Raw genomic sequence first — 55,773 nt, forward strand, 5'->3', positions numbered from 1 at the left:
GGGGCGTTCGGCGAAGAGACCTTCGAGGTTCCACGGGCAGGTCTTCATGCAGCGCCCGCACATCGCACCGCCCGGGGTCGTCACACGGTACGTGGCGCATTTCTGGCTGTCGGATTTCCAGATTTCGTAACCGTTGAACATCAGCTTCGGTCCGGCGGTGATCGCGCCCGAGGGACATTCGCGGGCGCATTTGTTGCAGGATGCGCAAAAGGTTTGCAGGCCGAAATCGATGGGTTTGTCATGCGTCATCGGCATGTCGGTCGTCACCACGCCTGATTTCAGGCGCGGGCCCAGATAGGGGTTCAGGATCACTTCTCCGATCCGGCTGACCTCACCCAGGCCGGACAGCAACAAAAGCGGCGGTTGCAGCACCTCGCCATCCATCACCGTATGCGCCTTGGCCTTGTAGCCCAGGTTGCGGATCTGCTGGGCAATCACGCCGCCCAGCAGCGAAAAGCGCAGATAGGCGCGCATGGATTGGGCGACGCTGATCCAGTCGTCACCGCTGGCACCTTCCATCGTTTCATAGCCCTGATCGATGATCATGCTGATGGCCTGATCATGCGGCGGCACGATTTCTTCGCCCGTGGCGTCATGAGAATACCACGCCCATTCCGGGCAGCGGCTGAGGCCCACCGCATCGACCCCCAGGAAATAGGTCGCCGCCTTGATGTTCGCCGCATTGCGCTCGGCATCGGTGGATCCGGCGACCTCGGCACTTTCACCATCCTGCAACAGAACGAATGCACCCAGCGCGCGACGCTGGGCAAAGCTGGGCGCGGCCTTGCGCACGTAGTACCCGCCTTTCGCGGCGTCCTGCAATGACTTGCCCATGTCGCCGAACTGGGCGCGGGCGAACATGTCGGCGCGCTTGGGAACGCGGGCAACATTCTCTTCGTCGATATAGGTTGTCGGAGCCTCGACCCGTTTGAGTTTTTCGAAGGGATGGGCCCCGTCCACATAGCGTCGTTTGGCATATGGGTCACGGTTGAGGGCGTTCTTGGCAAATCCCGCGCCCAGCCACCATGCCGGACCTTGGGTTCGAAACCACGGCTGTTGCGCCATGGGCCTCAGCGGCCGTTCATGCGCGATGGGCATCTCGGTCGTCACGGCTGCAAGGCCAAACCGGGTGCCCAGCCAAGGCGCAACCAGCTGGTCGCCCTCGACCGAGGCCAGACCGGCGGCCACGGCCAGCTTGCCCAGATCAACTTCGGACGACATCATGCTGTGCGCGCGGGCGTCAAAACCCAGCAGTCGGATATAGTTGGCGATGACTACGGCATTCTCGGTTGCCAGCAGGCAGGAACGATGATCCTGCGCGTCGATGATCCAGTCCGCACCGGGTTCGGAAGGGTCAGGGTCGCGGTTGTGTTCATAAAGAAAGACGATGGCGTGACGGTGGTCGTCAATCGGCTTGGGCGCGGCCTCCATACTGTCTTTCAGATCGGCCATGATGAGATCGATCCCAGAGGCCAGCGTTTTGGTCTGGCGCGTGCGCAGCGCGTGGGCAAGCCGGTCGATATCGGGGTTGCGGCGTGGTTCGTCCAGCAGTGCATCCGACGGCAACGGCCCACAGCCCATCATCGATGCGTCGTTGAAATACCCAAATGCCTTCAGATGGTTTGCGCGCTCCTGCGGATCTGAGGGGATCTCGGATGCAATCGGGTTCACCAACCCGTCGCGGATCGCGTCCAGCATCGCCTGAAACTCGCCCATGGCGTTGACGATGTTGTCGGGCCGTTCCGGCCGGTGGAAACTCAGTTCGCCCATGGCGGGCACGCGCGACAAATCCGGCATGGTATCTTGTCGGGTCAAACGCTCCAACGGGTATCGCCCCATGTGAACGGGCCGGTTCTTGTCCGAGAAAAAGCGGATTCCCATTATGCGCCTCCTGTTGCCATCCATCCCCTACCCCGTCATGGACAGCGAAACCATTCATGCATAATCATAAGTGGTATGAAGAAAATCGATTTCACCGATCTCGACGGCAGGGTTCTGCGCACCTTTCTGACCATTCTCGAGGAAAGCTCGGTTTCGAAAGCTGCGGATCGGCTGGGCGTCACGCAATCGGCCATCAGCCACACGCTGGCCAAGCTCCGGCTGGTGCTGGGCGACCCGCTGTTTGTCCGTTCCGGTCAGGGCCTGACCCCGACCGAGCGCGCCTTGTCCCTGAAGGAGCCCGCGCAAAAGGTGCTGGACGGAATGCGGGCGCTGACCGAAGGGCGGCCGTTCGACCCGCAGTCTGAACAGATCAGGATCCGCATCGCCACCAATGACATGCCGCGCGAGTTGATCTTTCCGCAGCTGCTTCGAGAAACACGTGCCGAAGACGCAGGTCTGCGGCTGGAATTCATTCCTTCAGGCGTGCCCGACCCCGAGCTGCTGCGCAGTGACAGATGCCAGTTGATGCTGACCCCGTTGCCGCCGGACGGGCCGGATATCTTTCAAAAACGTCTGATGACCAGCCCGCTGATGCTGTTCTATGACGCCACACAGCGCACGCCCCCGGACAGTTGGGACGCCTATTGCAACTGCGATCATGTCGAGGTTCGCTTTGCCGATGGCCGCAATGCCCGTGCCGTCATGCGTGGCGTCGATCAAAGCCAGATCAGGCCAGCGGTGGTGACCCTGCCTCATTTCAACGCCATCCCGGCCTTCATACTGGGCAGCGACCTGATCTCGACCGACACGGCGCTGATGAAACAGGGCCCGCTGGCCATGCTGGATTGCGCGCCACTGCCGTTCGAATGCGCGTCGGTGTCGATCTACATGGTCTGGCACCAGAGGTCGGCCAATGACCCGGCACATCGCTGGTTGCGGGCCCGGATCGAGGCGATCGCCGCGTCTCTTCAGACCTGAGACAACAGCCAGTCGCGCATGATCCTGACCAGTTGCGGCTGGCGCGGCTTGCGGGGCGCAACCACGTAAAACCCCAGATCTGCAACCAGGACATCCGCGAGCGGCTTAACAAGACGGCCCGAGGCCACCTCGGGCACGACAAGAGGCGCATTGGCCAGTGCTATCCCCTGCCCCGAAACTGCGGCATCGATCGCAAGGCTGGTCTGGCTGAAGCTCATCATTCTGGGTTTTCCACTGACACCCACCCGTTCAAGGAACAAGGGCCACAATCCGTGGGTATCGTTTAGCAATACCTGCTTCATCAAGTCAGAAGGGGTGCTGACTTCCCTCGCTATGGCAGGGCTGCATACCGGGATGAATTCGGTCGAGAACAAGGGCACCGCTTCCAGTTCCGCCGCAAACGGCGCTCGACCCTGCCTGACAGCCAGATCGACGCCATCCGAACTGAAATCCGCCAGACGCTCGCGCGCATCCACCTGAACCGAGATGTCCGGATACAGGTCCGTGAAGCCCGACAAACGCGGCACCAACCATTTCGAGGCAAAGCTCGGCGTGACCGACAACGTGATCCGCCGGTCCGGAGAAAGGTCGGCCACAGCCTCTTCGATCAACCTGAAAGCACGCCGCAGGGGCGCGTGAAACCGCCGCCCGGCATCCGTCAGGCGTAACCCGCGCGGCAGGCGGTCGAACAGAACCTCGTTCAATCGCGCCTCAAGCCCGCGCACCTGCTGCGCCACGGCGCCCTGCGTCACGCCCAGCTCTTCGGCGGCCAGTCGAAAGTTCAAGTGACGGGCAGAAGCCTCGAAAGCGCGCAAGGCGTTAAGGGGTGGAAGGGTGGTCATGCTGTTGTCCAGTAGATTTTCTACAGAATAGAGGCAGCAGAACTGATTGGTCAAACCACTGTCCGACAGCCATCTTGGGATCAACTGAAAACGGAGATGTCAGATGGAAAAAGTAGCACTTATCACAGCGGGCGGCAGCGGCATGGGGGCGGATTCCGCCCGGAGGCTGGCGGCGGACGGTTTCAAGGTCGGCATTCTGTCCTCCTCGGGCAAAGGGGAAGCTTTGGCAAAAGAGCTGGGCGGCGTCGGCATTACCGGCTCGAACCAGTCCACCGAGGATTTGCAGAAACTTGTCGATGCCGCCATAGCCCATTGGGGGCGAATTGACGTTCTGGTCAATTCTGCCGGTCACGGCCCCCGCGCCCCGATCCTTGAACTGACGGATGAGGATTGGCACACCGGCATGGATGTCTATTTCCTGAACGCGGTGCGCCCAACCCGGCTTGTGACCCCGATCATGCAGGCGCAGGGGGGAGGCTCGATCATCAACATCTCGACCTTTGCCGCGTTCGAGCCGGATCCGGTTTTCCCGACGTCGGTCGTGTTCCGCGCCGGGTTGGCCGCCTTCACCAAGCTGTACTCGGACAAATATGCCGCCGCGAATATCCGCATGAACAACATTCTTCCGGGCTTCATTGACAGCCTGCCCGAGAAAGAAGAATTCCGCAGCCGCATTCCGATGGGTCGTTATGGGCGCAGCTATGACGAGATCGCCTCGGTCGTCGCTCTGCTCGCCTCGGAGGGCGGCGGTTACATCACCGGACAGAATATCCGGGTGGACGGCGGTATCACCCGGTCTGTCTGAGCTTAGAACCGCGCCTTTACAAGATGCGTCAGCGCCGCGCCGGATTCAAAAAAGGCGCGGCGCACGCGCGTCCAGTTTTCGCGGTGTTCCGACACGGCAGGAACCGGCAGAAGCGAGGGATCACCGGCCAGAAGGCTTTCGGCCATCATGCGGCCGAACACCGTGCCCGGGCCGATGCCGCGACCGGAATACCCGTGTGCGGCCAAAGCGTTGGGGCCGATCTGCGTGATCTTTGGAATATGATCCGATGTCATTGCGATCCGCCCGTGCCACCCGTGTGCCAACGGCTGGTCGGCCAATTGCGGATAGAGCTCGGCCAGCTTGCGCCGGACCCAACCGGAATGTGCGACCCGGCCGGCATGTTCCAGATCCCCCATGCCGCCAATGATCATCCGACCCGCCTGATCCAGACGGAATGACGTCATGATCAGCCCGGTATCCCAACACCCTTCTTTCCTTGGCAGGATACTGGCGCGCAAATTGTCGGTCAGCGGGGCCGTGGCGTACTGGAAATAGTAGACCGGCACATAGGCAGGCGCGGTATCCGGCAGCGCAAGATGATAGGCATTCGTCGCCTGAATGACCGATCTTGCGCGAACCGTCCCGCCCGGTGTCACCAGAACCCAGTGCCCGCCCTCATATGTCATGGTCTGCACGGGGCTTTGCGTATGTATGCGCGCCCCGGCCTGTGACGCCGCGCGCGCCAAACCCACCGCATAGGCCAAAGGCTGAATGGTTCCTGCCCGTGGATCGAACAAGGCACCGTGAAAGGCCTGGCTGCCGGTGCGCTCACCCGCCTGGTCCGCCGACAACAGCTCAACCGGTGCTCTGGCTTCACTCAACTGCGCATGACGCGTTTGCAGGTCCTTCAAACCCGACGCGGAATGAGCGCAATGCAGGGTTCCGTTGCGCACGGGCTCACAGGCAATGCCATATTCATCGATCAAGGCGAACACATCCGACGGCGCCTTGGCCAGCAAGTCGATCAAACGGTTCCCCGGTTCAATACCGATATGCGCCCGGATGTCGTCCGGCGGCAGCCACAGCCCCGCATTGACCAGACCGACATTGCGCCCCGAACCGCCAAACCCGATCTCCTGCGCCTCGAGCAAGCAGACCGACGCGCCGGCGCGGGCTGCGGTCAAAGCCGCTGAACAGCCGGTGTAGCCAGCTCCGATGACAGCCAGATCAACCGCTGCGTCAGCGGTCAGGGGCGGTGCGGGGACTGTTTCGGTGCAGGTGGTCTGCCAAAGCGCATGTTCGGGATCGTTCACGTCGGGCCTCTGAGTCTTGTCGGCGGATCATCATACCGACACCCCCCCTTTGCAAGCGGCCTTTTGACCCGTGCTGCGACAACGAAACAGGCCCGGCAGGCCCGGGCTTTGCCCGGGCCTGCCGGGCCCAACCGGAGGAGTCATTCCGTCAGGAATGATGACGACGGGCGGGAGGGCCCGCGTGGTGGGCTCAGACGTCGAGCGATCGCGCGATCAGCTCTTTCATGACCTCGTTGGTGCCGCCATAGATCATCTGCACCCTGGCATCCGCGTAAAGACGCGCAATCGGGTATTCCATCATGAACCCGTAACCGCCGAACAGTTGCAGGCATTCATGCATGATCTCATTCTGCACCTCGGATCCCCAGTATTTTGCCATCGAAGCAGTCGCCGCGTCCAACTCGCCTGCTTCCAGTTTCCCGATACAATCATTGATGAAACTACGCAGAACCTCGGCCTTGGTCTTGCATTCCGCCAGTTTGAACCGGGTATTCTGAAAATCCATCACCCGCTGCCCGAAGGCTTTGCGTTCCTGCACGTATTTCACGGTTTCACCGATGGCGAAATCGATCGCGCCCAGCGCCATGATCGCGATATTCAGCCGTTCCCACGGCAGCTGTTTCATCAGCTGATAGAAACCCTGCCCTTCCTCGGGGCCCAACAGGTTTGTCATCGGCACTTTGACATCTTCGAAAAACAGCTCGGCAGTGTCATTGCCCTTCATGCCCAGTTTCTTGAGGTTCCGCCCCCTGCGAAAACCTTCACACCCGTCGGTTTCCACCACGATCAACGAAACGCCGCGTGCGCCGGCGGTCTTGTCGGTCTTGGCGGCCACGATGATCAGATCCGCAGTCTGTCCGTTCGTGATGAAGATTTTGGACCCGTTCAACCGGTAGGAGTTGCCGTCCTTCTCGGCCGTCGTCCGCACCGCCTGCACGTCCGAACCGGTGCTGGGTTCGGTCATTGCCAGCGCACCGACCAATTCACCCGACGCCAGTTTGGGCAACCACTTCTTCTTCTGATCTTCGCTGCCATAAGCGGTGAGATAGTGGGTCACGATCGACTGAATGCCATAGCCCCAACCCGCATCACCCCGCGCGCCCTGTTCGTAGGCCGTGATGGCGTCAAAACCCATGCCGCCGCCGACACCGCCATATTCTTCGGGGATCGCACCCGCCATCAGCCCGGTTTCGCCGGCCTTGCGCCAGAAATCGCGATCCACAACACCGTTTTCAACCCAGGTTTCGATATTGGGCGACAGTTCGTCATCCATGAACCGACCCGCCATATCCGCGAACATGCGGTGTTCATCAGTGACCCATGCCGCAGTCGAAGTGAAAAGTGACATTGTACGCCCTCCAATCGGTCTTTCGGGAAAGGCTAGCGCCGTGTTCGGTTCACGCCAATCCTTGTGACGCCGCGTCCCTTTGAGGAACAACGCAACGTCTCGGCCTGCGATGTCAGAGAATACCTTTTGACGGGCGGGGTTAAGCCAGTGCTTTGGCCAAAAGGTGCCTGGCCGCATCCTTGGCGTCTTCCGCCGGATCGCAGTTCTTGAGCAGAACGGCGGAAACGATTGCTCCTTCCTGCAACAACACGATCTGGCTCGCAAGCTTCTGCGGATCATGCGCGCCGGCCTGTTGGGCTATGGCCGTGAAGTGTTCCAGCAAAAGCTGTTTGTGTTCGGCGGCCTGTACATGGATAGGGTGATCCTTGTCCTGATACTCGGCCCCGGCCTTGATGAACATGCAGCCCCGGAACCCGTCCTCTTCGAACCACTCTTTCAGGGCATCGAAACTGACGATGATCTGATCGGCCGGAGTTTCCGCCATCTCGTCGATGCGCTGAAAGAACCAGTTGCGAAAGTTCTCATCCCGCAAGCGCAGCGCGGCGACGATCAGGTCTTCCTTGGTGCGGAAATGCTTGTACATCGACGTCTTGGACACGCCTGTTTCCACAACCAGCTTGTCCATGCCGGTTGCGTGAAACCCGTCGCGGTAAAAGACCTTCAGGGCCTTGCTGACCAACTCATCCCGTTTGTTTGGGCGCATGATTCGGCTCCATGGTGTACCGTTCTGTACATATTATCATGAAGCGTGAAGTACAATGACCCCAGGCCAAAGCATTGTTTTGAAATAGCTTTACCAGGCGCCCTGTCTCACCATGAAATTTACACTTGCAAAAGTTTACAGATCGGTACACCTTATTTGCAAGTTAACCGATCTGTACACCCGAGGATTTGACCGATGAAACGTCGCGCCAGCATTTTTCCACCTCAGTACGTCCCCTTCCTTCTGACCATGGCTCTTCTTGCCGCCTCCCTCACCTGAAAGCCTTTTGCGAAATGTCCAGACCCCCCTTGCCCCCCTTCACGTTGGAAACTGCCGCTCAAAAAGTGCGCGCGGCGGAAGATGCCTGGAACAGTCGCGATCCCGACCGCGTAACGCCCGCCTATACGGATGACAGTCAATGGCGGAATCGGGCTGAATTCCTGTCCGGCCACGCCGACATCCACGCCTTTCTGACCCGCAAATGGCGGAAGGAACTGGATTATCGTCTGATCAAGGAACTGTGGGCCTTTGCCGGAAATCGCATTGCCGTACGCTATGCCTATGAATGGCGCGACGACAGCGGTCAGTGGTTCCGATCCTATGGCAATGAAAACTGGGAATTCGCCGATGACGGGCGCATGTCACATCGCTATGCCTCGCTCAACGATCTTCCGATAGCCGAAGATGACAGGCTGTTCCATTGGCCCTTGGGCGAACGCCCTCATGACCACCCCGGGTTGTCCAAACTGGGTCTTTGAAAGGATTTTCCAATGCCCCGCGCTTTTTCCAAACTGACCTTCACACCCGCTGTGCGCGCCCATCAAGAAAGGATGGGATCGGCCAGAACCTATGCCAAGTTCATTGCAGGTGGCCCGCGGCAAGGCCATCTGATCGGAGACACCGAGAAAGAGTTCATTCAGGCGCGGGACGGGTTCTATCAATCCACCGTGTCCGAGACCGGCTGGCCCTATGTGCAATATCGGGGCGGGCCGACAGGGTTTCTGAAGGTACTTGGCCCTCAGACCATCGGATATGCGGATTTTTCGGGCAATAAACAGTATATCTCGCGCGGGAATCTGGACGGCAATGATCGTATTGCAATGATCCTGATGGATTACGCCAACCGACGCCGCCTTAAGATCCTTGGGCGCGTAGAGTTCACGGAAGGCGAAACAGCGGCCGCCACCCTTTACCCGGAAGAGGCCGAGGGACCGGCCGAACGGGCCGTGATCATCCGCGTCGAGGCATTGGACTGGAACTGCCCAAGCCACATCACGCCGCGGTTCACCGAAGCAGAGTTGCGCCCTCATCTGAACAGGCTGGGGCAGCAGTTGGCAGAGTTGCAGGCGGAAAACCAAAGGCTGAAACAGCAATTGGCAAAGTCAGGTTGACGTTTCAGCCCTCACAGAATTTACGGATTTCAAGAGAAGGGAGTGTCGCAATGGTTCGCTCGGTCTTTCACCTCTCGGCGGCTTGCCTTGCCGGTACTGCCCTGATCATTCTGATCATCATGTTCGGTTTTTTCGCTTCCCCCAGTGCGGTACGAACATCGCCGCCATCGGTATTCAGCAAGATTTTGTTCGAACATTTGCAGCAAGAATGATGACCGAGCGTCACTGCGGCAGGAACCCGGCAAGCGCGCTTGTCGTTTCAGGCCAATGCCATCAACTCGGGCCCACGGGGCGCATAGGCTGAAAGACTGAAGAACCTGGCCAAAGAGCGGCCCGGTTCCAGGTCTGCTCTCACCACCAAGAATGGTGAGAGCATGTAAAGCCAGATCAGGCCGTGCTGCGCTTTTTCCGGCGCCCCATCACAAACAGACCACTGATGCCGCCAAGAAGCAGCCAGCCAGCTGCGGGCAGCGGCACGGGGGCTACCGTGTATTCCCCATACAGCGTTGCGACGTTTTGCATGTTTTCCGTTGTGCTGAAGCCGTTCGAAATGGTGCTGCCGCCGTCCTGAGAGAACCCGAGGACCGAGAACACATAATTCTGTCCACGAAAATTAAAGCTCTGAGAGCCCAAATTGTTGGTAATGGTCACGATGTCATCACAAGGGGTCGAATCCGCCGGGCAGTTCGTTGGACGATTCAATGTCTCGTTATGCGTCAGGGCAAACGACGAAGACACCAAAGGGCCACCGCTGATCAATATGTCAACAAGAAGGTCGACGGAGCTTAGGGTTGTTCCCGTGATCGGGAAATTCAGATGCGAGAACTGACCCAGAGCAAAAGCAGTTCCAGGCATCAGACCTGAAATTGGCGTGCCAGTTGGCGTGAAATCGTAACCACTCGAGCTGCTGCCACTTCCCCAGCGAAGAGATATCGTAGAACCAGAGGTGCTTTCAGTAACGCCGGAACTTGGATTTACGTTTTGCCAAGAGGGCGAGATGCTGGAAATGGTCAGCGCCGAAGCACCGCTTGCAGTCATCACACCTGCAACAGCGATCGCAGCTATGTTTCGTATGAATGTCATGTGCCCACCTTACGTATGAATACTCGTTACAAACCACTCTGGGACAGAGTAGCACAACAGGATCATATTCCTAGCTCACGCGCCACATTGACGCCACGTTTTCACCTCAATCAAGGCGAATGACGCCCCGAAGAGCGTCAAAAAGGACACAATCATCTGGTCTGCGCCAATTGTCCAACTTTTGGAAACAGATACTTCGGATACAAGGCGCCAACTGAACGATTGAACACGCAACCGGGCGCCGCGTGATGGTTCATCAACGGTTGGATCGTACCATTGCTTCGATACCGGCAGCGCAAAAGTCCACCAGACGTTCCATGCCTGATACGTCACCGCCCTGCGACAGGGCTTTGACCCGCCATCCGCTGTTGAGATGGGCCAGCATCGCCGAGACCGAGTAAACCTGGCCACTTGCCAAAACCGCAGGATCGACATCCGGGTAAAGCGTGGCGATCTCGGTGATGAACAGCTGGGCGGTAGGGTCGAAACATTCCGCTGCGATATCGCGCCACCTGGGGTCAACCGATACGTGGGCCACCAACCGCCCATATGCCATCCATCCGGGCCCACCCGTTTCTGCCAGGTCCACATAGGGGCGAATAAAGCTATCCAGAATGCTGTGAAGCGTCAGCGGAGCGACGGCCTTGGCCCTGTTCAACGCGTCGATCCGAAGCTGCGCCAACGCGTCCGCGCGCCGCGCCACGGTTTTGTAAAACAACTCCTCCTTGCCACCACCATGATGGTGCACAAGACCAATCTGAACCCCCGCCAAGGCCGCGATATCCCGGATCGACGCACCCTCGAATCCCCGTTCGGCAAAGACGGTTTCAGCCGCATCCATGATCCGCGCCTTGGTTTCAAGCGATCGCTTGGACGGTGCTCTTTGCCTTGGTTTTTCGATGTTTTTTGGACTCATGAATTTCATCTTGCCTTATTTTGGTCGTTCGTTCAAGTTAAGCGTCACGAACTTCGGGAGGGTTCATGACACAGACGCGCAACGCATTCGCCCTGATCGGGGCGGGGCCGATGGGTTTGGCCGCAGCCAAGGTGCTCAAGGAACAGGGCATCGCCTTTCAGGGGTTCGAATTGCATTCGGATGTGGGCGGTCTGTGGGATATCGATGCCCCCAGATCAACCATGTATGAATCGGCGCATTTGATCTCTTCAAAACGCATGACCGAATTCGAGGATTTCCCGATGGATGAGGCGGTGGCCGAGTACCCCTCGCACCGGGCGATGCGCAACTATTTCCGGGCCTTTGCCGATCGTTTCGGCCTGCGTGAAACCTATAGGTTCAATGCAGAAGTCACACGGATCACTCCGCTTGGCAAATCCGGTGACGGTTGGCGTGTTGGCTGGCGGGACGCCGAAGGTGAGCATCAGGCCGAATTCGCAGGGGTTCTGATTGCAAACGGCACCTTGTCGGAACCGAATATGCCCAGCTTTCCCGGCACGTTTGACGGCGAGTTGATCCATGCCTCGCAATATCGGTACCCCAGTCAGTTCGACGGCAAGCGCGTGTTGGTCGTGGGCGCGGGCAATTCCGGCTGTGACATTGCGGTTGACGCTATCCATCACGCAGAACGCTGCGATCTGTCGATGCGGCGCGGCTATTACTTCGTGCCGAAATACGTTTTCGGCAAACCGGCCGACACGATGGGCGGCAAGATCCGCCTGCCCATGTGGTTGAAGCGCAAGGTGGACAGCCTCATCCTCAGTTGGTTTGTCGGTGATCCGCAGAAATACGGCTTTCCCAAGCCCGATTACCAGCTTTACGAAAGCCACCCGGTGGTCAATTCGCTGGTCCTGTATCACGCGGGCCATGGCGACCTGCGCATTCGCCCCGATATCGACCGCCTGGAAGGCAAAACCGTGCATTTCAAGGACGGCACGCGCGCAGAGTATGACATGATTCTCGCCGCGACCGGATACAAGCTGCACTATCCTTTCATCGACCGGGGCCTGCTGAACTGGCAGGGCGATGCCCCACATCTGTACCTGAACGCGATGCACCCCGAACGGGACGATCTTTTTGTGCTGGGCATGGTCGAGGCCACGGGTCTGGGCTGGCAAGGCAGGCACGAGCAGGCCGAAATGGTGGCGCGCTATATCAAGGGTCTTCAAAAGGGCTGCCCGGTGGCGGCCGATCTGAAATCCGAAAAGCAAAAAGACTATAAGCGCGCCACCGGAGGCATGAGCTATATCGATCTGCCGCGAATGGCTTACTACGTCGACAAGGCCACCTACAGAAAGGCTGTCACCGGGTGGATCGAACGGCTGCGGAAAGCCACGGTATGAGTGGTATCGACGAAATTACGCTGAACTTCAGCCCGGCCTCTCTGACGCTGTTGAATGCGATACTGGCGATCGTGATGTTCTCGATTGCGATCGATCTGACACCAAGGGATTTTGATCGCCTCAGACGCGCGCCCAAGCCAGTGATCGTCGGGCTGGTTTCCCAATTCCTGGTCCTGCCGGCGCTGACTTTTGCGCTTGTGTGGGTGACGGCCCCGCGACCGTCAATTGCGCTTGGGCTGATCCTTGTCGCAGCCTGTCCGGGGGGCAATATCTCGAACTTCATTACGCACCGCGCCGGTGGCAATGCGGCGCTGTCGGTGTCGATGACCGCCTTTGCCACCATTGGCGCGATTTTCATGACGCCCTTCAACATTGCGCTTTGGGGCGGGCTGTATCCGCCGACACGCGCGATCCTGCAACAGACCCAGATTGACCCGGTGCAAATCGCAATCCTTGTCGGGTTGATGCTGATCCTGCCTCTGGTCCTGGGCATCGCACTGAACCAGCGCCGCCCGGCCCTGACCGCACGATTGCGTGCGCCGCTGCAATACCTGTCGATGGGTATTTTTACGGCTTTCATCTTACTTGCCCTGGGCGCGAACTGGGGGTTCTTCCTTAGCTTTGCCGGGGCTGTTGCCGGGCTTGTGATCCTTCACAATGCCCTGGCGCTGGGGGGCGGTTGGGTTGTGGCCACTCTGACCCGGCTGTCCCCTTTCGATCGCCGCGCCATCACCATCGAAACCGGCATTCAGAATTCCGGCCTTGGGCTGGTGCTGATCTTTGCCTTTTTCCACGGGCTGGGCGGCATGGCCGTCGTGGCCGCATTCTGGGGCATCTGGCACGCGATCTCGGGGATTGCCCTGGCGTCGGTCATGGCCCGAACCGAGGCCGCGCGATGAGCCGTATCCTCATCACGGGCGCCGCCGGTATGGTCGGGCAGGCACTGTTGCCCGAACTCAAGGGGCACGATGTTTTTGCAACGGATATCAAACGCCCCATCAGCATGCCGGAAAACGTCCACTATCTGCCCTTGGATGTAACGACCGACGCGCCCGCGCGCGTGATCTGCAAAGTGAAGCCTGACGTCATTGTGCATCTGGCCTCCATCGTGACGCCACCGCCCAAAATGGAACGGGCGGCGGCATATGCGGTTGATGTCGAGGGCACCCGCAAGGTGGTGAACGCGGCCCTTGCCAACGGAGTACGAAGATTGGTGGTCACATCCTCGGGTGCGGCCTATGGCTATCACCCGGACAACCCCGTGCCCCTGCGCGAGGGTGATCCGCTGCGTGGCAACCCAGAGTTCCCGTATTCCGATCACAAGAGGCAGGTCGAAGAGATGCTGGCCGAGGTTCGCAAAACCGCTCCCGATCTGGAACAGGTCGTGCTGCGCGTGGGCACGGTTCTGGGGGCCGGGTCCGAAAACCAGATCACCGCCCTGTTTCACAAACCCCGCCTGCTGGCCGTGGTCGGCAGCGAAAGCCCGTTTGTGTTCATTTGGACGCATGATCTGGCACGCATCCTGAAGCGCGCGGCAACCGACGGGCCGGTTGGCGTTTACAACGTCGCCGGGGACGGCGCGATGGGCGTGACCGATCTGGCCCGCGCCATGGGGAAACCGGTTCTGCGCCTGCCCGCTTGGGCGCTGAAATCGGCTTTGGCCGCTGCGCGTCCGCTGGGTCTGTCCCGCTATGGGCCGGAACAGGTGCGATTTCTGCAATATCGACCGGTTCTGGACAACACCGCCCTGAAATCCGACTTCGGTTACACTCCGGAAAAAACCAGTGCGCAGGTATTCTCGCTCTGGCAAAAACAGGCGGGGCTATGAAGACGGCTGTCATATCCGGCGGGGCGGGCGGTTTGGGGCGGGCCCTCAGCCATGCTCTACAAAGTCGCGGGTGGCGAGTGGTGCTGCTGGATCTCGATGTTTCAGGTCTGGACACCGGGCCGAACCAGTTGCCTGTTGGCTGCGACCTGGCGGATCCCGACCAGCTTGCCAGAGCAACCCAAAAGGTGATCGCGACCAGCGACAGTATCGATCTGGTCATCTACAACGCCGGCGTCACGCAAATCCGGGGCTTTGAAAAATCCGACGCGGCCAGCCACCGAACTCTGTTTGACATCAACTATTTTGCGGCCGTTGAAATGGCCCGCGTGTTCTTGCACCCGGTTCGGGCGTCAAAGGGGACACATCTGGCCATCTCATCGGTGGCCGGGTTTGCACCGCTTTACCATCGGACGGCCTATGCTGCCTCGAAACACGCGCTGGAGGGGTTCTTCAAATCGCTGCGCTCGGAAGAAGCCCCTCATGGCGTTGAGGTTCTGATCGCTGCGCCGTCCTTTGTGGCCACCAACCCCGGCAACGCACAAGAGCAGGCGGATGGCACAGCGCGGCCCGGATCGGCGAAGGACGGGATGGACGAGATGAGCCCCGAGGCCGCCGCCGAAACGATCCTGCGCGGGCTGGACAAATCGCAGCCCATGATCCCGGTTGGCCGCGTGGCGCGCCTGTCCTGGTGGCTCAACCGTCTGTCACCGCGCCTCTATCAGCGCATGATGGAACGAAACGTGCGCGGCTCGGGGCATTAAAAAACTGCCCCAGGCCCTTGACCTTCCTGTCACTGGAACCCCCATCTGGTGAGTAAGGAAACTTCATGGGCGAGTCGCATGGCGCAAAAAGCACTGACAGAGCTGAAAATCACGGGCATGGGATGCGCATCCTGCGTGGGACGCGTTGAAGAGGCGCTGCGTGATGTGCCCGGGGTGGAAACGGCCTCGGTCAACTTTGCAACCAAGTCCGCACAGGTGGCTTTTGACGGGCCGGTTTCGGCGCTGACCAAGGCATTGGACGCGGCAGGGTATCCGGCCGAGACCAGCCGGGCTGATCTGATCATTGAAGGTATGAACTGCGCCTCGTGCGTGGCCAAGATCGAGCGCGCGCTGAAGGCCAGCCCCGGTGTGATCGAAGCGCAGGTCAATCTGGCGACACAAACTGCCGCGGTGACTTACGCTGTTGGGACAACGACGCCACAGGCGCTGGCACAGGTGGTCACCGACACCGGATACACGGCGCGGCTTCAAGCCGCTTCGACACCCGAAGACCGCACAGACACTGAAACAGCAGGGCTGACCCGGGCCACTTTGCTGGCGGCCGCTCTTGCCCTGCCCGTGTTCATTCTTGAGATGGGCGGGCACATGATCCCCGCCTTCCACCATTGGGTACACGCCACCATCGGCAAGCAGACCAGCCAGTTGATTCAGTTCGCCCTGACAACGGCCCTGTTGCTGGGACCCGGTCGCGTGTTCTATCGCAAGGGCATCCCGTCGTTGCTGAGGGGCACGCCGGATATGAACGCGCTGGTCGCGCTGGGAACCGGTGCGGCCTATCTGTATTCGGTCGTGGCCACATTCGCCCCCGGCGCATTACCGATGGGAACTGCCAACGTCTACTACGAGGCGGCGGCCGTGATTGTCGTTCTGATCCTTCTTGGCCGGCTGATGGAGGCGCGCGCCAAGGGCAAAACCGGGGCCGCGATCCGTAAACTGGCGGGCCTTCAGCCCAAAAGCGCGCGGATCGAAGTCGATGGCCGGATAGAAGACCGTCCTATCGCCGAGATTGCGGTGGGTGACATCCTGCACATCCGCCCGGGCGAACGTGTGCCGGTGGATGCCGAAGTGCTCGAGGGCACTTCTTACGTGGATGAAAGCATGATCACGGGCGAGCCGATACCGGTTGGCAAATCAGCCGGTGCAGCGGTTGTCGGGGGAACCGTGAATGGCACCGGCGCCTTGCGGGTTCGTGCGACGCGCGTCGGGGGTGACACCGTGCTGGCGCAGGTCATCCGCATGGTACAGCAGGCGCAGGGGGCAAAGCTGCCGATCCAGGGCCTGGTCGATCGGATTACATATCGCTTTGTCCCGGCGGTCATCCTGGTCGCCATGATCACCGTCGCAGCCTGGCTGATTTTCGGCCCAAGACCGGCCCTGCCGCTGGCGCTTGTCGCTGGTGTTTCGGTACTGATCATAGCCTGCCCTTGTGCCATGGGGCTGGCCACGCCGACCTCGATCATGGTCGGCACCGGGCGAGCGGCCGAACTGGGGGTTCTGTTCCGCAAGGGCGATGCCCTGCAACAGCTTCAGCAGGCACGCGTCATCGCGCTGGACAAGACCGGGACCCTGACACTGGGCCGTCCGGAACTGGTCAGTGTTTTGACGGCGAACGGGTTTGACAGGGATGAGGTCGTGCGGCTGGCCGCCGCCCTCGAGGCGCGGTCGGAACACCCGATCGCTTCGGCGATCACCCGGGCCGGGCCTGCGACGCTGCCACAGGCGACGGACGTCCTGTCGCTTACCGGGCTTGGCATGCAGGGGCTGGTTGAAGGCCGAAACGTGTTGATCGGGTCGCACCGGCTTATGCAACAACGCGGGATCGACCTTGGCCCCCTCGCAAGCGAGGCAGAGGCCCGCGCCGCCGAAGGGGCTACACCATTGTTCGTCGCATTGGATGGGCAGGCCGCAGCCACGTTGTCTGTGTCCGACCCGGTCAAACCCGGCACAGAAGAGGCGCTGGAGCGGCTCCACCAAATGGGTCTGACCGTGGCCATGGTCACCGGAGACAACGCGCGCACCGCGCAGGCCTTGGCTGACCGGCTGGGGATCGATCACGTCACCGCCGAAGTGCTGCCCGACGGCAAGGTGGATGCGATCACCGCCTTGCGGGACCAGTTCGGAACGCTGGCCTTCGTCGGCGACGGCATAAACGACGCCCCGGCGCTAGCAACGGCTGACATCGGCATCGCCATCGGAACGGGCACCGATGTGGCCATCGAAACGGCTGATGTCGTTCTGATGTCCGGCGATCTGCGCGGGGTTGCAAATGCAACCGAGATCAGCCGCAGAACGATGCGGAACATTCGCCAGAACCTGGGATGGGCATTCGGTTACAATGTCCTGCTGATCCCGGTCGCCGCTGGTGCGCTGTACCCGTTCGGAGGCCATCTGTTGTCTCCGGCGCTGGCCGCGGGTGCGATGGCGCTTTCGAGCGTCTTTGTCGTCTCGAACGCGCTGCGTCTGCGTCGCGTTCAAGCCAGCGTGCCGGAAACCCCGATCCCGCCTGCCAAGGAGGTGCCCGCATGAATATCGGAGATGTGTCCGCCCGCACCGGCCTGCCTGCAAAGACGATCCGGTACTATGAAGACATCGATCTGATCAAACCGCTGCGCGACGACAACGGCTATCGCCGATTTCGCGATCAGGATGTGCACAAGCTGAACTTTCTGGGCCGTTCCCGGGCTCTGGGGTTCACCATCGGGGATTGCCGGACATTGCTGGCGCTCTACGAGGATGAAACCCGCGCCAGCGCAGATGTGAAACAGGTCGCGCGGGATCATCTGGCGCAGATCGAAGCCAAGATCGCCGATCTGAATGCGATGCGCGAGACGCTGAGCCACCTGATCGACGCCTGCGCCGGGGATGACAGACCGGACTGCCCGATCCTGCAGGATCTGGGCGGGAAGGGCTGACTTGGGGTTGCCCTTTGGACGCAGCTTTGCTTTGTCTTCGCCAAACATTTCGGCCAGGCACGCACCGCTGAAGCCGACCGAACAGCGGAGAGGATCTCAAAATGGCAAAAGTCGCGTTCCTTGGCCTGGGCGTCATGGGCTATCCCATGGCTGGGCATCTTCAGGCCGCAGGTCATGACGTCACCGTCTACAACCGCACGGCTGCCAAGGCCGAAGCTTGGGTAAAGCAGCATGGCGGATCGAAGGCGGCCACCCCGAAAGACGCGGCTGAAGGCGCCGAGTTCGTGATGGCCTGCGTCGGCAATGACGATGATCTGCGCATGGTTTGCACGGGCGAGGACGGCGCATTTCGCGGCATGTCCAACGGGTCTGTTTTCGTCGACCACACCACGGTTTCTGCAAAGGTCACGCGGGAATTGTACGCTGCCGGCCAATCACAGGGTATCGCCTTCGTGGACGCGCCGATCTCGGGCGGCCAGGCAGGCGCCGAAAACGGTGTTCTGTCGATCATGTGCGGCGGAGATCAGGCGGCGTATGATGCGGCGGAACCGGTGATGCAGGTCTATGCGAAGATCTGCCGCCGCATCGGGGACAGCGGCGCGGGCCAGATGACCAAGATGTGCAATCAGATCGCCATCGCAGGGTTGGTTCAGGGCCTGAGCGAAGCGTTGCACTTCGCCGAGAAGGCCGGGCTGGACGGAAGGGCCGTGGTCGAGGTGATCAGCCAGGGCGCGGCGGGCAGCTGGCAGATGGCAAACCGGTATGAGACCATGCTGGATGATCAGTTCGAACATGGCTTTGCCGTCGACTGGATGCGCAAGGATCTGGGTATCTGTCTGGATACCGCCAATGAAACCGGTGCGTCCCTGCCTGTCACCGCTCTGGTCGATCAGTTTTACAAGGATGTTCAGAAACTGGGTGGTGGCCGCTGGGACACCTCGTCTTTGATCAAGCGCCTGCGGGCCATGGGGTAACGCGGGGGGCTGTCTGCCCCCCATCGCGCCAAGGCGCGATTCCCCCCGAGGATATTTTTGGCCAGATGAAGAGGGCTCCGGCGCGATCGGAGCGGAGACGGGAATGGACGATTTGAGTGCTTTTTGGACGGCCGCGCTGCGGCGGCTCTGGGGGTTGGACGCCCGTTTGACGCGGTTGGATGGTGAATATGATCTGAACTTTCTGGTGCACGCCACCAATGGTCAGGATTATGTGCTGAAGGTCATGCGGACCGGATGCGATGCGGATCTGGTTGATCTGCAAATCAAGGCGCTGGCGCATATCGCTTCTGAGGCACCGGGGTTGCCGTTTCCCAAGGTATTCCCTGATCTGACCGGCGAAATGCTGCCCGAGATTGCCGATTCTGAAGGACAGCGCAGGCTGGTTTGGCTGTTGGAGTGCCTGCCCGGCCAATGTTACGCGAAGGCCGCCCCAAAATCCGAAGAGCTGATCCTGAAACTGGGCCGCGTATTGGGGGCAACCAACCGGGCCCTGGAAGGGTTTGAGCATGAAGGGTTGCACCAGGCCGGTTTCAAATGGGACCTGATGCAGGCGGGCTGGATTGCTGACAAGTTAAACGCGATCCCTGACCCCGCGCGGCGGGCACTGCTGACGGAAATCTGTGAGGGGTTTGCCGAAATCTCAGGCGCCCTTGCGGACCTGCCGAAACAGGCCATACACAATGACGCCAATGACTACAACATTCTGGTCGAAGGAGAACTGAGCGAGCGGCGGCGGATTTCGGGCCTGATCGATCTGGGCGACATGTGCGCCGCGCCGCGCATCTGCGATCTGGCGATTGCCGGCGCGTATGTCGTGCTGGATCACCCCAAGCCGGAACGGGCGCTGGCTGCGTTGGTAAAGGGCTATCACGCGGCCAACCGGCTGCGGGCGGATGAGGTTGACCTGATCTGGCCGTTGCTGAGGATGCGGCTGGCCGTGTCGGTCGTCAACTCGACACTGATGGCGGCCGAGAATCCGGATGATCCCTATGTGACAATCTCTCAGGCGCCCGCTTGGCGGTTCCTTGAGAACACGTCAGTCAATGGCGGGCTGATGTCGGCGCGGTTGCGGGCGGCTTGCGGCTTGCCCGTGGTTGATGGGGCTGAACGCATCCGCACCTATCTTCAGGAACACCGGGGACATTTTGCCGACATGTTCGGCCAGGACCTGGGCGGTGTGCCCATGGGCTCGCTTTCGGTCGAAAACTGCGTCTGGCCCCAAGACCCATTCCACATGCCTTTGGCCGAGGCCGCGCGCGTTGGCGAGGAATACGGGCAGGACCTGTGGCTGGGTTACTATAACGAGCCCCGCCTGATCTATGCCGAGCCGGGGTTTCGCAAGGGCCCGTGGAAAGCCTCGGACAGGCGGACGGTTCATCTGGCCGTGGATGTGTTCGCGCCTGCCGGGACGGTTCTGCATGCACCGATGAGCGGGCGGGTCGAAGTGGTCGAAAACCGCGACCAGCACCTTGATTACGGCGGGGTGATCATCCTGCATCACGAAACGCCCGAAGGCGACCCGTTCTATACGCTCTATGGCCATCTGGATCCGGAATGCTGTGACCGGCTGAAACCCGGCGACCCGGTGGCACAGGGTGCCGCGTTTGCGCGGTTGGGCGATGCCGACCAGAATGGCGGATGGGCCCCGCATGTGCATTTCCAGCTGGCCCTGACCACCGATGGCATGGAAGCGGATTGGCCCGGTGTCGGAGACCCGGACGAACTGGAGCTGTGGCACGCGGTCTGCCCGAACCCGGCGGCGTTGCTGAACCTACCGGATGACAAGGTGTTCTATCACCCCACTGACAAAGCGGACATCCTGCACAAACGGCGGGCGCTTTTCGGGGGCAACCTGTCCCTGACCTATGACGACCCGGTCATGCTGGTGCGCGGCTGGAAGCATCACCTGTTCGACGAACGGGGACGCCCCTATCTGGATGCCTACAACAACGTGCCGCATGTGGGGCACGCGCATCCACGCATTCAGGCCGTGGCGGCGGATCAGCTGAAGCGGATGAATTCGAACACCCGCTATCTGCATCCGGCACAGGTGGAATTTGCCGACAAGATCCTGTCGAAGATGCCGGATCACCTACAGGTCTGCTTTTTCGTCAACTCGGGCACCGAGGCAAACGAACTGGCCCTGCGGCTGGCCCGCGCCCATACCGGCGCAAAGGGGATCGTGACGCCGGATCACGGCTATCACGGGAACACGAACGCTGCGGTGGCGATCTCGGCCTACAAATTCAACAAACCGGGCGGCATCGGGAAAGCCGACTGGGTTGAACTGGTCGAGGTTGCCGATGACTATCGCGGGTCATTCAGGCGTGACGATGCGGACCGGGCACAGAAATTTGCTGATCTTGTCGATCCGGCGATTGCCGCCCTTCGGGATCGAGGGCAGGGCGTGGCCGGGTTCATCGCGGAAACCTTCCCGTCGGTCGGCGGCCAGATCATTCCACCCAAAGGCTATCTGCCTGCGGTTTACGAAAAAATCCGGGCTGCCGGGGGCGTTTGCATCGCCGATGAGGTGCAGACAGGTCTGGGACGTCTGGGTGAATACTATTTTGGCTTCGAACACCAGGGCGCGGTTCCGGATATCGTGGTGATGGGCAAGCCAATCGGCAACGGGCACCCGCTGGGCGTGCTGGTGACAACCCGCGAGATCGCGGACAGCTTCAACAACGGGATCGAGTTCTTTTCGACCTTTGGCGGCTCGACCCTGTCCTGCCGGATCGGCAAAGAGGTGCTGGATATCGTCGATGACGAAGGCTTGCAGGACAATGCCCGCCTGATGGGGGATCGGCTGATGGCGGGGCTGCGCCAGATCGAAACCGACTTTGGTTGCGTTGGCGACGTGCGGGGTATGGGGCTGTTTCTCGGCGTGGAACTGATCAACCCCGACGGAAGCGAAGGCACCGAGATTTGCAGCTATGTCAAAAACCGGATGCGCGATCATCGCATCCTGATCGGCAGCGAGGGACCCAAGGACAACATCCTGAAGATCCGCCCGCCCCTGACCATCGAAGCCGAGGATGTTGACATGATCCTGTGGGCGCTGCGGGATGTGTTGTCCGAGGTGGGCGACTTTACCCCTGCCCTTGTGTGCGATCATGACCATCACCATGCCGGATGCGGGTGCTGCTGAACGAAAAAACCCCGGCGCATCGCCGGGGTTCAACCGTTTCACACACAGGGTCAGTGGAGCACGGCAGAGGGGGTCTGGTGGCCGGTGGTCGGCATTTTGAAACCTGCGGTCATACGTCTGAGAGTCAGCCCCAGTTCTTCCGACAGGGATGCCAGCGCGGGGGCAAAATCCGGACGTACGATCAAAGACGCCAGCATCATCGCATCTTCACGCGCCCCTTCGGACGCTGCCGCGATCATCTGTGCAAAGCAATTCTCATCCGCGCCAAGGCACGCACATCCAAGACCATGCCGGATCAGGGGGCGGCGGCCATGGGTGGCGCATAGCGAGCACAAGCGATCCAAAGTCAGCATTGCCGCACGCCCGCAATCCGCGCCCAGCGCGACTTGGAAATCGCTGGCAGCGTCGGCACGACCGCCCTCGCCTTCGCTCCACATCCGCAGATACATCACGGCACCCGCTTCGATGGGATCGAGATCGGCAAGGCGGCCAACCGCTGCGCCGCCGCGCTTGAAAGGCGCGCTCATTTCGTCAGGATCAGTTTGCCTGCACGGGTGATGCGCAGGGTGTAGAGTTGATCGCCAAGCTCTATATGGGCCAGGTTGCCGCCCTTGGTCAGATCCTCGGCCTTGTGCGCGGGAAGCATCGAGACAGCGTAACCTTGGGTTGGGGTCGGGTTCTGTACGTTCATCGGGACATCTCCAGAGCGTTTCGGCATGGTGCCATATCTATCGCGTTTCAATTGATTTGGCTGACCCCGAAAGGGCTGGCTTTCTGTTCCTGTCGCTTAATCTGATTATTTTAGTAAGGATTGTCAAGCATTGTTTTGAAACAGGCGATTGCCCCCCGGTACAGGGCGGGTTAGGTCTTGGGTCGGGCGATGAAGGGCAAGCAAACATGACCGCAGCAGTTGTATTCGATCTTGACGGAACGCTGGTGGACAGCCTGGGCGATCTGGCGGCGGCGGCCAACCGCACGCTGAACGACGTTGGGCATGATCCATTGGCGACGGATATCATCAAAGGATTCGTTGGCAACGGTTTACCCAAGCTGGTCGAACGCATGATCCGGCATTGCGGGCTGCCGCTGGATCGCCACGCGGAACTGACCCAACTGACCTTCAAACACTACAATTCCGCGGCCAGCGAAACGACTGTTCCCTACCCCGGCATCCCAGAGGCACTGGCCAAATTGCAGCAAATGGGATGCGTTCTGGGCGTCTGCACCAACAAACCCGAAACACCGGCGCGGCATGTGCTGGAGGCACTGAACCTGTCCCGGTATTTCGACGCGGTTCTGGGTGGCGACAGCCTTTCGACGCGAAAACCGGACCCCAACCATCTGTTCGCAAGCTTCGATGCGCTTCAGACGTCCGGCACGCGTCTGTTCGTCGGCGACAGCGAAGTTGACGCGGAAACGGCTGCGCGTGCGAAGATCCCGTTTTTGCTGTTTACAGAAGGATACCGGAAAACACCGGTCGCCGAAATTCCACACACCGTGGCCTATGGCGCATCACAAGATTTGCCCGCCCTCGTCGCCGAATTGATCAAAAGCTGACGCCGGGCGCAAAGATCATCGCGCCCTTCGACGCCCGTAACGATCCGCATGGCCACTGACCCCGACTGCCATGCCCCCCAAAAGTTAAGAGGGGCCGGCCGAGGGGGTGTGGCCAGCCCCTCATCGGGGAAAGTTAATACCGTGTGTGTTTGTGTGGTAAGTACGGTAAGTTATGTTTACCCCTGTTTGTCGCGGCGCGAAATTGGGGGTTTCCCGTAGTTCCCCAAAAAATGCGAAAAATAAGGGATAAATGGCGTTTTTCCGGACCCGGTCATCTGCAAATTTTCGCATGCAAGACAGGCTTCCGGCCCGCAGCTTCGCAGGGGTGATCTGCAAGCCGATTGCAAGCCAAGGGTAACCCTAGGAAAACCTGTCAGAAATCACGCGGCCCTGAAATTGCCTGAACACAAAGGCGCTCTGTCAATTGACCGCATGAACCCGCCGGTTCAGATCCCGGACAGCCCGGCAAATGCGTGTGTGTGATACTCAAAACCGAACGATCTGTGCCATACGCGGCTGAATTCCACGTCTCAACGCGATATTCTCTGCCGATTTCTACGACCCCGACTGCGCCGTCCGAATCTTCCCTACACCTGACACGCGACGTTCAATCGGTTCTGTCAGCCTTCTGCGCGGCAGATGCTTGCGGGGTTGCGCTCAGGATATCAGGCTGTCGGGCACCAACACCCTTTTCATCAGAACCCGACGAATCTGTCGGCCGTTTTCACAGCAACCTGCCGCGCAGGAAAACCGGCTATTGGTAGTTCTTCGCCTTGGACATTTTGCCGATACCGGGATTGAACGAGTTGGTCGGGTCACAGCATTTGTAGTGTGCCGCCAGGTCGGGCTTGGCCTTGTAAAGGTGCCCCACGTTGTGTTCAGCAGGGTATTCCGCGCCGCGTTCGTCAAACAGTTTCAACATTGCGGCCTTCAGAGCTTTTGGGTCAGCCCCTTTTTTGACTATGTAGTCTTGATGCATCACGTGGCACATAAAGTGCCCGTAATAGAGTTTGTGAACCAACTGGTCTTCGATCTCAGGCGGTAGCTTCTCCAGCCAGTCCTGGTCGTTGCGACGCAGTGCGACGTCCAGTGCGATGATATCTTCGACGTCGTCCGAATGGATCGCCATGTAACGCACCGCCGCGCCTGCCGCCGCAAAACGATGAAGGCCTGCGATCCTGGCCTCGCGCGCATCACATTCGAAAAATCCGCCATCCCGGCCATTCAGAAATCGCGGCAACCACTCAGCGGCCTCGGACACACCTTCATCCTTCATTTTCAGGATCAGGTGATGTTCGTACTTGTCGCGAAAATCCGTCATCCGTTCGGGCAGGACACGGGGCCACAAAGCTATTGCTGCCTGCATGAAACGATCGGTGAAATTTCGCAAAAACGGAACGCGCCGCAGGCGGGCATCCACGGCGCCTTTCATCGCAAAGAACATCGGCAGACGGTCCGTGCCAAGCTTGTCGATCATCACGACCGTGTCCTTGCCATAGCGTGCTGCAATATCGAACGCTTCGCGATGCATGTATTCGGCCGAAACCGGCAGCGATTTGAACTCTGACAATATGTGGCGCCGCAGGTCCGCCAGATCGTCGGGATTGTTGGTGCCCACATAGAACACCTTCTCGACCTCGTTCTTGGGAAAGGTGTCAAGGCGCACGGCAAAAACGGCCAGCTTCCCGGCCGAGCCTGAAGATTCGAAAAGCTTGGCCTTGTCCGCATTGAACCGCGCAGGCGTTTCCGCATTCACATCCCGCACGATCTGTGCGTAGTCGCTGGCCGACGCGCGTTTGTTGGTTGCCCCGGGATTGCGTTCAAATTTCCCTGCATCGAGGTTTGCAAGGATCTCTTCCGGCGTGCTGCCCAGATCGATGCCCAGATGGTTGACCAGTTCCAATTCACCCTGTTCGGTGATTTGCGCATAGACGGAAAGTTCTGTGTAAACCGGACCGCGCTCTACCAGAGAACCGCCGGAATTGTTGCATACCCCACCCACGATCGACGCGCCGATGCAGGACGAACCGATCACCGAATGCGGCTCGCGTCCGAACGGGGCCAACAGTTTTTCCAACGCAAAAAGCGTGGCGCCCGGAAAGCTGACGATCTGCTCTGCGTCGTTCAAGGGCACCAGAGTATCCATCCGGCGCGTGTTGATCAGAACTACGTCACGGTCATAGGTGCCGGACGGCGTAGACCCTTCGGTCAGGCCCGTATTGGCCGCCTGCATGATGACGATCTTGTCGGCTGCAACGCAGGCTTGCAGGATCTTCCATTGCTCCAGCAGGGTCCCCGGCTGAACGACGCAGAGCGCCTCACCCTCGCCCGAGCGGAAACCGCGCCGAAAGCGCTCTGTCGCGCGCTCTCCAATCAGCACGTGACGCGTACCGACGATAGAGCGGAAATGTTTGATCAACGCGTCATTGGTCATATCGGCCCCCGTTTCGGGTTAGGGATTGCGGAAACGAATATTTTCGCGGCTGAGCTGGCCAACACTGGTGACACCCATCAGCTTCATGTCGCGCTCGATCTCGGCACGTATCAGCCCAAGGGCCCGTTCGACCCCAGCCTGCCCCGCGGCAGCCAGAGGATACAGGTAGTGCCGCCCGATACCCACGGCTTTGGCCCCGATCGACAGCGCCTTAAGCACATGGGTGCCACGCTGAATGCCGCTGTCCATCATCACGTCCAGCTTGTCGCCGACGGCATCGACAATCTCGGCCAGTTGATCGAACGGCGTGCGCGATCCGTCCAGTTGGCGGCCACCGTGGTTCGACAGGATGATGCCGGTGCAACCGATCCCGGCCGCTCGTTTGGCATCCTCGACGGTCATGATCCCCTTCAGGCAGAATTGACCATCCCAGTCGCGCACCATCTGCGCCACGTCATCCCAGTTCATCGACGGATCGAGCATATCGGTGAAATACCCGCCGATCGAGCTGGCCCCACCGCCCATATCCACATGTTCTTCAAGCTGAGGCAGCCGGAACTTTTCATGGGTGACATAGTTGATGCCCCACATCGGCTTGATCGCAAACTGTATCATGCCGCCCAGCGTCAAGCGGAACGGGATCGAGAACCCCGTGCGCAGATCACGCTCGCGGTTGCCGCCGGTGATGCTGTCGACGGTCAGCATCATGACCTCGACACCGGCCTCTTTGGCACGCTGCATCATGGCGGCGTTCAACCCGCGATCCTTGTGAAAGTAGAATTGATAGACCTGCGGGTTCTTGTGTTTTTGGCGCAGCTCCTCCAGCGAGACGGTTCCCAGAGAGGAAACTCCGAACATGGTGCCGTATTTCTCGGCCGCCGCCGCGACGGCGCGCTCACCCTGATGGTGGAACAGGCGTTGCAACGCGGTGGGTGAGCAATAGACCGGCATGTCCAGTTTCTGCCCCATCACAGTGACGGACATGTCCACGTCCGAAACCCCACGCAGGACCGAAGGCAACAGATCGCAGCGTTCGAACGCCTTGGTGTTTTCCTGGTACGTCACCTCATCATCCGCGCCACCGTCGATGTAATTGAAGATCGGCCCCGGCAGTCGTTGCTTGGCCAGCCGCCGGAAGTCGTGGAAGTTATGACATTGGCTCAGGCGCATCCGATAAGCTCCTTAGTAGGCGACCGACGGCAACCAGGTGGCAAGGGTCGGCCACAGAAACACTAGCGCCAATCCGGTCAATTGCAGCAGGACAAATGGGATGATGCCCTTATAGATATGCGTCAGCTTGATCTCGGGCGGGCAAACACCTTTGAGATAGAACAAGGCAAAGCCCACAGGCGGCGTCAGGAAGCTGGTTTGCAGCGTCACCGCAACCAGGATCACGAACCAGACCAGCGCCGGTTCATCCAGTACGCCAAAGCCGGGGATGTCGATGCCCAGACCGTTCACGATGGGACGCATCAGGGGCAGCACGATCAGCGTGATCTCGATCCAGTCCAGTACGAAGCCCAGCAGGAAGACGATGAACAGGATGAACAGAATTGTCCCGTTGGCACCAAAGCCGGTGGATTGCACCACATGTTCGATCAGCTCATCCCCGCCCAGTTCGCGCAGGACATAGGAAAACACAGTCGCGCCGAGGAAGATCGCAAAGATATAGGCGGTGGTGTTGAAGGTCGACACCAACACGTTCCACAGCTTGGCAAAGGTCAGCTTGCGATAGCCCAGCGCCAGCAGGGTCGCACCCAAGGCACCGATGCCGGACGCTTCGGTTGGCGTGGTCAGACCGGCAAAGATCGACCCCAGCACGGCAAGGATCAGCATCAGCGTCGGGATGACGGCGATCAGCACGTCCTTCACGGCTGCCCAGTCGGGGGCTTTCGCGCCTTCGGGTACGGGGGCCGCGTCGCGTTTAACCAGAGCCAGAATGAAGATGTAGGTCAGATACAAGGCGCCGATGATCACGCCCGGGAAAACCGCGGCCATGAACAGGTCACCGACGGACAAGGCCATCTGGTCGGCCATGATCACCAGCATGATCGAGGGCGGGATCAGAATGCCCAATGTCCCCGAGGCCGAAACCACGCCCGCAGCCAGCGTCGGCTGGTACTTTTGCTGCATCATCGACGGCAGCGACAGCACGCCCAGCAGTACAACCGAGGCACCAATGATGCCGGTCGAGGCCGCCAGAATGATCCCGATCAGGGTCACGGTGATGGCCAGCCCTCCGCGCACCGTCCCGAAAAGGCGCTGCATCGAAGACATCAGACGTTCGGCCACTCCGGATTCGTCCAGCATCAGCCCCATGAAGATGAACATCGGCAGGGCGACCAGAACCGCGTTGGACATGGTCGCGTAGACCCGGTTCACCACCGCGCCCAAGGTCAGGTAATCAAGCCCGGTAAAGGTGCTTTCCAGCCCTGTCCACAGCATCAGATCATTGTCGAACAGATAGGCCAGACCGCAATAGGCGACGCCGACACCGGCCAGCACCCACGCCACCGGGTAGCCGGTGAACAAAAGCGCGATGAAGGTCAGGAACATCGCGATGACCAGCTTTTCCTCTGTCGTTTCGACCAGGAAGGTCAGGCCGACGCAGACGGCGGCGAATACCGCCAGCACCAGAAGAATACGGCGCAGCGGCGCGCCTTCACGTTCCGAGGCCGGCCCGTAGATCAGCGCGTGCCCGTCATGGATCAACCGTGCCAACGCGGCCAGCGCCAACAGCACAAAGCTGATCGGAATCACCGCCTTGAAAGCCCAACGCGCAGGCAGGCCGGTTGGGCTGTCCGAGCGTTCGTTGACGCGGAAGCTTTCGTAGAAATAATCATAGCCCTGATCGACCATCAGATAGATGAACGGGGTCAGCAGGGTCAGGATGCCGATCACCTCGATGATCCGCTGCGCGCGGCGCGAAAGCTGCATATGCAGGACGTCCACACGCACATGGCTGTCGGTGATCAGGGCATACGAGATGCCGATCATCGTGACGATTCCATAGAAATGCCACTGGATCTCATCCAGTTTCGGGTAGTTCTGGCTGAACAGGTAGCGCAGCGAGACCTGTGCGAAGATCGCGCCCATCAGCAGGACATTGGCCCACATGACGACATGACCCACAGCCTTGACCCCGGCGTCGATCGCGACGGCGATTTTCTGGCGGTCGGAATCGGGGTGTTCCAGGATACCTTCATAGGCTTCGACCGGATCGTTGAGGTTCTTTTGGGTGGTCATGGTCATTCCTCGCTCAGCAACCCGGAATACGGGTAGTGAAAGGTTAGAAAGTCCGAAGATCGAAAAGCAGGAACCGGAGCGGCGGATCGGGCCGCCCCGGCAACGTCAGTGAGGGAGAGATTACTGACGCGGGAGGAAGGCGTTCGTCTTCCAGAGGTTATAGCCGTCACGGAATTCGTTCATGTCGGCCAGAACCTTGGCAAAGAAGGCATCATTGGCGGCTTCTTCTGCGGCAACCTCTTCCCAGGTCGCGCGGAAGGTATCCAGCATCTCGGGCGACCACTGCTTGATGGTGACGCCGTTGTTTTCAACGTTGTCGATCAGGGCCGCGTGCTGGATGGCTTCGCCTTCGGCAAAGCTGTCCGCCATCGAAGCCTTGCAGGCGCTTTCGATGATTGCCTTGTGCTGATCGCTGGTTTCGTTCCAGACGTCCTTGTTGATCAGCAGTTCAAACACGGTCGCCTGCTGATGCCAGCCGGGGAAATAGTTGAACTTGACCAGCTTGTGGAAGCCCAGGCGCGCGTCGATGGCAGGCATTGAAAACTCGGTCGCGTCAATCGCGCCTTTTTCCAATGCGGGGAAGATCTCGCCACCTGGCAGCAGCGAGGTCGCCACACCCAGTTTTTGCATCACCTTGCCGCCCAGACCAAAGAAACGCATCTTCAGCCCGTTCAGGTCCTCGGGCGAATTGATTTCGGACGCGAACCAGCCCGAGGTTTCCGGCGCGATGATGGCACAGGGCAGTACTTTGACGTTGTAACCGGCCTGATCATACATCTCCTGATACAGGGTCATGCCGTTGCCATAATACAGCCAAGCCATGTATTCGCCCGCCTCGGGGCCGAACGGCACGGCCGAGAACAGCGGCGCAGCCGGGATTTTTCCGGCCCAGTAACCGGCCGTGGTGTAACCCGAGTTGATCTTGCCGGTGGACACGGCGTCCAGAATTTCGAAGGGCGGCACCAGTTTTCCCGGCTCGTACACCTTCATCTTCAGCGTGCCGCCGGACATCAGTTCCAGCTGATCAGCCACACGTGGAATAGGCGAACCCAGGCCCGGCAGTTCGGTCGAAAAGGCAATCGGTGTTTTCAGCAGCAGCTTGTCCGCCGCAACTGCGGGTGCCGCCAGCAGGCTGGCGGCCACGGCCAGGCTTGTCAGGGTCTTCTTCATGAAATCTCCTCCAGGGTTGGTCGGGTTTTCTCCGATCAGTGGCGCAGGCTCTTCCAGCGCCGCTCCGGTGGTAAACTAACTTTACCAGCTTAAACCAGTCAATAACTTTGTTTACCACTGGCGCTAACCGAAACTGGAATCTCGCCTTCTACAAGCCCTGCAAAATCCCGATAAGACTGCCTCAAAGAACAACAGATTCTCCAAAAATCATTCAGAAACAGACACGTACTTCACGTCCGGGAAGAATAGCCTCGCGCTTGAAATTTGAACGGATATGGTTATCTCTATTTACCAGTTATTCTTGTTATTTTAGCGTCACACGGGGCAGCATCTCATGAACACCACGGCGATTTTTGAACCGGTTGGACACGAATCGCTGGCTGATGCGGTGGTTTCACAGGTCGAGGACCTGATCGCTTCGGGCATCCTGAAGCAGGGCCGAAAACTGCCTTCCGAGCGCGATCTGGCCGAGATGTTGCGCGTGTCGCGCCCGAAGTTGCGCGAGGCCCTTCAGGTGCTGGAAGAACGCGGGCTGGTCACAACGCAACACGGTGAGGGGACATTCGTCGCGGCCCTGACCGGACAAGCCATGATGCCCGCGCTTCTTGCTTTGTACGAACGCCACGAGCCGGCTTTCTTCGACTATCTGGAGTATCGCCGCGAGCAGGAAGGTTTCGCGGCCCGGCTTGCCGCACGTCGCGCCACCAAAGCAGACAAGGAACGGATTTCCGAGATCCTTGATGAAAACGAGCGTGCCTGGCAGGAGCAGGACGCCAAGGCTTCGCAAGAGGCGGACTTTGCGCTGCATTCCGCGATTGTGGATGCCAGCCAGAACGCGACCCTGATCCACATGATGGCGTCGATCTACGAACTCACCCGCAAGGGCGTTTTCTACAATCGCGACTTCTTGCGCACGATTGACGGGACCGGCGAAAAGCTGCTGCAACAACATCTCGAACTTGGTCGCGCGGTGATCGAAGGGGATGAGAAGCGGGCCGAAAAAGCGGCAAAGGATCACATCGACTTTGTTGAAGAATCATTCAAACTCGGGATCGAACAGCGGCGACGCGAAGCTATGGCCGAAAAGCGCCGGATACTGTCACGCTGACGGCTTTGCCTCCCATTTGCCCTTCTGATTACGGGGCCAAAGTCCCCGAGGTGGCCGCGAAAGGCACCTGTTTGGCGATTTGCGCCCGGCGTCCAAACTTGCCCGATCCGGCTGTCAGATATCTTCTCCGGGCGGCTCCAGAAGGCCGCCTGGCTCCAACAAGGCCCGCTCGGACAGCCACGGGTTGAGCTCAAGCGCCTCGGACAGTGCTGCACGCGCGTCTTCCAGGCGTCTCAACCCCATCAGGGACAAAGCTCGCCCACTCAGCGCACCGATATGGTTTGGCGACATTTCGATCGTGACATTCAGGTCGCGCAATGCCGCGTCAAAATCCTGCCTCAGATAGTTTACGAAAGCCCGCTGATTGTAGCCTTCGGCGTAATCCGGGCAATATTCGACAAGTTGGTTGAAATCGTCCAATGCGCCCGACAAATCCCACGCCTCTCGTCGCGCCATTCCCCGATCCAGCAATGTCTGCGACCGGGCATCCGGCGCGTCTGTCCAAAGTTCCCACATTTTATTCGAGATGACCCGGGCGTCGCTTTGCGATTGCGCCTTTTGGACCTGCTTGATCAGCGCATCCACACCTTCGATATGATCCGGAGCCGTGGGGCATGTCTCGGCCATGGCCGAGCATGAACACGCGATCAGTAAAAACGTTGCAGCACAGGTTCGCATCACGAAACAAGGGTGGGCCATAATTCCACCGCGTCAAGGCTGATGTTCAAAACCGCCCAGCATACCGGTTTCCTTCACGGCCTCCATCGCAACAAAAGTTGAGGTATTGGCGACATGCGGCAGAGACGAGATCTTCTCGGCCAATACACGGCGGTATTCCGACATCGTGGCCGTGCGCACTTTCAGAAGATAGTCAAAATTGGACGCGATCATATGCGCCTGCTCGACCTCGGCGGTTTTGCGGACGGCTGCGTTGAACTCGGCCAGCGCCTTTTCGCGGGTATCGGTCAAACGCACCTCGACAAACGCGACATGATCCAGGCCCAGCCGGATCGGATCCAGCATCGCCCGATAGCCCGTGATCACTCCGCTCGCCTCAAGCCGTTTGAGACGCGCCTGCGTCGGAGATTTCGACAGCCCGATCTCGCGCGCAAGATCGGCCACCGAGATACGGCCGTCCTCGGCCAGAATTCTTAGAATCGACCGGTCAAACCGATCAAGATCAGGAAAACTCATTTGAACTGTCTGTTGCCAAAAATTCAGATCATTCTCCTTCAATTATATCAAAATCAGTCCGTTGTCCTGATTTTTCCGCATTATATTACCACAAAGACCGGAGGACATATGTCACACAGCCTGCGCACCCTCATCGATACTTCCACCTATGCCGATCAGTCGGCAGTTCTTGAGACACTGATCTCTCAGGCCAGCCTGACGGACACGGATCGCAACGCCATCGGCGCCGCGGCTGCGCAGCTTGTGCGCGATATCCGCTCCAGCACCTCTCCGGGTTTGATGGAGGTGTTTCTGGCCGAATATGGCCTGTCCACCGACGAAGGCATCGCCCTGATGTGTCTGGCCGAGGCGTTGCTGCGTGTGCCGGATGCCGACACAATTGACGCGCTGATCGAAGACAAGATCGCGCCCTCCGATTGGGGCAAGCATCTGGGTCAATCCTCGTCCTCGCTGGTGAACGCCTCGACATGGGCGCTGATGTTGACCGGAAAGGTGCTGGACGAGGGCAAGGCGTCTCCGGTCGGGGCGCTGCGCGGTGCGATCAAGCGGCTGGGCGAGCCGGTGATCCGCACTGCCGTGGCACGCGCGATGAAAGAGATGGGCCGGCAGTTCGTTCTGGGGGAAACCATTCAGTCCGCCATGGACCGCGCACGCGGGATGGAGGAGAAAGGCTATACCTATTCCTACGACATGCTGGGCGAAGCGGCCCGAACCGAAGCGGACGCGGCGCGCTATCACCTGTCCTATTCCCGCGCCATCTCGGCCATTGCCGAGGCCTGCACCCATGACGACATCCGCGCCAACCCGGGCATTTCGGTAAAACTGTCCGCCCTGCATCCCCGTTATGAGCTGGCACAGGAACAGCGTGTGATTGACGAGCTGGTGCCGCGACTGCGGGCGCTGGCCCTGCTGGCCAAGGCGGCCGGAATGGGCCTGAACGTCGATGCAGAAGAGGCGGATCGCCTGTCGCTGTCGTTGCAGGTGATAGAGGCGGTGATGTCCGACCCGGCCCTTGCCGGTTGGCACGGTTTTGGCATCGTGGTTCAGGCCTATGGCCCGCGCGCTGGCCTGGTCCTGGATACGCTGTATGGGATGGCCGAACGTCACGATCGCCGGATTATGGTGCGATTGGTCAAAGGCGCCTATTGGGATACCGAGATCAAACGCGCGCAGGTCGAGGGGGTGGATGGCTTTCCCGTCTTCACGCACAAGGCGGCAACCGACGTCTCCTATATCGCCAATGCACGCAAACTGCTGGGCCTGACCGATCGGATCTATCCGCAATTTGCCACGCACAACGCGCACACGGTCAGCGCCATCCTTCACATGGCCAAGGATCAACCGTTCGAGTTTCAGCGCCTGCACGGCATGGGCGAGACCTTGCATCAGATCGTGATGGACAAGCAGAACACCCGGTGCCGCATCTATGCACCGGTGGGGGCGCATCGCGACTTGCTGGCTTATCTGGTTCGGCGCTTGTTGGAGAACGGTGCGAATTCGTCCTTCGTCAACCAGATTGTGGACGAGGATGTGCCACCGGAAGTGGTCGCTGCCGATCCGTTTGTTGCGGTCCGGACCCCTCCGCCCGCACTGCCGACCGGGCCGGAATTGTTCCAGCCTGAAAGACCGAATTCCAAGGGTTTTGACCTGCATCACACACCAACCCTGGATCAGATTGATGCGGCACGGGATCAGTTCCGCGCCCATCATTGGTATGCGCAACCCTTGCTGGCCGATGCGGCCAAACCCGATGCGGATGAGCCGGTGATCAATCCGGCACGGCCTCAGGACAAGCCCGGCGCGGTGGCCCCAGCCAGCGCGGCGGATGTGGAAATGGCATTGGCCTCGGCCAACCCCTGGGATGCCCCCGCTGCCGAACGCGCCCGCATCCTCAATGCCGCAGCCGATCTTTACGAAGCCCATTATGGCGAGTTGTTTGCGCTGCTGGCGCGTGAGGCTGGGAAGTCGCTGCCCGATGCGGTGGCCGAACTGCGCGAGGCGGTGGATTTCCTGCGTTACTATGCGGCAAACATCCCCGATGCCGAACCCGCGGGGATTTTCACCTGCATCAGCCCGTGGAACTTCCCGCTGGCGATTTTCTCTGGGCAGATCTCTGCCGCGCTGGCAACCGGAAACGCGGTTCTGGCCAAGCCTGCGCCCCAGACGCCCCTGATCGCACATCGTGCCATTCAGCTTATGCACAAGGCGGGGGTACCACGCGATGTGCTGCAACTGTTGCCAGGTGGGCCCGCCGTGGGTGCGGCGCTGACGTCGGATCCGCGCGTCTCGGGCGTGGCCTTCACAGGGTCAACAGCCACCGCGCTGAAAATCCGTGCGGCGATGGCCGGATCCATGCGCCCCGGTACGCCGCTGATTGCGGAAACCGGCGGTCTGAATGCAATGATCGTCGACAGCACCGCCCTTCCCGAACAAGCCGTGCAATCGATCATCGAAAGCGCCTTTCAGTCGGCGGGCCAGCGCTGTTCCGCCCTGCGCTGCCTATATTTGCAGGAAGACATCGCCGATGACGTTCTGACCATGCTCAAAGGGGCGATGGATGCGCTGTCGGTCGGCGACCCCTGGCTTTTGTCGACGGATTGCGGACCGGTGATCGACGAACAGGCCCGTCAGGGCATCGCCGAGCATGTGACCAAAGCGCGCCACGAAGGGCGGGTGCTGAAAGAGCTTCCGTTGCCGCCCGAAGGCATCTTTGTTGCTCCGACACTGATCGAGATCCCCGGCATCGCCGCGCTGGAACGCGAGGTGTTCGGCCCGGTGCTGCACGTCGCCCGGTTCAAATCGCAAGAAATCGACAAGATCATCGCCGATATCAACGCCACCGGATACGGCCTGACCTTCGGCCTGCACACCCGCATCGACGACCGCGTGCAGCATGTGACCGAGGCGATCCATGCGGGCAACATCTATGTGAACCGCAACCAGATCGGCGCCATCGTCGGGTCTCAGCCCTTTGGTGGCGAAGGATTGTCAGGCACTGGCCCCAAGGCGGGCGGACCGAACTACATGATCCGGTTCTGCGCTCCCGACCGTCAAAGCACGGCGGATACCTGGGGCGCCGTGGCTGATCTGCCTGCGGCACAAGGTCAACCTGCGCAGGTCAAAACCCGGTCCCTGCCCGGCCCGACCGGTGAATCAAACCGCCTGAGCGAGTATCCCCGTCCGCCTCTTCTGTGCTTGGGACCCGGAGAGGCCGCAGCGCGTGCGCAGGCCGATGCTGTATCTGCGCTGGGTGGCACGGCCATTCAGGCGACCGGGATGCTTGACCTGCACCGGTTGGAAAACCTGACCGGCATTTCGGGCGTGTTGTGGTGGGGAGATGACGAAACAGCGCGGCAGATCGAACAGCATCTGGCGCGCCGCGACGGCCCGATTCTGCCGCTTATACCCGGCAAGCCCGACCGCGCGCGTGTTCTGGGTGAACGCCATGTCTGCGTGGACACGACCGCGGCGGGCGGAAACGCCGCTTTGTTGGGAGGTGCGGCATAAGCTTGCCTTGACGCTGGACGCACAAAAGCCCAGCGTCAAGGCATGTTTCCGATCCGCGACCATAACCCCTCGGGGCGCACACCTTATGTTGTCTATGCCTTGCTGGCGGCCAATATCCTGATCTTCCTCAGCTATGCGGGGATCATGGATGATGGGCCACGGATCGGCAGGCTGTTCTTCGACTACGCCATTATTCCGGCGCGGGTCAGCGACGGGTTCGGGCTGGAAACCCTCGTGACATCCATGTTCCTGCACGGGGGGTGGATGCACTTGGCCGGCAACATGCTGTTTCTCTGGATCTTCGGTGACAATCTGGAAGACGAGATGGGCCATCTGCCCTTCCTGCTGTTTTACATGGCGGCCGGAATCGGCGCGGGCCTGATTCACGTCATCACCGGGCCCGAGTCCCAAGTTCCCACTGTTGGGGCCTCGGGCGCGATTGCGGGCGTGATGGGCGGTTATCTGTTGCTGTTCCCGAAAGCACGGGTGGATATCCTGCTGATCCTGATCGTCTATTTCAGGGTATTTACCATTCCCGCCTTCATCATGCTGGGCGTCTGGCTGGCGATACAGTTCTTTGGCAGCGTCACCAGCAATCCGGACGAAGGCGGCATCGCCTATTGGGCCCATACCGGAGGGTTTGCCGTTGGCCTGTTCCTGTGCATACCGCTGTGGCTGAGACGCGGCGGAATTCAGTTCTGGGATCGCACCCATGGACACCCGCCCCACCCGGAGGCGAAGTACAAGTTGTCACAATCCCGCATTCCGCGCGTTCCGCGCCGCTAAAGCCGGTTCAAAGGGCGCCTAGCCCCGGATCACCTTTGCGAACTGATCGAAGATCGGTTCGTTTGAACAGATCACTTCACCATCTTCCAGCACGTTGCCTTCAGGGTTCAGCGCCTGCACGAAACCGCCAGCCTCTTTGACGATGATCACACCGGCGGCCAGATCCCACGCATTCAGGCGGCGCTCCCAGAAGCCTTCGTACCGGCCCGCGGCCACATATGCCATGTCCAGCGCGGCGGCGCCCCAACGACGGACACCGGCGCAGGCGGGCATCAGGCGCGCCAGATCCTGCAAAGTCGCAGGCAGGTCCGAGCGGCCACCAAAGGGCAGACCGGTCGCGAAGACCGATTCAATCATGCGATGACGACCCGACACGCGAATACGGGTGTCGTTCATCCAGGCGCCCTCACCTTTTTCAGCAAAGAACATCTCGTCCTTGGCGGCGTCATAGATCACGCCGGCAACGATCTTGCCCTTGTGTTCCAAGGCTATGGAAATCGCCCAATGCGGCAGGCCGTGCAGGAAATTGGTGGTGCCGTCCAGCGGGTCGACGATCCAGCGGCGGGTCGGATCCTCGCCATCGATGGAACCGCCCTCTTCGGCCAGCCAGCCATAGGTCGGCCGTGCGCCCAGCAGCTCTTCTTTCAGGATGGCTTCGGCGGCGATGTCGGCCTTCGAGACGAAATCACCGGCGCCTTTCATCGACACCTGCAGATTCTCGACTTCACGGAAATCCTTGACCAAAGAACGCCCCGCCTTGCGCGCGGCCTTGATCATGATGTTGAGATTTGCGCTGCCAACCATTGTCAAAAGGCTCCTGTCCGGTCAAACCGCGCGTATACTGCCGCAATGCGCCCTTGCCAAGAGGAATGATGCGCATAACAGACCCGCAGGAAACGCCGTTACTGGGATTGCAGCTTGCGCGCTTCTTCCCGGGCCAGTTTCACCAGTTCCTGCACATAGGGTTTCTCCAGATCTTCCGACCGGACCGCGGCGTAGAGACGCCGTGTAATGCCCTCTTTCGTCAAGGGTCGGGTAACGTAGTCCGAGTTGTATTTGACCTCGCGCACGACCCAATCCGGCAGCACTGAAATGCCCCGGTTCGATGCGACCAGCAGCAGGATGACGGCTGTCAGTTCCACCTGCCGGATCGTTGCAGGCTCAACCCGCGCCGGGATCAACAGCTGGCTGAACACATCCAGACGCGTGCGTTCCACCGGATAGGTGATCAGGGTCTGGCCGCGAAAATCCTCGGCCTCGATATAATCTTTCTTGGCCAGGGGATGGGTCGAAGCGGCCACAAACACCGCGTTATAATCGAAAAGTTCGACAAATTCGACGCCCGGCAGGTCTTCGGGATCGGACGAGACCACCAGATCGACCTCTTCTTTCTGCAAGGCCGGAAGCGCGTCGAAGGCCAGACCGGGGCGGATATCGACATCCACGTCGCCCCAGGATTTCCTGAAAGATTCGAGCACCGGAAACAGCCATTCGAAACAGGCGTGGCACTCGATGGCTATGTGCATCCGCCCCGTGCGCCCGTCCCGCAGCGAAGAAAATTCATTCTGGGCGGCTTCGACCTGCGGCAGAATTTGCTCGGCCAATCGCAACAGGCGCAAACCGGCAGCCGACAGTTTCATGGGTTTGGAGCGGCGCAGAAACAGCTCGACCCCGGCCTGATCCTCCAACCCTTTGATTTGATGGCTCAATGCGGACTGGGTGATGTTCAACTGATCCGCGGCGCGGGCCAGCCCGCCGCATTCATGGATCGCCTTGATGGTGCGCAGGTGCCGGAATTCAATATGCATTTCAAACAGCATTCATGTTGTTGTTGAGTAATATGAGTTTGTTTCACAATGCTTGCCATGGCACAAGAGGCTCAGTTGATCCAGTGAGGCCACGATGTCCAAACCTGAAATTTCCTTCGAGTTCTTTCCGCCCAAAACTCTGGAAGCCTCTTTCCGCCTTTGGGACACGGTCCAGACATTGGCCCCTTTGGATCCCCGCTTTGTTTCCGTCACCTACGGCGCTGGTGGCACGACGCGTGAACTGACACGCGACGCGGTTTCGACCCTTCACAAGTCATCGGGCCTGAACGTGGCCGCTCATCTGACCTGTGTCGATGCTTCGCGGCAGGAAACGCTGGAGATCGCAGACACCTTTGCACGCGCCGGCGTGCAGGACATCGTCGCCCTGCGCGGCGACCCGCCGAAGGGTCAGGACAAGTTTGTGCCGCACCCCGACGGGTTTTCCAGTTCGGTCGAACTGATCGAGGCACTGGCCGAAACCGAAATGTTCAGCATTCGTGTCGGGGCCTATCCCGACACCCACCCCGAGGCCGCAAACATGGCTGCGGATGTGAACTGGCTGAAGGCTAAGCTGGACGCAGGCGCAGACGAAGCGCTGACACAGTTCTTCTTCGAAGCCGAAACCTTTTTCCGGTTCCGCGATGCTTGCGCCAAGGCCGGCATCGACAAACCGATCGTGCCGGGCATCCTGCCGATCGAGAACTGGGCAGGTGCTCGCAACTTCGCCAAGCGCTGTGGCACGCATATTCCCCAGTGGGTCGAACAGGCATTTGAAAAGGCGGTGCGCGATGGGCGTGAGGATCTGTTGGCCACGGCAATCTGCACAGAGCTGTGTTCAGACCTGATCGAAGGCGGCGTGGACAAGCTGCACTTCTATACACTGAACCGTCCCGAACTGACGCGCGATGTCTGCTTTGCACTGGGCATTACACCGAGCGTTGAGTTGGAAAACGTCGCCTGACTTTCAAAAAACCCAATGATTCGCCCGGGTTACGTTTACGCCCGGGCGTTTGTCGTTTCAGAAGATGTGCACTGTTTCACAACCCCGCCCCTGAAACGGCGCCTTTGAGGGACAATTGAATCTCAGCATCGCGATTGTTGTCCCCAGCCCGGCAAATCATCCCAGAAATTTGACAAAACTATGACTGTGACCACACTGGTTCTGTGTAGTTTGTAAAGAGTGTTTTGAGTATGGAACCTGTCGATAAAGTGCGGGCGCGCGCGGATGCGTTGGCGGATCTGGGGTTGAGTCCCTGCGCCGGTTCCCAAGAGATCAGGGACGCCTGGAGGCAGATCGCCTTCCATTCACATCCCGATCATACGGATGGGGACAGTTCCGGTTTTTCGCGCGCCAAAGCGGCATATGATTTCCTGCGCAAGGAAGGGTTGGTTACAAAAGGTGGTGCCAGTTCCGGCCCTCCGCAACCGCGCCGACCCCGCTTGAAAAAGCGCATCATCGAACTTCCGCTGGAGGATATCGCCGCCTGCAAGGCGATGCTGAATCCCGACCAGAGGTTGCCGCAAATGCACGATGAAGCGGATGTTCAGGACAGATCTGATGCATGTGTCTCGGATCACGTTCCCGACGCGGTCGGGTGTTACGGGCGGCATCTGACCTATTTTGTCACCACGCCCGTGCATCATGGGGCAAATCGCGTGGCCTTGCCAACGACCGTCCTGACCAACGCGCGCCACACCGAGGCTGAAATTCTGAGCTTTCAGTCAAAAGACACCGGCGCCGGAGAAGTCATCATCCCCGATACGATCCGCGAACGGAAGTTTCCGGGCGCCAAGAGCGTGCGGATCAGGTTTGATGCCGATCAGGATATTCGGGATCAATTCTGGCTTGCGGGGTAACGGCCTGGGCCCGGCTGAACCAGCCGGGCCCTGATCTTGTGTTGCCGGATCAGTTTGCGATCGGGCCTTCAGACGTAAATTTCGGGATCACATTGGTAGAAGCGTCGCTTGGTTCGATACCGGGCCAGTTTCCTTCGGCAAGATTGATATTGCCTGGAATGTCTTCCTCGAAAAATCCGACGACCACGTCGGTGATGTTGAGATACAGCTTGTCATCCACGATCCGCCACAGGTTCGGATTTGCCGGAACCTTGCCACCACGCGACACGCCGTAAGCGCAGTGCCCATCATATTGCGGCGCATAGTATGCTGGGTTTTCAAGAAATTTGTCGCGGTTTTCCTCGGTAGCAAAAGCCCAGGTCGCACCGTTGTATTCGGCGGTGATGTTGGCATTTCCGCGCACACCTTCGGGCTGCGACTGGCCCACCGGCATCTGATCCAGGCTGCGATAGGCAACGACATCATAACCCGAAACAGCAAAACCTGTGCCGTCGATATATTGAGGGCCGGCAAAAGCCGGAACCGCCAGAGCTATGGCCGCAGCGAGTGTCAATGCAAAGCGTTTCATGTCGTTCATCCTTTTCGGGTCAACTAAATCCGTGATGCCTTGCGGCAGGTCTGACAGGACAATATGCGATTCCCAAGCGGTGCGTAGTCCCGCTAACGCCGCTGTGACCCGACACGAGAAAACGTGAGAGTTTGGCGGCGGATTGTTACAGAATACGCCAGTTAAGTGGGGTTGGACTCGGCGGTTTGCAATATTAGCTGTATGGCAGCCCTGACATAGGCAAGAAAGGCAAGTGATGAGCGACCAATCCTCGTATACCCCTCCAGCGGTCTGGACCTGGGACAGTAAAAGTGGCGGACAATTCGCCAACATCAACCGGCCGATCGCCGGAGCGACCCATGACAAGGACTTGCCGGTCGGACGGCATCCTCTTCAGCTCTACTCGCTCGCGACACCCAATGGCGTGAAAGTCACGGTGATGTTGGAAGAGCTGTTGGCACTTGGTCATGAAGGCGCTGAATACAACGCCTGGCTGATCAACATCGGAGAAGGCGACCAATTCAGCTCGGGCTTTGTCGAGGCCAACCCGAACTCGAAAATCCCCGCGCTTTGGGATCGGTCGGGCGACAAACCTGTTCGTGTTTTTGAAAGCGCCTCGATCCTGTTCCATCTGGCTGAAAAGTTCGGCGCGTTTCTGCCCGCATCCGGCCCCGAGCGGACCGAGGTGATGAACTGGGTGTTCTGGCAGATGGGCAGCGCGCCGTATCTGGGCGGTGGATTCGGGCATTTCTACGCCTATGCACCCGAGAAATGGGAATACCCGATCAACCGTTTCGCCATGGAGACCAAGCGGCAGTTGGACGTTCTGGATCGGGAATTGGCGAACAAGACCTATATCGCAGGCGACGAGTACACGATTGCCGACATGGCGATCTGGCCGTGGTACGGCCAGCTGGTACTGGGCCGTCTTTACAGCGCCGCAGAGTTTCTGGACGTGGAATCCTACAAGAACGTCATGCGATGGGCCAAGGCTATCGACGCGCGCCCGGCGGTTCAGCGCGGCCGCATGGTCAATCGCGCCTTTGGCGAGCCGCACACGCAGCTTCACGAACGCCACGACGCCAGCGATTTCGAAACCCGCACGCAGGACAAGCTGGAAGCGGCGGCGGAATAAACATATCCCAGGCGCAACGACACGCGGTGCAGCTTGCGCCGCGTGTTTGCGTTTGGATGGTTATTTCAGAATGGGTGGGTTGTCCGGATTGCTGCCGGGGGCTTCGCGGATCGTTTCGGCAATTTGCGGCTGGGGCAGATCAAACCGAAGGCCCACCTTGGCCAACAACGCGGCGGCGGCCTCGCTTGCGGTGAAAAACCCGACATCCATCGCGCCTGCCTCGATCCCGGAAAAGGTCAGCGCCTCGGACGCGGCCTTGGCCAAAGCGGGCTCGGCCCCCTCTATGGCATCGACAAATCCCAACAGATGGCCCTGCGCGCCCGATTTGGACTTGGTGGCAACCAGATAGGCCGCACTGGCAAGTCCGCCCGCCGTCGCCAGTTTCGCATCCAGTGCGGACAGCAGGGCCTGCGGCAGGCCGGCCGGGGGCAAAAACTCGGCAAGCTCTTCCTCGACCTCTTGCGGGCTGTGCTGCAACGTTTCAGCCAACCATTCCAGGGCTTCTGCCGGGACCAGCATGGAAGATGGCGCAGTCTCCAGGTTCAGACCAAGCCCGATGCCCTGCCCCGACAGCATCCCCGAAAGCACCCGCCCCGACAGCGCCACATAAGGCACGGGCCGCCCGGCAAACTGCGCCAGCCGGTCCTCACGATCAAAGGCCAGAACAAAGCGCCCGTCAGCCACATCGAACAGTTCGGGCGAGATATTTTCGTCCCGCGCTTCTTCGGTCAGCATCAGAAACAGCTCGCTATCCGCAAGCCGTTCAAAGAAACGCAGACGGGCGGCATCACTTGTCGGGTCCGCCTGCATCGCGGCATGCGCGGTGTCCAACGCCGTGGATTCAGTCATTCAGCACCTCTTGGACCCGTGTACGCAAAACAGGCAGCAGTTCAGCCTCGAACCACGGGTTTTTCTTCAACCATGCCGTATTGCGCCAGGACGGGTGAGGCAAGGCAAAGACCCGCGGCGCATGGTCCCGCCAGTTGCGGATGGTGTCCGTAACCGACCCGCGCGCGCCAAGATGAAACTTGTGTGCATGACCTCCGACCAACACGGTCAGCCGCACGCGCCCCTGGTCCTGCATCACCCGGTTGTGCCAGGTCTTGCGGCAAATCGCAGGTGGCGGAAGATCCGCACTGCGCGCATCATACCCCGGAAAGCAGAACGCCATCGGTACGATCGAAACACGGTCGCGATCGTAAAAAACCGTCTCATCAATCCCCAGCCAGTGCCGCAGCCTGTCGCCGGACGGGTCGGTGAAGGGCCGCCCCGACTCGTGCACACGGGCGCCCGGTGCCTGCCCCGCGACAAGGATCGGTGTTCCGGGGCGGAACCAGACCACCGGGCGCGGCTCATGTGCGGTTTCTGTTTGCGCGAACCTGTCGGCACACAAGCGGCAGGCGCGGATTTCCTGACGTAACGCGTTCATCTGATCGTGAAGGCCCCTGCCCATCCAGTCTGTTGTTGGCTGCCAAAATAGATAATAACGACCTGACGCGGCACCAAGTCACCGATAGCCTTTGCTGCACCCAATCAGACATTCATGCGCGCAACCGGACCGCATTGATCATTTGTTTCATAATTCGACATAATGTAGCCAACATGGGCCGGTAAAAAATACCCTTTCTGGCCGCCCGCAAGTGCGACAACACAAACGAAACGAGCAGCAGACCCCGAATGCTAGAATTCGACAACGTCAGCAAATCCTTCTGGACCGGAACGCGCCGCAAGGTGATTCTGGATCGGGTCTCGTTTCGGGTCGAACTGGGCACCTCACTGGGCGTTCTGGCCCCGAACGGAACCGGAAAAACCACGTTGATCAACATGATGGCCGGCCTGGAGAAACCCGACGAAGGCGTGGTCCGTCGCGAATGCCGGGTATCTTTTCCCATGGGGTTCACCGGTGGCGTGTCGGGAAAACTGTCAGCGCTTGATAACGCGCGCTATATCGCCAAGATCTACGGTATGGACCCCGACTATATCGAGGCCTATTGCAAATGGCTCTGCGGTCTGGGCGAATATTTCGACCAGCCCCTTGCCACTTACTCCTCTGGGATGAGGGCGCGTTTCACCTTTTCTTTGATGCTGGCGCTGGACTTTGACATGTATCTCATCGACGAAGGGATGCCGGCGACAACAGATGTCGAATTCAACGAAAAGGCAGGGGCGATTCTGAAGGAAAGGTTACGCACGACGACTTTGGTGATCGTATCGCACAGCCCGTCCGTGTTGGAGAAATTCGCCCAGAAAGCGGCCGTACTTCTGGACGGGCAATTGTATATGTTTGACTCCTTGGAAGAGGCAAAGCAGCTTTATGACTACGAAACCCAAGGTTAGAAAATACAACTGGCGCCGCAGACGCCAGACGGAAAGTTCGGCCGAGGCGCGATCGGACGCCATCTCGCGTATTCGCAACGCGACGCAGGGCCCCGAGGCCGCCGGCGAAGCGCAGCCCGGCACGCAGCTGGATGACATCAAGCGCGAAGGCCTGACGGGCCGTCAATTGCGTATCGCACGACGTCTGGCGCAGAAACACGGTCTGGCCGCGACGTCGGACTATGACGCGGTGCGATTGCTGCGCAAAAAGGGCATCGACCCCTTCCAGCGCACCAATCTTCTGGACCTTGCCGCCGCAAGGCCATCGGACGAGGGTGACAAACCCGAGGACAAGATCAACGTGCAACTGCCGCAGGCCATGGGTGCCGAGAAAACAAACCTGCCCGGGCCCGAGCTCAGCCCGGCTGAACGGCGCAATTATGAAATCAGCCAAATCCAAAAGGACATCGCCCGCCGTCGCAAGCGTAAATTGTTTGGACTGTTTGCGCGTCTGGCGGCCTTTGTGTTCCTGCCGACCTTCATTGTCGGCTTCTATTTCTACCGCATCGCCACGCCGATGTATGCCAGCGATTCCGAATTCCTGATTCTGCAAGCGGATGGCGGACCGGGCAATATCGGCGGTCTGCTTGCTGGCACGCAATTCGCCACCACGCAGGATTCGATCTCGGTTCAGTCCTTTCTGGAGTCGAAAGAAGCTTTACTGTTGCTGGACCGCGATGCCGGGTTTTCTGATGTCTTCAAGCAAGAATGGATCGACCCGATTCAAAGACTGGCGCCGGACGCCTCGCTTGAAGACGCCTATAAGCTGTTCAAACGCATGATCACCATCGGCTATGACCCGACCGAAGGGGTCATTCGGATGGAGGTTGCCGCCCCCGACGCGCAGACATCGACCGAATTTTCCGAACGCCTGATCTCTTATGCCGAAGACAGGGTGAACGCCTTGTCTGGAAAAAAACGCGAAGACCAGATGCGCGACGCGCTGCAAAGTTTCGAAGCGGCGCAGGAAGCGCGCAGGCAGGCTCAGGAAGAGTTGATCGAGCTTCAGCTTCAGGGCGCGGTTCTTGACCCCGAAAACGTCATTGCCAGCCTGCGTGCCCGCATCAACGAAATCGAAATACTGGTTCAGGACAAAGAGCTTGAGCTCGCCGCGCTTCAGGACAACCTGCGCCCGAACAAGGCAAAGGTTGATGGCGTCAAGGCAGATATCGCCCGTCTGGAAAAGGTTCTGAGAGAACTGAATGCCGAGATGCAGGATGCCTCGGACGGCGAAAACTCGCTGGCGCGGCTGAGCGTGCGTATCCAGATCGCGCAGGCGGACCTTGCGGCGCGCGACATGATGCTGCAAACGGCAATGCAGCAAATGGAAGCGACCCGGTCCGAAGCCAACCGGCAGGTGCGCTATCTGACCGTCTCGGTCAACCCCGTTCCCAGTCAGGAACCCAGTTATCCGCGCAAGTTCGAAAATACGATTTTGGCATTCCTGTTGTTTGCTGGTATCTACCTGATGATCTCGCTTACTGCGTCGGTCCTTCGTGAACAGGTATCCTCATAAAACTCATGAAACATGTTAAAATCTCCGACCTGACAGTCGGCAACGACCTTCCGCTGACCATCATAGCTGGGCCATGTCAGCTTGAAACGGCAGACCATGCGCAGATGATTGCGGGCAAAATGAAAGAAGCCTGCGACGCAGCCGGGGCGCAATACGTCTTCAAGGCGTCTTATGACAAGGCGAACCGGACATCCCTGTCGGGCAAGCGTGGCATGGGCATCGATGCGGGGCTGAAGGTACTGGATGACATCCGTAAAACGATGGGTATCCCGGTTCTGACCGATGTTCATACCGAGGCGCAATGCGCCATCGCCGCCGAGGCGGTGGACGTTCTGCAAATTCCGGCGTTCCTGTGCCGTCAGACCGACATGTTGCTGGCGGCCGGCAACACCGGCAAAGCGGTCAATGTGAAAAAGGGGCAATTCCTTGCACCTTGGGAAATGACCAACATCGTCGACAAAATCGAAAGCACCGGAAATCAAAATATACTGCTGACCGAACGTGGAACCTCATTTGGCTACAACACGCTGGTTGCCGATATGCGTGCGCTGCCCCAAATGGCGAAAACCGGCTATCCGGTGGTGATGGACGCCACCCATTCCGTGCAGCAACCCGGAGGCAAGGGCGGGTCTTCGGGCGGACAACGCGAATTTGCACCCGTGATGGCCCGCGCCGCGGTTTCTCTGGGTGTCGGGGCCGTGTTCATTGAAACCCATCAGGATCCGGACTCGGCCCCATCGGACGGGCCAAATATGATCCCGCTCGACCAGATGCCCCAACTTGTTGACACATTGATGCGATTTGATGCGCTTGCTAAAGCGAATCCGATTCAGATTTAAAGATTGAGATTTCTTATGATCAAACCCCTCACCGAGGTAACACCCAACAGCTGGAACTTTCTGCGCGACGCGATGATCACGCCCACCGGGTTCCGTGAATACGATGCCCGTTGGAAATATCCTGAAGAGATCAACCTGCCCGGAATGACCGCGCTTGGGCTGGGGCTTGGCACACAGATGCACAGGCGCGGGATCGAGCCTGTGATCGCAGTCGGAAACGACTATCGTGACTATTCATTGGCGATCAAAAATGCCCTGATGCTGGGCCTGATGCAGGCTGGTATCCGTGTCAAAGACATCGGCCCTGCGCTCAGCCCCATGGCCTATTTTGCGCAGTTCCATCTGGATGTGCCCGCAGTGGCCATGGTCACCGCCAGCCACAACCCGAACGGCTGGACCGGGGTCAAAATGGGTTTTGACCGCCCGCTGACCCATGGCCCGGATGAGATGTCGGAACTGCGTGACATCGTTCTGAACGGCGAGGGCGTCGCGCGCGAAGGCGGCTCGTACGAGTTCGTCGATGGCGTCAAAGAGGCCTATATCGACGACCTGGTCGGCGATTTCAAAATGTCCCGCCCGCTGAAAGTGGTCTGCGCAACAGGCAACGGCACGGCTTCGGCCTTTGCGCCCGAGATTTTCGAACGGATCGGGGTTGAGATCGTTCCCAGCCATAACCGGCTGGACTATACCTTCCCCAACTACAACCCGAACCCGGAAGCCATGGAGATGCTGCACGACATGGCCGCCACGGTGAAATCCAGCGGAGCCGATCTGGCGCTTGGGTTTGACGGTGACGGAGACCGCTGCGGCGTCGTCGATGACGAGGGTGAGGAGATCTTTGCCGACAAAGTTGGCGTGATCATGGCGCGTGATCTGGCCAAGCTTCACCCCGGATCGACCTTTGTTGCGGATGTGAAATCCACCGGTCTGTTCGCCAGCGACCCCGAGTTGCAGGCCCTGGGCGTCAAAGCCGATTATTGGAAGACCGGCCACAGCCACATGAAGCGCCGCGTCAAGGAAATCGGGGCACTGGCAGGGTTCGAAAAATCAGGCCACTACTTTTTGGCCGAACCGATCGGGCGTGGATACGACTGTGGAATGCGTGTCGCAGTCGAAATCTGCAAACTGATGGACCGCAACCCGGATCAGAGCATGTCGGACCTGCGCAAGGCCCTGCCCAAGACCTGGTCCACCCCCACGATGTCGCCCCACGCCGCCGATACCGAGAAATATGAAATCCTTCAGCGGCTGGTCGACAAGCTGGTCGCCAAGGGAGATGCGGGCGAAACACTCGCTGGCCGCGCAATCAAAGAAGTGGTCACGGTGAACGGCGCACGCGTGATTCTGGACAACGGAAGCTGGGGCCTGGTGCGGGCTTCGTCCAATACCCCCAATCTGGTCGTCGTCTGTGAAAGCAGCGAAAGCGAGGCTGAGATGCGCGCCATCTTCGCGGACATTGACGCCGTCATCCGAACCGAGCCCGGTGTCGGCGACTACGACCAAACCATCTGAACACAACTGCTTGGGGCATATCCCGATGCCCCAAGCACGATGGTTGCTCAGTCGCCGCCGAATAATTTGAGCAGACCTTTTTTTGCCTCTTCTTCAAGCTTGTTCTTGATGGCGTCTTCGATCTGGTCACTGTCGGTGATCGTCGTATCCAATTCGTTGCCGACCTTTTCAAAAACCTTCTGTTTTGCGTCGTCTTCCAGTTCCTTGACCTTCACATCCGCCGCCGCCTCGATCACCTTGGTCAAGTCCGGCTTGATCGACGGATCGCTCCAGGGGCCTTTGATGTGAACGGGAACCGATATCCCCTGCCCGGAATTGGCCCGCAGCGCCACGGGCGTGAACAGATAGTCGATGTTGCGAGCCCCCAGATCCACCGTGCCGGTGCCATCTGCGCGGAAATTCTTCAGTGACATGAGCAGATCGCTGTTCGTCAGCACGCCCTGGTCGATGGTGAAACTGGCCGTCAGGCTGTTGAACACGGTGGTTCCGCCTGATCCGGTGCCCTGCCCCATCAATCGGTCCAAATCGAGCCCGGAAATCACTCCGGGACCGACATCCAGGTTTCCCTTGCCGCTGAGGGACCGCATGATCTGATCCTCGGACTGGCCGACGCCCAGAAACTCAAACGCTCCCGCAGCGGTTCCCGACAGGCGCTTGACCCCGGCCATCGTGGTCAGTGCCTGTTCCAGATCGATCCCGGTGGCGGTCACGTTGCCGCCCACAGACAGGCCGTTGCGGTTGTTGGCTACCACCTGACCGTGCAACTGACCCGCAAACAGCGTGGCCGGGTGCATTTCCAGAACGGCCCGCGACCGATCCAGCGACAGGGTCAGATCGCTTTTGCCGAACGTCATCCCGGGCACGGCGATCGAGTTCGCCGTCAGGCGGATCTTACCGTTCGCCAATGCCAGAGCAGACGCGTCGATAGGGTCTTTCGACCACCCCTCAGGTGCAGGAGCGCTTGCCTGAGACGTGCCGCCTGAAGCAGAAGCGGTTTCGGAAATCCGCGACAGATCCAGATCACCGGCTTCCAGACGGGCCACGATACGCGGCGGGTCCGAGATGGTGATATCCGCCTCACCCACGAACCGGTTGTCATCCAATTGCGCAACCATGTTCCGCATGGAAATCCGCCCGTCCTGCGTATACGTCATATGCGCTGAAATGTCGGCAGTCTTGCCCAATCCGGGCGGTACGGATGTGCCAGACTGACCGAAGGCGGCAAGCATCCTTTCGGTGTCCCGCGTCACGACCTTGGTCGTTCCATCCATTTCGCCCGCAAGATTGACGCGCCCGTCAAATCCGACCTCTCCGCCCGGGGCCGTCAAAGCCAGTTCCAGATCAGTTACTGACCCGGCGGCAAATGCCGGTAAGTCCGGGATTTTCAGATCAACCTGAACCGCGCCTCCGGGCACTGGCATGGCGGCCTCCATTACCAGCGGGGCCGCCACCTCGGGCCAGCTTGCAGATAGTGTCACGTCCGAGAAATCCATCTGCGTCGAACCATTTTCAACGTAAATCAGCCGTGCATTTGTCAGCTCCAACCGATCCAGCGTGACCTGCCCCGAGGGCTCAGCGGGCGTGCCCCCCCCGGTCGCGACCGCAGTTGTCGCGGTTGTCGGGGCGCTCAATTCCCAATTGCCGCGCCCATCGGATCGTTCCAACCGCAACACGGGATTGTCTGCAAAAACTCGTTTGATCCGCAGATCCCCGTTCAACAGCCCGGCAGCGTCCACTCCGACGGCCAGGCTATCCGCGCTGAGCATCGGCTCGGGTCCGGCCCAGCTTGCGTTGCCGAAACGCACCGGCCCGGTTTCCATCCCGACCACCGGCCAGAAGGAAATGCGCACATCTCCGGTCAGCGTCAGATCACGCCCGGTCTGGGCCTTGACCTGCTCGGCCAGAATCGCGGCAAGCTTTTCCCCCGGCATCAGCAACAGCGCGCCGATGATCAACGCGATCACGGCGACAACGATAAACAGGATGCGCATCAGCCATTTCATTTTCTGCTCTCCGCCTTTTGGCTTGTCATTGCCGTGATCATTCAAATCACGCATCATATTTGCAAGGGCAAGCTTTCCCGACTATATGCCGCGCATGACGACAAACCCGCCGAACCTCCGCCCCGACCTGGCCCCTTCTGCCCGGATCACCGAGACACCCCATTCGAACCAGCCGACCATCGGCATGGTGTCGTTGGGCTGCCCGAAGGCGTTGGTCGACAGTGAACGCATTCTGACCCGGCTGCGTGCCGAAGGATACGGCATTTCGCCGGATTATGCCGGGGCCGATGCCGTCATCGTGAACACCTGCGGGTTCCTTGACAGCGCCAAGGCGGAATCGCTGGACGCGATCGGAGAGGCGCTGGTGGAAAACGGCAAGGTCATCGTGACCGGCTGTCTGGGGGCCGAGCCGGATTACATTCGCGAGCATCACCCCCGCATCATGGCTGTCACCGGCCCACACCAATACGAGCAGGTGCTGGATGCGGTGCATGCCGCCGTGCCCCCCGATCCTGATCCGTTCGTGGACCTGTTGCCCGCCAGCAGCGTGCAGTTGACGCCACGCCATTACAGCTATCTGAAAATTTCCGAGGGCTGCAACCACAAGTGCAAGTTCTGCATCATCCCCGACATGCGCGGAAAACTGGCCAGCCGCCCGGCGCATTCGGTTCTGCGCGAGGCGGAAAAGCTGGTGCAAAACGGCGTGCGTGAGCTGCTGGTGATTTCGCAGGACACCTCGGCCTATGGGCTGGACCGGAAATACGACATCAACCCGTGGAAAGACGGTGAAGTGCGCAGCCATATCACCGATCTGGCGCGCGAGCTGGGGCAGCTCGATGCTTGGGTGCGGCTGCACTATGTGTATCCCTATCCACATGTGCGGGACTTGATTCCGCTGATGGCGGATGCCGGGTGCAACGTGCTGCCTTATCTGGATATCCCGTTTCAACACGCCCACCCGGATGTGCTGAAACGCATGGCCCGCCCGGCCGCGTCGGCCAGAACGCTGGATGAAATCAAGGCCTGGCGCGCGATCTGCCCGGATATCACCCTGCGGTCGACCTTTATCGTCGGCTATCCGGGTGAGACGGAGTCGGAATTCCAGACCTTACTGGACTGGATGGACGAGGCGCAGTTGGATCGTGTCGGGTGTTTTCAGTATGAAAACGTCGATGGCGCGCGGTCAAATGAACTGCCCGATCACGTTCCGGCCGAAATCAAGCAGGATCGCTGGGATCGCTTCATGGAAAAGGCACAGGCGATCTCGGAGGCCAAGTTGCGGGCAAAGGTCGGACAGACGCTTGAGGTGATCGTGGACGAGGTCGATGACGAGGCCGCCACCTGCCGCACCAAAGCAGACGCGCCCGAGATCGACGGCAACCTGTTCATCGATGATGGGTTCGAAAACCTCAGGCCCGGTGACATCGTCACGGTCGAAGTGGACGAGGCCGGAGAATACGATTTGTGGGGCAAGCCCGTCTAAGGTCTGACACCGCGTCGAGCACACGGAATATGGGCAAAGCGTGAACCGAGTTTATTGGCCGAACACGCGGTCAGACCCGATCTTGGACTGAAAGCCAATCATGGAGGTTTTCATGTCTCGTATCTTCAAGCCTAGCCTGAACTACGTGGTTTTCCTGATGGCCGCGCATTTCGTGGCCACCCCCGGTTACGCCCAGCCTACACAGGTCGGCTCTGCCGGAGTCATTGCGGTTGGCGGCAAACATCTAAGCTTTCACAAAAACGGCCGTCACAAGATAAACCGGTATTACGTGGCCCCGAAGGCCAAGTCATATGCCAAGCGGCCCAAGGCGCATAACAAAAAGCCGGCCCCGGTTTATCGATACACCGCCCCCAAACGGCGTGTCATCGGGCATATCCCCTACGGGTCGGTCAAGCGACAGAAATTCAAGTCATTCAAGTTCAAGCATAACTACGGCCTAAAAAGGCACTGAACAGGGTTCGCGCAACGCGAAGAACGCAAATTGTCCGATAGCCGCGAAATCGCAGGCAAGAAAAAACCGCCACAACTGGTGACGGTCTTTCCCGAAAGCGTACAGGCGGTCCGGGTCCGGGCCGCCTGCGAATGGCTTACTGAGTGATTGGGTCACAGACCGTCTGGCCAGCCTCGGTTGTGGCCAATTGATAACCACCCGGACAGCTGGGTGTGCCGGCTTTGTCATAGCTGGGCTGAACGTAAACAGGTGTCGGTTCTTCCTGCTGCGCACAGGCAGTCAGGATCAGTGCAAATGCGCCAACGGCAGCGAGTTTCAGTTTCATGTCCGTCAATCCTTTATTACTTTTCTGATATTGCCCAGCTTTTCGGGGCCAGGTTAAGAATACGGGCTGAACGGCAATCTGGCAACTGAATCGATCACGTCTTCGTGAGTCACAGCGAATCCATGCCAATCAAATGGCGCAATGATGTTCTTTGAGGCGTGAAACCTATTCTTCTGACTCCGGCGCCCTAAACTGTTGCAGCGAATTCAGCTAAAGACGGAGAAGCCATATGTCAAACGCGCCCATTGTTGCCCGGAAATCGCCATTTCCGGTCGAGGTCGTCGAAGGGAAAACTTATTTCTGGTGTGCCTGCGGCAAATCCAGCCGCCAGCCGTTTTGCGACGGATCGCACAAAGGCACCGGGTCAGAGCCCGTGAAATATACAGCGGAAAGCAGCAAAAAGGTCTTCTTTTGTGGCTGCAAACACAGTTCGAAACCGCCTTTGTGCGACGGAACGCACAACGGGCTTTGATCAGGTTTTCAACCCATTCAGTATCTCGGCATTGGGGCAAAAATCCGGGGCAGTGGTCGCTGTGCCCTGTTGCCGGGCAAGCCAAAACTCGCATTTCACATCACATCCGGCAGCACGGCACCGCGTGACAAGCTCGGCGTATTTTTCGGGTGAAAGACGTCCTTCGGCCATCGCTTCGGTCATTGAAATGCCCATGCAGCGTGAAACCGAGCGCGTAAGCCAAAAGTGCTTTTCGATTTCCCCCAACGCGACCTGAGACATCAAGCGTTCTCCACCTGCTTGGTTTTGAGGGCGGCAAAGCATTTGCGATTCGGGCATGTCGACGGCGCCTGTTCAACCTGCTCGCGCCGTTCCAACCATTCCGGGCAGTCCTTGGCCCAAGAACAGCCGCGACACTGCTGCACGATTTCAGCCCATTCTTCCTGTTTCAGATGACCTTTCCGATAGGCCGCGGCCAAGTCGGTTCCGGTTGCTTGCCCCATACGCAACACCAAACGCAGATGAGTCATGATTTCGCCCAGATGTGTCATGGCAGACCTTTGTGTCAAGGCAGGAGATTGTGAAGCAATTCCTGATTTCGGCAGTATTCGGGTGTCCGCCGAGCAGATCCGGGATCGTTCAGCAAACTCTTGCAGTGATCCGGGTTCGGGCAGTCGGTACAGCGCAAAACAGCATCAGAGATCTGGTCCACGGAAACGGAACCATCAATGGCGGCTTCCTCAAGATCAATGTCCAGCATTCTGGCCATATCGTCCACCAATCCGGCATGCAGCCGCAGGGTCTCGTGGGTGGGCATGCTGTTTCCTTTCGCTTTCACGCTGTGTCCAAAGCGTAGCGCATCCGCGAAGGCAAACATTGACTCAGGTCAAGATTGGACGCCGATGTGATCCAGATAGGACCGCGTGGCATCCTGAACGCGGCGAAAGCGATCCCCGCCCAGTTTCTTGCCGCCATACCAGCGCGTCACGATAATTACGTGATTTTTCAGCCCGGCGCGTTCGATCATCCGAAGGATCACCATGCCCGCGCCGCTTTCTCCGTCATCAGCTTTCAACGCGCCGGTCGGCAAGACCGCAGCCCAGGTGTTGTGGGTGGCCTTGGCATAGCTCTTGTCGGATTTCAAATCGTTCAAAACGGCGTCGATTTCAGCCCGCGTCGTGACCTGCGCCCCGGACACCGCGTATTTCGAGCCGCGATCCGTCATGACAACACCCAAGCATGTAAGTTCGGTCATTGGGACAAACCCAACTGCTCTGCTGTTTCCCGCACGATCTGCACACGTTGTGCATTTGGTGGGTGGGTTCCCAAAAACCTGTCACCGGGATCCGGGATGCGATCAAAGAACCTTGCCCCGACCAACGGATTGTATCCCGCATTATACGTGATGATGGTTCCCAACTGGTCTGCCTCCAGCTCAAAGTCTTTCACATAAGCCTGAACGCCGACCTGCGCGCCCAGCTTTTGCGCCTCTTCAATGGCGGCGGCGTCCCCGCCGCGCAACTCTGCCACCCGCCCGAACTCAGCCGCGCTGGCGCTGGCGATTTCACTCTGCCTGGCGATATGCCCCAACACGTGGTGGGCTGCTTCATGCCCCATGACAAACGCCAGTTCATCCGCGTTCTGGGTGGATTCGATCATCGAGCGGGTGAATATGATCACCGGCTGCTTGTTTTCATCCAGCGTCTGGAATGCATTGACCGAAGCCTGTGGGTTCAAGTCGACAAGAATCCGAAAGTCGCAATTCTGCCCGGTCGTCTGTTTCAGACACTGTCTGCGGGCTTCCGCCCCGACGGCCCGACTGACCTCTCGGAAGGTTTGCACCATCGGTTCGGCCTCTGGCTCATCCCCCAGCCATTCCTCGGCGGGTTGGACGCGCAAGGCCCCCTCTCCACATGCCGCAAGCAGCAGGGACAGCAAAAAAACAAACCATCTGTGCATGTCATATCCTTTGAGACCGAATGGCCGTGATTTCAACATAGTACGACCGTGCCGGCGAAACCACACCGCCGGTTCAACGAACGGCTTGCATTGCGCCCCGGCGGCTTGCACTCTGGCCTCATGTTTACGATTGAGCATGAATTCGACTCGACGGTCATTACGCTTGTGGACGAAGGCGAACAACCTTTGCAAGAAGATGTGGTGATCAACAATTTCGCGG

Annotated in this window: 54 protein-coding genes and 1 pseudogene (2 of these 55 running past the window's edge); 28 read left to right on the top strand and 27 right to left on the bottom strand. The window is 59.5% G+C overall.

Annotation, left to right across the window (positions count from 1 at the left end; all coding sequences use genetic code 11):
- Positions 1-1,881: the 5' portion of a reductive dehalogenase gene (locus tag GOW60_RS08265; protein WP_171228935.1), read on the bottom strand. The gene continues 1,332 nt to the left of window position 1, outside the view; only the first 1,881 of its 3,213 coding nucleotides appear in the window; the start codon lies at positions 1,879-1,881; the stop codon falls past the left edge of the window.
- Positions 1,882-1,956: 75 nt separating this feature from the next.
- Here GOW60_RS08265 and GOW60_RS08270 point away from each other — a divergent pair, with 75 nt between their 5' ends.
- Complete coding sequence (locus GOW60_RS08270) at positions 1,957-2,859, top strand: LysR family transcriptional regulator (protein ID WP_171168825.1); 903 nt, start codon at positions 1,957-1,959, stop codon at positions 2,857-2,859.
- On the opposite strand, the gene GOW60_RS08275 is transcribed toward GOW60_RS08270, so the two are convergent.
- Complete coding sequence (locus tag GOW60_RS08275; protein WP_171228936.1) at positions 2,850-3,701, bottom strand: LysR substrate-binding domain-containing protein; 852 nt, start codon at positions 3,699-3,701, stop codon at positions 2,850-2,852. The two genes, GOW60_RS08270 and GOW60_RS08275, sit on opposite strands and share 10 nt — an antisense overlap.
- A gap of 103 nt (positions 3,702-3,804) precedes the next feature.
- On the opposite strand from GOW60_RS08275, the gene GOW60_RS08280 reads away from it, so the two are divergent.
- Entirely contained in the window at positions 3,805-4,506 is a 702-nt protein-coding gene (locus tag GOW60_RS08280; protein ID WP_171228937.1) for an SDR family oxidoreductase, read from the top strand.
- Positions 4,507-4,508: 2 nt separating this feature from the next.
- Here the strand turns inward: GOW60_RS08280 and GOW60_RS08285 are convergent, their stop codons facing one another.
- The 3 genes from GOW60_RS08285 to GOW60_RS08295 all read right to left on the bottom strand — a co-directional run bounded on the left by GOW60_RS08285 (position 4,509) and on the right by GOW60_RS08295 (position 7,831).
- Entirely contained in the window at positions 4,509-5,780 is a 1,272-nt protein-coding gene (locus GOW60_RS08285) for an FAD-binding oxidoreductase (protein ID WP_171228938.1), read from the bottom strand.
- A 190-nt stretch (positions 5,781-5,970) separates the two neighbouring features.
- Positions 5,971-7,128 carry an acyl-CoA dehydrogenase family protein gene (locus tag GOW60_RS08290; protein ID WP_171228939.1) on the bottom strand — a complete coding sequence of 386 codons (1,158 nt, stop codon included), beginning with the start codon at positions 7,126-7,128 and terminating at the stop codon, positions 5,971-5,973.
- Positions 7,129-7,267: 139 nt separating this feature from the next.
- Entirely contained in the window at positions 7,268-7,831 is a 564-nt protein-coding gene (locus GOW60_RS08295) for a TetR/AcrR family transcriptional regulator (protein WP_171228940.1), read from the bottom strand.
- Between the two features lie 293 nt (positions 7,832-8,124).
- On the opposite strand from GOW60_RS08295, the gene GOW60_RS08300 reads away from it, so the two are divergent.
- The 3 genes from GOW60_RS08300 to GOW60_RS08310 are packed head-to-tail and all read left to right on the top strand — an operon-like array spanning position 8,125 to position 9,434.
- Complete coding sequence (locus GOW60_RS08300; protein WP_171228941.1) at positions 8,125-8,589, top strand: nuclear transport factor 2 family protein; 465 nt, start codon at positions 8,125-8,127, stop codon at positions 8,587-8,589.
- Positions 8,590-8,601: 12 nt separating this feature from the next.
- Complete coding sequence (locus tag GOW60_RS08305; protein ID WP_171228942.1) at positions 8,602-9,222, top strand: pyridoxamine 5'-phosphate oxidase family protein; 621 nt, start codon at positions 8,602-8,604, stop codon at positions 9,220-9,222.
- A gap of 50 nt (positions 9,223-9,272) precedes the next feature.
- Positions 9,273-9,434: a hypothetical protein gene (locus GOW60_RS08310; protein ID WP_171228943.1), complete on the top strand. Its 162-nt coding sequence runs from the start codon at positions 9,273-9,275 to the stop codon at positions 9,432-9,434.
- A 175-nt stretch (positions 9,435-9,609) separates the two neighbouring features.
- Here GOW60_RS08310 and GOW60_RS08315 read toward each other — a convergent pair whose 3' ends face one another.
- Both GOW60_RS08315 and GOW60_RS08320 read right to left on the bottom strand, forming a co-directional pair.
- Complete coding sequence (locus GOW60_RS08315; protein WP_171168837.1) at positions 9,610-10,305, bottom strand: THxN family PEP-CTERM protein; 696 nt, start codon at positions 10,303-10,305, stop codon at positions 9,610-9,612.
- Between the two features lie 256 nt (positions 10,306-10,561).
- Complete coding sequence (locus GOW60_RS08320) at positions 10,562-11,221, bottom strand: TetR/AcrR family transcriptional regulator (RefSeq protein ID WP_171228944.1); 660 nt, start codon at positions 11,219-11,221, stop codon at positions 10,562-10,564.
- A 65-nt stretch (positions 11,222-11,286) separates the two neighbouring features.
- On the opposite strand from GOW60_RS08320, the gene GOW60_RS08325 reads away from it, so the two are divergent.
- From GOW60_RS08325 to GOW60_RS08360, 8 genes and pseudogenes are all read left to right on the top strand, one after another.
- A complete protein-coding gene (locus GOW60_RS08325; protein ID WP_171228945.1) occupies positions 11,287-12,603 on the top strand; it encodes an NAD(P)/FAD-dependent oxidoreductase in 1,317 nt (438 codons plus the stop codon).
- A complete protein-coding gene (locus GOW60_RS08330) occupies positions 12,600-13,502 on the top strand; it encodes a bile acid:sodium symporter family protein (protein WP_171228946.1) in 903 nt (300 codons plus the stop codon). The genes GOW60_RS08325 and GOW60_RS08330 overlap by 4 nt, the downstream gene beginning before the upstream one ends.
- A complete protein-coding gene (locus tag GOW60_RS08335; protein WP_171228947.1) occupies positions 13,499-14,431 on the top strand; it encodes an SDR family oxidoreductase in 933 nt (310 codons plus the stop codon). Before GOW60_RS08330 ends, GOW60_RS08335 begins: the two co-directional genes overlap by 4 nt.
- The gene (locus GOW60_RS08340) at positions 14,428-15,192 is read left to right on the top strand and encodes an SDR family oxidoreductase (RefSeq protein WP_171228948.1); all 765 of its coding nucleotides are present in this window, start codon (positions 14,428-14,430) and stop codon (positions 15,190-15,192) included. The genes GOW60_RS08335 and GOW60_RS08340 overlap by 4 nt, the downstream gene beginning before the upstream one ends.
- Before the next feature lie 78 nt (positions 15,193-15,270).
- A complete protein-coding gene (locus GOW60_RS08345; RefSeq protein ID WP_171228949.1) occupies positions 15,271-17,739 on the top strand; it encodes a heavy metal translocating P-type ATPase in 2,469 nt (822 codons plus the stop codon).
- Positions 17,736-18,125 (top strand): Cu(I)-responsive transcriptional regulator, encoded by a 390-nt coding sequence (cueR, locus tag GOW60_RS08350; protein WP_171228950.1) that lies wholly within the window; start codon positions 17,736-17,738, stop codon positions 18,123-18,125. Before GOW60_RS08345 ends, cueR begins: the two co-directional genes overlap by 4 nt.
- A gap of 95 nt (positions 18,126-18,220) precedes the next feature.
- A pseudogene (locus GOW60_RS08355) lies at positions 18,221-19,099 on the top strand (NAD(P)-dependent oxidoreductase); the annotation flags it as partial.
- Positions 19,100-19,202: 103 nt separating this feature from the next.
- A complete protein-coding gene (locus GOW60_RS08360; RefSeq protein ID WP_171228952.1) occupies positions 19,203-22,268 on the top strand; it encodes an aminotransferase class III-fold pyridoxal phosphate-dependent enzyme in 3,066 nt (1,021 codons plus the stop codon).
- A 50-nt stretch (positions 22,269-22,318) separates the two neighbouring features.
- Here the strand turns inward: GOW60_RS08360 and GOW60_RS08365 are convergent, their stop codons facing one another.
- Entirely contained in the window at positions 22,319-22,795 is a 477-nt protein-coding gene (locus GOW60_RS08365) for a hypothetical protein (protein WP_171228953.1), read from the bottom strand.
- Positions 22,792-22,959 carry a hemin uptake protein HemP gene (hemP, locus tag GOW60_RS08370; RefSeq protein WP_083445319.1) on the bottom strand — a complete coding sequence of 56 codons (168 nt, stop codon included), beginning with the start codon at positions 22,957-22,959 and terminating at the stop codon, positions 22,792-22,794. Before hemP ends, GOW60_RS08365 begins: the two co-directional genes overlap by 4 nt.
- A 206-nt stretch (positions 22,960-23,165) precedes the next feature.
- Here hemP and gph point away from each other — a divergent pair, with 206 nt between their 5' ends.
- Positions 23,166-23,825, top strand: coding sequence for a phosphoglycolate phosphatase (gph, locus tag GOW60_RS08375; protein ID WP_171228954.1), 660 nt, complete (start codon positions 23,166-23,168; stop codon positions 23,823-23,825).
- Between the two features lie 754 nt (positions 23,826-24,579).
- Here the strand turns inward: gph and dld are convergent.
- The 4 genes from dld to GOW60_RS08395 all read right to left on the bottom strand — a co-directional run bounded on the left by dld (position 24,580) and on the right by GOW60_RS08395 (position 30,675).
- Positions 24,580-26,259 (bottom strand): D-lactate dehydrogenase, encoded by a 1,680-nt coding sequence (dld, locus tag GOW60_RS08380; RefSeq protein ID WP_171228955.1) that lies wholly within the window; start codon positions 26,257-26,259, stop codon positions 24,580-24,582.
- 18 nt (positions 26,260-26,277) lie between these two features.
- Positions 26,278-27,429, bottom strand: a complete 1,152-nt coding sequence (locus tag GOW60_RS08385; RefSeq protein WP_171228956.1) for an alpha-hydroxy acid oxidase — start codon at positions 27,427-27,429, stop codon at positions 26,278-26,280.
- Positions 27,430-27,441: 12 nt separating this feature from the next.
- Entirely contained in the window at positions 27,442-29,505 is a 2,064-nt protein-coding gene (locus GOW60_RS08390; protein WP_171206297.1) for a TRAP transporter large permease subunit, read from the bottom strand.
- A gap of 120 nt (positions 29,506-29,625) precedes the next feature.
- The gene (locus GOW60_RS08395; RefSeq protein ID WP_152458932.1) at positions 29,626-30,675 is read right to left on the bottom strand and encodes a TRAP transporter substrate-binding protein; all 1,050 of its coding nucleotides are present in this window, start codon (positions 30,673-30,675) and stop codon (positions 29,626-29,628) included.
- A gap of 334 nt (positions 30,676-31,009) precedes the next feature.
- Here GOW60_RS08395 and GOW60_RS08400 point away from each other — a divergent pair, with 334 nt between their 5' ends.
- Complete coding sequence (locus GOW60_RS08400) at positions 31,010-31,783, top strand: FadR/GntR family transcriptional regulator (protein ID WP_152458933.1); 774 nt, start codon at positions 31,010-31,012, stop codon at positions 31,781-31,783.
- Between the two features lie 114 nt (positions 31,784-31,897).
- On the opposite strand, the gene GOW60_RS08405 is transcribed toward GOW60_RS08400, so the two are convergent.
- The gene (locus GOW60_RS08405; protein WP_171229206.1) at positions 31,898-32,461 is read right to left on the bottom strand and encodes a hypothetical protein; all 564 of its coding nucleotides are present in this window, start codon (positions 32,459-32,461) and stop codon (positions 31,898-31,900) included.
- Between the two features lie 33 nt (positions 32,462-32,494).
- Complete coding sequence (locus GOW60_RS08410) at positions 32,495-32,977, bottom strand: Lrp/AsnC family transcriptional regulator (RefSeq protein ID WP_152458934.1); 483 nt, start codon at positions 32,975-32,977, stop codon at positions 32,495-32,497.
- 108 nt (positions 32,978-33,085) lie between these two features.
- Here GOW60_RS08410 and putA point away from each other — a divergent pair, with 108 nt between their 5' ends.
- Together putA and GOW60_RS08420 are read left to right on the top strand one after the other, a co-directional pair.
- Positions 33,086-36,484, top strand: a complete 3,399-nt coding sequence (gene putA, locus GOW60_RS08415; protein WP_171228957.1) for a bifunctional proline dehydrogenase/L-glutamate gamma-semialdehyde dehydrogenase PutA — start codon at positions 33,086-33,088, stop codon at positions 36,482-36,484.
- Between the two features lie 42 nt (positions 36,485-36,526).
- Positions 36,527-37,270, top strand: coding sequence for a rhomboid family intramembrane serine protease (locus tag GOW60_RS08420; protein WP_171228958.1), 744 nt, complete (start codon positions 36,527-36,529; stop codon positions 37,268-37,270).
- 18 nt (positions 37,271-37,288) lie between these two features.
- On the opposite strand, the gene GOW60_RS08425 is transcribed toward GOW60_RS08420, so the two are convergent.
- Positions 37,289-38,074 (bottom strand): inositol monophosphatase family protein, encoded by a 786-nt coding sequence (locus GOW60_RS08425; protein WP_171118687.1) that lies wholly within the window; start codon positions 38,072-38,074, stop codon positions 37,289-37,291.
- Positions 38,075-38,172: 98 nt separating this feature from the next.
- A complete protein-coding gene (locus tag GOW60_RS08430; RefSeq protein ID WP_171229207.1) occupies positions 38,173-39,078 on the bottom strand; it encodes a LysR family transcriptional regulator in 906 nt (301 codons plus the stop codon).
- Between the two features lie 94 nt (positions 39,079-39,172).
- Here GOW60_RS08430 and metF point away from each other — a divergent pair, with 94 nt between their 5' ends.
- Together metF and GOW60_RS08440 are read left to right on the top strand one after the other, a co-directional pair.
- The gene (metF, locus tag GOW60_RS08435; RefSeq protein ID WP_171228959.1) at positions 39,173-40,039 is read left to right on the top strand and encodes a methylenetetrahydrofolate reductase [NAD(P)H]; all 867 of its coding nucleotides are present in this window, start codon (positions 39,173-39,175) and stop codon (positions 40,037-40,039) included.
- A 230-nt stretch (positions 40,040-40,269) separates the two neighbouring features.
- On the top strand, positions 40,270-40,935 hold the full coding sequence (locus tag GOW60_RS08440) for a J domain-containing protein (RefSeq protein WP_171228960.1): 666 nt from the start codon (positions 40,270-40,272) through the stop codon (positions 40,933-40,935).
- Between the two features lie 49 nt (positions 40,936-40,984).
- Here the strand turns inward: GOW60_RS08440 and GOW60_RS08445 are convergent, their stop codons facing one another.
- Positions 40,985-41,503 carry a YHS domain-containing (seleno)protein gene (locus GOW60_RS08445; protein WP_171228961.1) on the bottom strand — a complete coding sequence of 173 codons (519 nt, stop codon included), beginning with the start codon at positions 41,501-41,503 and terminating at the stop codon, positions 40,985-40,987.
- 235 nt (positions 41,504-41,738) lie between these two features.
- Between GOW60_RS08445 and yghU the strand changes: the two genes are divergently transcribed.
- Entirely contained in the window at positions 41,739-42,617 is an 879-nt protein-coding gene (gene yghU / locus GOW60_RS08450) for a glutathione-dependent disulfide-bond oxidoreductase (RefSeq protein WP_171228962.1), read from the top strand.
- A 60-nt stretch (positions 42,618-42,677) separates the two neighbouring features.
- Here yghU and GOW60_RS08455 read toward each other — a convergent pair whose 3' ends face one another.
- The gene (locus GOW60_RS08455) at positions 42,678-43,466 is read right to left on the bottom strand and encodes an SseB family protein (protein ID WP_171228963.1); all 789 of its coding nucleotides are present in this window, start codon (positions 43,464-43,466) and stop codon (positions 42,678-42,680) included.
- Positions 43,459-44,046 carry a uracil-DNA glycosylase family protein gene (locus GOW60_RS08460; RefSeq protein WP_171228964.1) on the bottom strand — a complete coding sequence of 196 codons (588 nt, stop codon included), beginning with the start codon at positions 44,044-44,046 and terminating at the stop codon, positions 43,459-43,461. The genes GOW60_RS08455 and GOW60_RS08460 overlap by 8 nt, the downstream gene beginning before the upstream one ends.
- A 248-nt stretch (positions 44,047-44,294) precedes the next feature.
- On the opposite strand from GOW60_RS08460, the gene GOW60_RS08465 reads away from it, so the two are divergent.
- The 4 genes from GOW60_RS08465 to GOW60_RS08480 are packed head-to-tail and all read left to right on the top strand — an operon-like array spanning position 44,295 to position 48,860.
- On the top strand, positions 44,295-44,954 hold the full coding sequence (locus GOW60_RS08465) for an ABC transporter ATP-binding protein (protein WP_171228965.1): 660 nt from the start codon (positions 44,295-44,297) through the stop codon (positions 44,952-44,954).
- Positions 44,932-46,509, top strand: coding sequence for a capsule biosynthesis protein (locus GOW60_RS08470; protein ID WP_171228966.1), 1,578 nt, complete (start codon positions 44,932-44,934; stop codon positions 46,507-46,509). Before GOW60_RS08465 ends, GOW60_RS08470 begins: the two co-directional genes overlap by 23 nt.
- A gap of 5 nt (positions 46,510-46,514) precedes the next feature.
- Entirely contained in the window at positions 46,515-47,348 is an 834-nt protein-coding gene (gene kdsA / locus GOW60_RS08475) for a 3-deoxy-8-phosphooctulonate synthase (RefSeq protein WP_171228967.1), read from the top strand.
- 15 nt (positions 47,349-47,363) lie between these two features.
- Positions 47,364-48,860, top strand: coding sequence for a phosphomannomutase/phosphoglucomutase (locus GOW60_RS08480; protein ID WP_171228968.1), 1,497 nt, complete (start codon positions 47,364-47,366; stop codon positions 48,858-48,860).
- Between the two features lie 47 nt (positions 48,861-48,907).
- On the opposite strand, the gene GOW60_RS08485 is transcribed toward GOW60_RS08480, so the two are convergent.
- A complete protein-coding gene (locus tag GOW60_RS08485) occupies positions 48,908-50,917 on the bottom strand; it encodes an AsmA family protein (RefSeq protein WP_254443864.1) in 2,010 nt (669 codons plus the stop codon).
- A gap of 40 nt (positions 50,918-50,957) precedes the next feature.
- On the opposite strand from GOW60_RS08485, the gene rimO reads away from it, so the two are divergent.
- Positions 50,958-52,346, top strand: coding sequence for a 30S ribosomal protein S12 methylthiotransferase RimO (gene rimO / locus GOW60_RS08490; RefSeq protein ID WP_171228969.1), 1,389 nt, complete (start codon positions 50,958-50,960; stop codon positions 52,344-52,346).
- Positions 52,347-52,458: 112 nt separating this feature from the next.
- The gene (locus GOW60_RS08495; protein WP_171228970.1) at positions 52,459-52,818 is read left to right on the top strand and encodes a hypothetical protein; all 360 of its coding nucleotides are present in this window, start codon (positions 52,459-52,461) and stop codon (positions 52,816-52,818) included.
- Positions 52,819-52,954: 136 nt separating this feature from the next.
- Here the strand turns inward: GOW60_RS08495 and GOW60_RS08500 are convergent, their stop codons facing one another.
- Positions 52,955-53,143 carry a hypothetical protein gene (locus GOW60_RS08500; RefSeq protein WP_050604769.1) on the bottom strand — a complete coding sequence of 63 codons (189 nt, stop codon included), beginning with the start codon at positions 53,141-53,143 and terminating at the stop codon, positions 52,955-52,957.
- A gap of 229 nt (positions 53,144-53,372) precedes the next feature.
- Here GOW60_RS08500 and GOW60_RS08505 point away from each other — a divergent pair, with 229 nt between their 5' ends.
- Positions 53,373-53,615 carry a CDGSH iron-sulfur domain-containing protein gene (locus GOW60_RS08505; RefSeq protein ID WP_171228971.1) on the top strand — a complete coding sequence of 81 codons (243 nt, stop codon included), beginning with the start codon at positions 53,373-53,375 and terminating at the stop codon, positions 53,613-53,615.
- On the opposite strand, the gene GOW60_RS08510 is transcribed toward GOW60_RS08505, so the two are convergent.
- From GOW60_RS08510 to GOW60_RS08530, 5 genes are all read right to left on the bottom strand, one after another.
- Entirely contained in the window at positions 53,616-53,876 is a 261-nt protein-coding gene (locus tag GOW60_RS08510) for a DUF6455 family protein (RefSeq protein ID WP_171228972.1), read from the bottom strand.
- The gene (locus GOW60_RS08515) at positions 53,876-54,145 is read right to left on the bottom strand and encodes a DUF6455 family protein (protein WP_171228973.1); all 270 of its coding nucleotides are present in this window, start codon (positions 54,143-54,145) and stop codon (positions 53,876-53,878) included. The genes GOW60_RS08510 and GOW60_RS08515 overlap by 1 nt, the downstream gene beginning before the upstream one ends.
- A 14-nt stretch (positions 54,146-54,159) precedes the next feature.
- Entirely contained in the window at positions 54,160-54,411 is a 252-nt protein-coding gene (locus tag GOW60_RS08520) for a DUF6455 family protein (protein WP_152458952.1), read from the bottom strand.
- Positions 54,412-54,480: 69 nt separating this feature from the next.
- On the bottom strand, positions 54,481-54,849 hold the full coding sequence (locus GOW60_RS08525; RefSeq protein ID WP_171228974.1) for a YigZ family protein: 369 nt from the start codon (positions 54,847-54,849) through the stop codon (positions 54,481-54,483).
- Positions 54,846-55,553, bottom strand: coding sequence for a M48 family metallopeptidase (locus GOW60_RS08530; protein WP_171228975.1), 708 nt, complete (start codon positions 55,551-55,553; stop codon positions 54,846-54,848). Before GOW60_RS08530 ends, GOW60_RS08525 begins: the two co-directional genes overlap by 4 nt.
- Positions 55,554-55,673: 120 nt before the next feature.
- Here GOW60_RS08530 and GOW60_RS08535 point away from each other — a divergent pair, with 120 nt between their 5' ends.
- Positions 55,674-55,773 carry the 5' end (the start) of a hypothetical protein gene (locus GOW60_RS08535; protein WP_170346090.1) on the top strand. 149 nt of this gene lie beyond the right edge of the window, so the window shows 100 of its 249 coding nt (coding positions 1-100); the start codon lies at positions 55,674-55,676; the stop codon falls past the right edge of the window.

The organism is Ruegeria sp. HKCCA4008, assembly GCF_013033125.1.
Lineage (GTDB): Bacteria > Pseudomonadota > Alphaproteobacteria > Rhodobacterales > Rhodobacteraceae > Ruegeria.

Coding starts and splice junctions, on each gene's coding strand:
- GOW60_RS08270 (WP_171168825.1), top strand. CDS start 1,957: ATGAAGAAAATCGATTTCACCGATCTCGACGGCAGGGTTCTGCGCACC.
- GOW60_RS08275 (WP_171228936.1), bottom strand. CDS start 3,701: ATGACCACCCTTCCACCCCTTAACGCCTTGCGCGCTTTCGAGGCTTCT.
- GOW60_RS08280 (WP_171228937.1), top strand. CDS start 3,805: ATGGAAAAAGTAGCACTTATCACAGCGGGCGGCAGCGGCATGGGGGCG.
- GOW60_RS08290 (WP_171228939.1), bottom strand. CDS start 7,128: ATGTCACTTTTCACTTCGACTGCGGCATGGGTCACTGATGAACACCGC.
- GOW60_RS08295 (WP_171228940.1), bottom strand. CDS start 7,831: ATGCGCCCAAACAAACGGGATGAGTTGGTCAGCAAGGCCCTGAAGGTC.
- GOW60_RS08300 (WP_171228941.1), top strand. CDS start 8,125: ATGTCCAGACCCCCCTTGCCCCCCTTCACGTTGGAAACTGCCGCTCAA.
- GOW60_RS08305 (WP_171228942.1), top strand. CDS start 8,602: ATGCCCCGCGCTTTTTCCAAACTGACCTTCACACCCGCTGTGCGCGCC.
- GOW60_RS08310 (WP_171228943.1), top strand. CDS start 9,273: ATGGTTCGCTCGGTCTTTCACCTCTCGGCGGCTTGCCTTGCCGGTACT.
- GOW60_RS08315 (WP_171168837.1), bottom strand. CDS start 10,305: ATGACATTCATACGAAACATAGCTGCGATCGCTGTTGCAGGTGTGATG.
- GOW60_RS08320 (WP_171228944.1), bottom strand. CDS start 11,221: ATGAGTCCAAAAAACATCGAAAAACCAAGGCAAAGAGCACCGTCCAAG.
- GOW60_RS08325 (WP_171228945.1), top strand. CDS start 11,287: ATGACACAGACGCGCAACGCATTCGCCCTGATCGGGGCGGGGCCGATG.
- GOW60_RS08330 (WP_171228946.1), top strand. CDS start 12,600: ATGAGTGGTATCGACGAAATTACGCTGAACTTCAGCCCGGCCTCTCTG.
- GOW60_RS08335 (WP_171228947.1), top strand. CDS start 13,499: ATGAGCCGTATCCTCATCACGGGCGCCGCCGGTATGGTCGGGCAGGCA.
- GOW60_RS08340 (WP_171228948.1), top strand. CDS start 14,428: ATGAAGACGGCTGTCATATCCGGCGGGGCGGGCGGTTTGGGGCGGGCC.
- GOW60_RS08345 (WP_171228949.1), top strand. CDS start 15,271: ATGGCGCAAAAAGCACTGACAGAGCTGAAAATCACGGGCATGGGATGC.
- cueR (WP_171228950.1), top strand. CDS start 17,736: ATGAATATCGGAGATGTGTCCGCCCGCACCGGCCTGCCTGCAAAGACG.
- GOW60_RS08360 (WP_171228952.1), top strand. CDS start 19,203: ATGGACGATTTGAGTGCTTTTTGGACGGCCGCGCTGCGGCGGCTCTGG.
- GOW60_RS08365 (WP_171228953.1), bottom strand. CDS start 22,795: ATGAGCGCGCCTTTCAAGCGCGGCGGCGCAGCGGTTGGCCGCCTTGCC.
- hemP (WP_083445319.1), bottom strand. CDS start 22,959: ATGAACGTACAGAACCCGACCCCAACCCAAGGTTACGCTGTCTCGATG.
- gph (WP_171228954.1), top strand. CDS start 23,166: ATGACCGCAGCAGTTGTATTCGATCTTGACGGAACGCTGGTGGACAGC.
- dld (WP_171228955.1), bottom strand. CDS start 26,259: ATGACCAATGACGCGTTGATCAAACATTTCCGCTCTATCGTCGGTACG.
- GOW60_RS08385 (WP_171228956.1), bottom strand. CDS start 27,429: ATGCGCCTGAGCCAATGTCATAACTTCCACGACTTCCGGCGGCTGGCC.
- GOW60_RS08390 (WP_171206297.1), bottom strand. CDS start 29,505: ATGACCACCCAAAAGAACCTCAACGATCCGGTCGAAGCCTATGAAGGT.
- GOW60_RS08395 (WP_152458932.1), bottom strand. CDS start 30,675: ATGAAGAAGACCCTGACAAGCCTGGCCGTGGCCGCCAGCCTGCTGGCG.
- GOW60_RS08400 (WP_152458933.1), top strand. CDS start 31,010: ATGAACACCACGGCGATTTTTGAACCGGTTGGACACGAATCGCTGGCT.
- GOW60_RS08405 (WP_171229206.1), bottom strand. CDS start 32,461: ATGCGAACCTGTGCTGCAACGTTTTTACTGATCGCGTGTTCATGCTCG.
- GOW60_RS08410 (WP_152458934.1), bottom strand. CDS start 32,977: ATGAGTTTTCCTGATCTTGATCGGTTTGACCGGTCGATTCTAAGAATT.
- putA (WP_171228957.1), top strand. CDS start 33,086: ATGTCACACAGCCTGCGCACCCTCATCGATACTTCCACCTATGCCGAT.
- GOW60_RS08420 (WP_171228958.1), top strand. CDS start 36,527: ATGTTTCCGATCCGCGACCATAACCCCTCGGGGCGCACACCTTATGTT.
- GOW60_RS08425 (WP_171118687.1), bottom strand. CDS start 38,074: ATGGTTGGCAGCGCAAATCTCAACATCATGATCAAGGCCGCGCGCAAG.
- GOW60_RS08430 (WP_171229207.1), bottom strand. CDS start 39,078: ATGCATATTGAATTCCGGCACCTGCGCACCATCAAGGCGATCCATGAA.
- metF (WP_171228959.1), top strand. CDS start 39,173: ATGTCCAAACCTGAAATTTCCTTCGAGTTCTTTCCGCCCAAAACTCTG.
- GOW60_RS08440 (WP_171228960.1), top strand. CDS start 40,270: ATGGAACCTGTCGATAAAGTGCGGGCGCGCGCGGATGCGTTGGCGGAT.
- GOW60_RS08445 (WP_171228961.1), bottom strand. CDS start 41,503: ATGAAACGCTTTGCATTGACACTCGCTGCGGCCATAGCTCTGGCGGTT.
- yghU (WP_171228962.1), top strand. CDS start 41,739: ATGAGCGACCAATCCTCGTATACCCCTCCAGCGGTCTGGACCTGGGAC.
- GOW60_RS08455 (WP_171228963.1), bottom strand. CDS start 43,466: ATGACTGAATCCACGGCGTTGGACACCGCGCATGCCGCGATGCAGGCG.
- GOW60_RS08460 (WP_171228964.1), bottom strand. CDS start 44,046: ATGAACGCGTTACGTCAGGAAATCCGCGCCTGCCGCTTGTGTGCCGAC.
- GOW60_RS08465 (WP_171228965.1), top strand. CDS start 44,295: ATGCTAGAATTCGACAACGTCAGCAAATCCTTCTGGACCGGAACGCGC.
- GOW60_RS08470 (WP_171228966.1), top strand. CDS start 44,932: ATGACTACGAAACCCAAGGTTAGAAAATACAACTGGCGCCGCAGACGC.
- kdsA (WP_171228967.1), top strand. CDS start 46,515: ATGAAACATGTTAAAATCTCCGACCTGACAGTCGGCAACGACCTTCCG.
- GOW60_RS08480 (WP_171228968.1), top strand. CDS start 47,364: ATGATCAAACCCCTCACCGAGGTAACACCCAACAGCTGGAACTTTCTG.
- GOW60_RS08485 (WP_254443864.1), bottom strand. CDS start 50,917: ATGCGTGATTTGAATGATCACGGCAATGACAAGCCAAAAGGCGGAGAG.
- rimO (WP_171228969.1), top strand. CDS start 50,958: ATGACGACAAACCCGCCGAACCTCCGCCCCGACCTGGCCCCTTCTGCC.
- GOW60_RS08495 (WP_171228970.1), top strand. CDS start 52,459: ATGTCTCGTATCTTCAAGCCTAGCCTGAACTACGTGGTTTTCCTGATG.
- GOW60_RS08500 (WP_050604769.1), bottom strand. CDS start 53,143: ATGAAACTGAAACTCGCTGCCGTTGGCGCATTTGCACTGATCCTGACT.
- GOW60_RS08505 (WP_171228971.1), top strand. CDS start 53,373: ATGTCAAACGCGCCCATTGTTGCCCGGAAATCGCCATTTCCGGTCGAG.
- GOW60_RS08510 (WP_171228972.1), bottom strand. CDS start 53,876: ATGTCTCAGGTCGCGTTGGGGGAAATCGAAAAGCACTTTTGGCTTACG.
- GOW60_RS08515 (WP_171228973.1), bottom strand. CDS start 54,145: ATGACACATCTGGGCGAAATCATGACTCATCTGCGTTTGGTGTTGCGT.
- GOW60_RS08520 (WP_152458952.1), bottom strand. CDS start 54,411: ATGCCCACCCACGAGACCCTGCGGCTGCATGCCGGATTGGTGGACGAT.
- GOW60_RS08525 (WP_171228974.1), bottom strand. CDS start 54,849: ATGACCGAACTTACATGCTTGGGTGTTGTCATGACGGATCGCGGCTCG.
- GOW60_RS08530 (WP_171228975.1), bottom strand. CDS start 55,553: ATGCACAGATGGTTTGTTTTTTTGCTGTCCCTGCTGCTTGCGGCATGT.